The sequence below is a fragment of the Paraburkholderia sp. MM5496-R1 genome, assembly GCF_050436205.1.
GTDB lineage: Bacteria > Pseudomonadota > Gammaproteobacteria > Burkholderiales > Burkholderiaceae > Paraburkholderia > Paraburkholderia tuberum.
On the sequence record NZ_JBNDLT010000003.1, the window covers coordinates 1140305 to 1197482 of the forward strand.

At 65.2% G+C, this 57178-nt stretch carries 48 protein-coding genes and 8 pseudogenes (2 of these 56 cut by a window edge); 34 read left to right on the plus strand and 22 right to left on the minus strand.

The features are described from left to right. Positions 1-731: the 3' portion of an SDR family NAD(P)-dependent oxidoreductase gene (locus OKW38_RS31590; RefSeq protein ID WP_429364805.1), read on the plus strand. 13 nt of this gene lie to the left of the window's left edge; the window shows 731 of its 744 coding nt (coding positions 14-744); its start codon lies beyond the left edge, outside the window; its stop codon occupies positions 729-731. Positions 732-759: 28 nt separating this feature from the next. Here the strand turns inward: OKW38_RS31590 and OKW38_RS31595 are convergent. Next, positions 760-1089: pseudogene (locus OKW38_RS31595) on the minus strand (response regulator transcription factor); the annotation flags it as partial. Here OKW38_RS31595 and OKW38_RS31600 point away from each other — a divergent pair. Beyond that, positions 1081-1209, plus strand: a pseudogene (locus tag OKW38_RS31600) (4-hydroxyphenylacetate 3-monooxygenase reductase subunit); the annotation flags it as partial. The pseudogenes OKW38_RS31595 and OKW38_RS31600 sit on opposite strands and share 9 nt — an antisense overlap. 119 nt (positions 1210-1328) lie before the next feature. Here the strand turns inward: OKW38_RS31600 and OKW38_RS31605 are convergent. The 6 genes and pseudogenes from OKW38_RS31605 to OKW38_RS31630 all read right to left on the minus strand — a co-directional run bounded on the left by OKW38_RS31605 (position 1329) and on the right by OKW38_RS31630 (position 6967). After that, positions 1329-2975, minus strand: a complete 1647-nt coding sequence (locus OKW38_RS31605) for an NRAMP family divalent metal transporter (RefSeq protein WP_018424052.1) — start codon at positions 2973-2975, stop codon at positions 1329-1331. A 46-nt stretch (positions 2976-3021) separates the two neighbouring features. Continuing rightward, the gene (locus tag OKW38_RS31610) at positions 3022-3156 is read right to left on the minus strand and encodes a hypothetical protein (RefSeq protein WP_018424053.1); all 135 of its coding nucleotides are present in this window, start codon (positions 3154-3156) and stop codon (positions 3022-3024) included. 734 nt (positions 3157-3890) lie between these two features. After that, positions 3891-4271, minus strand: a complete 381-nt coding sequence (locus tag OKW38_RS31615; RefSeq protein ID WP_429333120.1) for a BON domain-containing protein — start codon at positions 4269-4271, stop codon at positions 3891-3893. A gap of 517 nt (positions 4272-4788) precedes the next feature. Beyond that, positions 4789-5001, minus strand: coding sequence for a hypothetical protein (locus OKW38_RS31620; protein ID WP_429333119.1), 213 nt, complete (start codon positions 4999-5001; stop codon positions 4789-4791). Between the two features lie 192 nt (positions 5002-5193). After that, positions 5194-5952: an SDR family oxidoreductase gene (locus tag OKW38_RS31625; protein ID WP_090808185.1), complete on the minus strand. Its 759-nt coding sequence runs from the start codon at positions 5950-5952 to the stop codon at positions 5194-5196. A 53-nt stretch (positions 5953-6005) separates the two neighbouring features. After that, positions 6006-6967 (minus strand): annotated as a pseudogene (locus OKW38_RS31630) (GlxA family transcriptional regulator). A 263-nt stretch (positions 6968-7230) separates the two neighbouring features. Between OKW38_RS31630 and OKW38_RS31635 the strand changes: the two are divergent. From OKW38_RS31635 to OKW38_RS31660, 6 genes and pseudogenes are all read left to right on the plus strand, one after another. Beyond that, positions 7231-7872 carry an HD domain-containing protein gene (locus OKW38_RS31635; protein WP_429364807.1) on the plus strand — a complete coding sequence of 214 codons (642 nt, stop codon included), beginning with the start codon at positions 7231-7233 and terminating at the stop codon, positions 7870-7872. A gap of 67 nt (positions 7873-7939) precedes the next feature. Then, on the plus strand, positions 7940-8224 hold the full coding sequence (locus tag OKW38_RS31640) for a YlcI/YnfO family protein (protein WP_090808191.1): 285 nt from the start codon (positions 7940-7942) through the stop codon (positions 8222-8224). Further along, complete coding sequence (locus tag OKW38_RS31645) at positions 8221-8529, plus strand: type II toxin-antitoxin system RelE/ParE family toxin (protein WP_429364808.1); 309 nt, start codon at positions 8221-8223, stop codon at positions 8527-8529. The genes OKW38_RS31640 and OKW38_RS31645 overlap by 4 nt, the downstream gene beginning before the upstream one ends. A 21-nt stretch (positions 8530-8550) precedes the next feature. Continuing rightward, positions 8551-8787 (plus strand): annotated as a pseudogene (locus OKW38_RS31650) (LysR family transcriptional regulator); the annotation flags it as partial. Further along, positions 8780-9238 (plus strand): annotated as a pseudogene (locus OKW38_RS31655) (hydroxymethylglutaryl-CoA lyase); the annotation flags it as partial. The pseudogenes OKW38_RS31650 and OKW38_RS31655, both read left to right, overlap by 8 nt. Continuing rightward, a pseudogene (locus tag OKW38_RS31660) lies at positions 9232-9387 on the plus strand (MFS transporter); the annotation flags it as partial. The pseudogenes OKW38_RS31655 and OKW38_RS31660, both read left to right, overlap by 7 nt. A 393-nt stretch (positions 9388-9780) precedes the next feature. On the opposite strand, the gene OKW38_RS31665 reads toward OKW38_RS31660, so the two are convergent. Further along, on the minus strand, positions 9781-10518 hold the full coding sequence (locus OKW38_RS31665) for a GntR family transcriptional regulator (RefSeq protein ID WP_429364810.1): 738 nt from the start codon (positions 10516-10518) through the stop codon (positions 9781-9783). A 170-nt stretch (positions 10519-10688) separates the two neighbouring features. On the opposite strand from OKW38_RS31665, the gene OKW38_RS31670 reads away from it, so the two are divergent. From OKW38_RS31670 to OKW38_RS31685, 4 genes are all read left to right on the plus strand, one after another. Then, complete coding sequence (locus tag OKW38_RS31670) at positions 10689-11909, plus strand: pyridoxal-phosphate-dependent aminotransferase family protein (RefSeq protein WP_429364811.1); 1221 nt, start codon at positions 10689-10691, stop codon at positions 11907-11909. 154 nt (positions 11910-12063) lie between these two features. Continuing rightward, complete coding sequence (locus OKW38_RS31675; RefSeq protein ID WP_429364812.1) at positions 12064-13350, plus strand: MFS transporter; 1287 nt, start codon at positions 12064-12066, stop codon at positions 13348-13350. A gap of 3 nt (positions 13351-13353) precedes the next feature. Continuing rightward, positions 13354-14103, plus strand: a complete 750-nt coding sequence (locus tag OKW38_RS31680) for a 2-keto-4-pentenoate hydratase (protein WP_429333115.1) — start codon at positions 13354-13356, stop codon at positions 14101-14103. Positions 14104-14150: 47 nt separating this feature from the next. Beyond that, positions 14151-17183, plus strand: a complete 3033-nt coding sequence (locus tag OKW38_RS31685; protein ID WP_429364814.1) for an FAD-binding and (Fe-S)-binding domain-containing protein — start codon at positions 14151-14153, stop codon at positions 17181-17183. Positions 17184-17221: 38 nt separating this feature from the next. Here OKW38_RS31685 and OKW38_RS31690 read toward each other — a convergent pair whose 3' ends face one another. Then, on the minus strand, positions 17222-18097 hold the full coding sequence (locus OKW38_RS31690; RefSeq protein WP_090808206.1) for a helix-turn-helix domain-containing protein: 876 nt from the start codon (positions 18095-18097) through the stop codon (positions 17222-17224). 235 nt (positions 18098-18332) lie between these two features. Here OKW38_RS31690 and OKW38_RS31695 point away from each other — a divergent pair, with 235 nt between their 5' ends. From OKW38_RS31695 to OKW38_RS31705, 3 genes are all read left to right on the plus strand, one after another. Then, on the plus strand, positions 18333-19235 hold the full coding sequence (locus OKW38_RS31695; RefSeq protein WP_090808208.1) for a DMT family transporter: 903 nt from the start codon (positions 18333-18335) through the stop codon (positions 19233-19235). Between the two features lie 262 nt (positions 19236-19497). After that, positions 19498-21681, plus strand: a complete 2184-nt coding sequence (locus OKW38_RS31700) for a hypothetical protein (protein ID WP_429364816.1) — start codon at positions 19498-19500, stop codon at positions 21679-21681. 94 nt (positions 21682-21775) lie between these two features. Then, complete coding sequence (locus tag OKW38_RS31705) at positions 21776-22033, plus strand: hypothetical protein (RefSeq protein ID WP_018424067.1); 258 nt, start codon at positions 21776-21778, stop codon at positions 22031-22033. 96 nt (positions 22034-22129) lie between these two features. Here OKW38_RS31705 and OKW38_RS31710 read toward each other — a convergent pair whose 3' ends face one another. The 4 genes from OKW38_RS31710 to OKW38_RS31725 form a co-directional block, all read right to left on the minus strand. Continuing rightward, positions 22130-23860 (minus strand): FAD-dependent oxidoreductase, encoded by a 1731-nt coding sequence (locus tag OKW38_RS31710; RefSeq protein ID WP_429364818.1) that lies wholly within the window; start codon positions 23858-23860, stop codon positions 22130-22132. Between the two features lie 118 nt (positions 23861-23978). Then, positions 23979-24971 carry a DedA family protein/thiosulfate sulfurtransferase GlpE gene (locus OKW38_RS31715; protein ID WP_090808214.1) on the minus strand — a complete coding sequence of 331 codons (993 nt, stop codon included), beginning with the start codon at positions 24969-24971 and terminating at the stop codon, positions 23979-23981. A 407-nt stretch (positions 24972-25378) separates the two neighbouring features. Beyond that, a complete protein-coding gene (locus OKW38_RS31720) occupies positions 25379-25630 on the minus strand; it encodes a hypothetical protein (protein WP_008921056.1) in 252 nt (83 codons plus the stop codon). A 456-nt stretch (positions 25631-26086) separates the two neighbouring features. Then, on the minus strand, positions 26087-27487 hold the full coding sequence (locus OKW38_RS31725) for a GntP family permease (RefSeq protein WP_090810341.1): 1401 nt from the start codon (positions 27485-27487) through the stop codon (positions 26087-26089). Between the two features lie 327 nt (positions 27488-27814). Here OKW38_RS31725 and OKW38_RS31730 point away from each other — a divergent pair, with 327 nt between their 5' ends. Together OKW38_RS31730 and OKW38_RS31735 are read left to right on the plus strand one after the other, a co-directional pair. Continuing rightward, positions 27815-29281, plus strand: a complete 1467-nt coding sequence (locus OKW38_RS31730) for a sigma-54 interaction domain-containing protein (RefSeq protein ID WP_429364820.1) — start codon at positions 27815-27817, stop codon at positions 29279-29281. A gap of 99 nt (positions 29282-29380) precedes the next feature. Continuing rightward, positions 29381-29644 (plus strand): hypothetical protein, encoded by a 264-nt coding sequence (locus tag OKW38_RS31735; protein ID WP_429333109.1) that lies wholly within the window; start codon positions 29381-29383, stop codon positions 29642-29644. A gap of 257 nt (positions 29645-29901) precedes the next feature. On the opposite strand, the gene OKW38_RS31740 is transcribed toward OKW38_RS31735, so the two are convergent. Further along, on the minus strand, positions 29902-30132 hold the full coding sequence (locus OKW38_RS31740) for a hypothetical protein (protein WP_429333108.1): 231 nt from the start codon (positions 30130-30132) through the stop codon (positions 29902-29904). A 51-nt stretch (positions 30133-30183) separates the two neighbouring features. On the opposite strand from OKW38_RS31740, the gene OKW38_RS31745 reads away from it, so the two are divergent. The 5 genes from OKW38_RS31745 to OKW38_RS31765 all read left to right on the plus strand — a co-directional run bounded on the left by OKW38_RS31745 (position 30184) and on the right by OKW38_RS31765 (position 37136). Then, positions 30184-30387, plus strand: coding sequence for a hypothetical protein (locus tag OKW38_RS31745; RefSeq protein WP_090808221.1), 204 nt, complete (start codon positions 30184-30186; stop codon positions 30385-30387). Between the two features lie 144 nt (positions 30388-30531). Next, positions 30532-31731, plus strand: a complete 1200-nt coding sequence (locus tag OKW38_RS31750; RefSeq protein ID WP_429364822.1) for a serine hydrolase domain-containing protein — start codon at positions 30532-30534, stop codon at positions 31729-31731. A 125-nt stretch (positions 31732-31856) separates the two neighbouring features. Next, positions 31857-32159, plus strand: a complete 303-nt coding sequence (locus OKW38_RS31755) for an H-NS family nucleoid-associated regulatory protein (protein ID WP_184057608.1) — start codon at positions 31857-31859, stop codon at positions 32157-32159. A gap of 753 nt (positions 32160-32912) precedes the next feature. Then, entirely contained in the window at positions 32913-34514 is a 1602-nt protein-coding gene (locus OKW38_RS31760) for a peptide chain release factor 3 (protein ID WP_090808225.1), read from the plus strand. Between the two features lie 171 nt (positions 34515-34685). Continuing rightward, a complete protein-coding gene (locus tag OKW38_RS31765; protein WP_429364824.1) occupies positions 34686-37136 on the plus strand; it encodes a GNAT family N-acetyltransferase in 2451 nt (816 codons plus the stop codon). A gap of 42 nt (positions 37137-37178) precedes the next feature. Here the strand turns inward: OKW38_RS31765 and OKW38_RS31770 are convergent, their stop codons facing one another. Both OKW38_RS31770 and OKW38_RS31775 read right to left on the minus strand, forming a co-directional pair. Then, entirely contained in the window at positions 37179-37724 is a 546-nt protein-coding gene (locus OKW38_RS31770; protein ID WP_184057604.1) for a hypothetical protein, read from the minus strand. 114 nt (positions 37725-37838) lie between these two features. Further along, entirely contained in the window at positions 37839-38624 is a 786-nt protein-coding gene (locus OKW38_RS31775; protein WP_090808230.1) for an IclR family transcriptional regulator, read from the minus strand. 261 nt (positions 38625-38885) lie between these two features. Here OKW38_RS31775 and OKW38_RS31780 point away from each other — a divergent pair, with 261 nt between their 5' ends. From OKW38_RS31780 to OKW38_RS31795, 4 genes are read left to right on the plus strand one after another with little or no spacing between them, the layout of a single operon-like run. Further along, entirely contained in the window at positions 38886-39926 is a 1041-nt protein-coding gene (locus OKW38_RS31780) for an aldo/keto reductase (RefSeq protein WP_429364826.1), read from the plus strand. Positions 39927-39933: 7 nt separating this feature from the next. Beyond that, positions 39934-40764 carry an amidohydrolase family protein gene (locus OKW38_RS31785; RefSeq protein ID WP_429364828.1) on the plus strand — a complete coding sequence of 277 codons (831 nt, stop codon included), beginning with the start codon at positions 39934-39936 and terminating at the stop codon, positions 40762-40764. Between the two features lie 33 nt (positions 40765-40797). Continuing rightward, positions 40798-41541: an SDR family oxidoreductase gene (locus tag OKW38_RS31790; RefSeq protein ID WP_429364830.1), complete on the plus strand. Its 744-nt coding sequence runs from the start codon at positions 40798-40800 to the stop codon at positions 41539-41541. 52 nt (positions 41542-41593) lie between these two features. Continuing rightward, the gene (locus tag OKW38_RS31795) at positions 41594-42442 is read left to right on the plus strand and encodes an ureidoglycolate lyase (protein WP_429364832.1); all 849 of its coding nucleotides are present in this window, start codon (positions 41594-41596) and stop codon (positions 42440-42442) included. A gap of 86 nt (positions 42443-42528) precedes the next feature. Here OKW38_RS31795 and OKW38_RS31800 read toward each other — a convergent pair whose 3' ends face one another. Next, a complete protein-coding gene (locus OKW38_RS31800; protein ID WP_429364834.1) occupies positions 42529-42963 on the minus strand; it encodes a PaaI family thioesterase in 435 nt (144 codons plus the stop codon). 282 nt (positions 42964-43245) lie between these two features. Here OKW38_RS31800 and OKW38_RS31805 point away from each other — a divergent pair, with 282 nt between their 5' ends. Then, positions 43246-44868, plus strand: a complete 1623-nt coding sequence (locus OKW38_RS31805) for a methyl-accepting chemotaxis protein (protein WP_429364836.1) — start codon at positions 43246-43248, stop codon at positions 44866-44868. Positions 44869-45001: 133 nt separating this feature from the next. On the opposite strand, the gene OKW38_RS31810 is transcribed toward OKW38_RS31805, so the two are convergent. Both OKW38_RS31810 and OKW38_RS31815 read right to left on the minus strand, forming a co-directional pair. After that, on the minus strand, positions 45002-45205 hold the full coding sequence (locus OKW38_RS31810; RefSeq protein ID WP_018424088.1) for a cold-shock protein: 204 nt from the start codon (positions 45203-45205) through the stop codon (positions 45002-45004). Positions 45206-45507: 302 nt separating this feature from the next. Continuing rightward, on the minus strand, positions 45508-46641 hold the full coding sequence (locus tag OKW38_RS31815) for an AGE family epimerase/isomerase (protein ID WP_429364838.1): 1134 nt from the start codon (positions 46639-46641) through the stop codon (positions 45508-45510). Between the two features lie 271 nt (positions 46642-46912). Here OKW38_RS31815 and OKW38_RS31820 point away from each other — a divergent pair. The 6 genes and pseudogenes from OKW38_RS31820 to OKW38_RS31845 all read left to right on the plus strand — a co-directional run. Continuing rightward, positions 46913-47068 (plus strand): annotated as a pseudogene (locus OKW38_RS31820) (MgtC/SapB family protein); the annotation flags it as partial. A 314-nt stretch (positions 47069-47382) separates the two neighbouring features. Further along, positions 47383-48765, plus strand: coding sequence for a hypothetical protein (locus tag OKW38_RS31825; protein ID WP_429364840.1), 1383 nt, complete (start codon positions 47383-47385; stop codon positions 48763-48765). A gap of 163 nt (positions 48766-48928) precedes the next feature. Further along, positions 48929-49087, plus strand: a complete 159-nt coding sequence (locus tag OKW38_RS31830) for a hypothetical protein (protein ID WP_167368734.1) — start codon at positions 48929-48931, stop codon at positions 49085-49087. A 488-nt stretch (positions 49088-49575) separates the two neighbouring features. Continuing rightward, complete coding sequence (locus OKW38_RS31835; protein WP_429364842.1) at positions 49576-49881, plus strand: hypothetical protein; 306 nt, start codon at positions 49576-49578, stop codon at positions 49879-49881. A 128-nt stretch (positions 49882-50009) separates the two neighbouring features. After that, positions 50010-50246, plus strand: a pseudogene (locus OKW38_RS31840) (3-hydroxyacyl-CoA dehydrogenase family protein); the annotation flags it as partial. 110 nt (positions 50247-50356) lie between these two features. Next, positions 50357-50968 (plus strand): flavin reductase family protein, encoded by a 612-nt coding sequence (locus tag OKW38_RS31845; RefSeq protein ID WP_429364844.1) that lies wholly within the window; start codon positions 50357-50359, stop codon positions 50966-50968. A gap of 37 nt (positions 50969-51005) precedes the next feature. Here OKW38_RS31845 and OKW38_RS31850 read toward each other — a convergent pair whose 3' ends face one another. After that, complete coding sequence (locus tag OKW38_RS31850) at positions 51006-52439, minus strand: polyhydroxyalkanoate depolymerase (protein ID WP_429364846.1); 1434 nt, start codon at positions 52437-52439, stop codon at positions 51006-51008. Positions 52440-52666: 227 nt separating this feature from the next. On the opposite strand from OKW38_RS31850, the gene OKW38_RS31855 reads away from it, so the two are divergent. Further along, positions 52667-53320: a glutathione S-transferase family protein gene (locus OKW38_RS31855; protein WP_090810346.1), complete on the plus strand. Its 654-nt coding sequence runs from the start codon at positions 52667-52669 to the stop codon at positions 53318-53320. Between the two features lie 44 nt (positions 53321-53364). Here the strand turns inward: OKW38_RS31855 and OKW38_RS31860 are convergent, their stop codons facing one another. Together OKW38_RS31860 and OKW38_RS31865 are read right to left on the minus strand one after the other, a co-directional pair. Further along, complete coding sequence (locus OKW38_RS31860) at positions 53365-55338, minus strand: methyl-accepting chemotaxis protein (protein ID WP_429364848.1); 1974 nt, start codon at positions 55336-55338, stop codon at positions 53365-53367. A 191-nt stretch (positions 55339-55529) separates the two neighbouring features. Beyond that, a protein-coding gene (locus tag OKW38_RS31865) for a heavy metal translocating P-type ATPase (protein WP_429364850.1) crosses the window boundary here: on the minus strand, positions 55530-57178 show its 3' portion. 988 nt of this gene lie beyond the right edge of the window; only the last 1649 of its 2637 coding nucleotides appear in the window; its start codon lies off the right edge, out of view; its stop codon occupies positions 55530-55532.

A 57178-nucleotide genomic window follows, 5' to 3' on the forward strand; every position in this document is an offset into this window, starting at 1 on the left:
TCGCGCTCGTGACGGGCGCCGCGCGCGGACTTGGCGCCGTTGTCGCGCGTCGTTTTCACGAAGCAGGCTACAGGGTCGCGCTGGCCGATATCGAGATCGAACCCGCGCAAGCGCTCGCGCATGACCTGAGCAGCGACGGCTCGAGCGCCTGCGCAATCCGGCTCGACGTCACGCGCAAGGCGGACTTCGAAGCGGCGCGCGACGCGTTGCTCGAACGTTGGGGCGGCGTGGACGCGCTCGTCAACAATGCGGGCGCCTCGAAGGTCGTGCCCGTGATGGACATTACCGCCGAGCAGTTCGATCAGGTGATCAACGTGAATCTGCGCAGCGTGCTGTTCGGCTGCCAGGTATTCGGGCAGTACTTCGCGCAGCGCGGCGTGGGCCGCATCGTCAATATCGCGTCGCTGGCGGGGCAGAACGGCGGCTCGGCAACGGGCGCGCACTATGCGGCCGCGAAGGGCGGCGTACTGACGCTGACCAAGGTCTTCGCGCGCGATCTCGCCGCGCGCGGTGTGACAGTCAACGCGATCTCGCCGGGGCCGCTCGATTTGCCGATCGTTCACGAGAGCGTGGCGGCGGACAAGCTGGCAAAAGTGATCGAAGCGATACCGGTCGGCAAGCTCGGGGCCGCGTCGTATGTTGCCGATGTCGCGATGATGCTCGCTTCCGGTGACGCTTATTTCGCCAATGGCGCGTGCTGGGACGTCAATGGAGGCCTGTACATGCGCTGATGCGTCTGGAAGGGCCGAGGCGGCCGGGTCATTCCGGCCGCTCGTCCGGCGGGCTCCATACTTCGGGCACGCCGCGCACGAGGGTCGGAATCGACGAAGCGCCGAGCTTTTCCTTGATGCTCGCGCGATGCACGTCCACGGTTTTCACACTGATCGACAGATCCGCCGCGATGACCTTGCTCGGCTTCCCCTCGATCAAACCGTGCAGCACGTCCTTCTCGCACGACGTGAGCGAGTTGATCCGCTCACGCAGTTCGAGTTGGCGCATGTGTTTCGCGTGACGCTGGGACGCGAGTTTCATTGCGCGTTGAATGCGCTCGAGCATCTGCTGCGAGTTGTACGGCTTCTCGACGAAGTCGGCTCGCACTCGGTCATGTTCGTGGAGACCACGCAGATTCGCGTGCGCGCCGACGGCGACAGCCTGATTTACTTCGACCGGAATTTTCACCGGGTGCCGCGCGCGTGGAAGGGGCAATGAGTCATTTGAAGCGCTGCCGGCCAGATCGGGCTCCGGCAGCGCTTACGTTGTCGCTCCGGACGTGGCTCCCGTAAAACCTCACCATTGTCCGGACCTCCTGGAACTCCTCACCATTCGCACTACTTCAGCAACGCCATCTGCACGACCTTGACGATCACGAGCGCGATCGCGAGCAGCAGATAGCCGCGCAGCACGCCCATCCATACGCGTTTGGCGAGCGTCAGACGCGGCGGCGGCAGTTCGTCGAGCGGCGGCATGCGCCACGTGTTGCGCGCGTCCTTCGCATAGACCGGAGCCGGCTCGGCCGCGGACTCGCCGCGCAGCTTGCGCATCCCGAAGCTCGCCACATACCCGACGACCGCGAGCAACGTGCCGCCCGCCAGGACTTCGATGATCGTTTCCGCCGCGATGTCCGGATAGATCACCGACGCGGTCAGGATGATCGACAGCATCACGAGCACCCAGATCACCGCGCCGGTAAACAGATTGAGCTTCTTCGAATTGGCCCACGGACCGAGCACCGCGCGATCGTTGCATAGCAGCAGCAGGAACACGGTCGCGCTCGGCAGCAGTACGCCGGCAAGCGTCTGCACCGCTTCGGTCAACAGACCGAGCGGGCTGCCTGGAATCAGCACCAATGCCGCGGCGGCCGCGACGATCGCGAAGTACACGACGTAGAAGCCCTTCGCATCCGACACGCTACGGTGCAGCGAATGGCGGATCTTGAACACGTCGCCGATCGCATAGGCGGTCGATAGCGACACAGCCGCCGCGCCGATCACGCAAGCGTCGAACAGCGCGATCGCGAACAGCACGGCCGAGGTACGTCCCGCGTATCTCTCGAGACCGGCGATCACACCGCCCGCGTCCGTGAAGTTGCCGAACCCGGGCCGTCCGTCGAACAGCGCCGCGCTGAACGAGATCATCGCGACCGCGCCGATCAGTACGAACACGATGCCGATCCACAGGTCGGCTTTTTCGTAGTTCATGAAGCGCGGCGTGATGCGCTTGTCGACCACATAGCTCTGCTGGAAGAACAACTGCCACGGAGCAACCGTCGTGCCGACGATGCCGATTACGAGCAGCATCACGTCGGACAGCTTCGAGTGCGCGGGCCAGTTCGGAATGAAGAAGTCGCGCGCGATCTGGCCGACCGGCGGGTGAATCGACACGAGCACCGGCACGAGCAGCAGGCTCAACACGCACAGCGCGACCGCGAAACGCTCGAAGCGGCGGAAGTCGCCGGTGCTGACGGCGGCCATCGTCAGCGCCGCGGCGATACACACGCCCGCGATCTTCGAGACGCCGAAGAAGTCGAGCACGAACGTGATGCCGATGAATTCCGTCACGATGGTTAGCGCGTTCAGCAGGAACAGATCGACGACGCTGAACGCGCCCCAGAACTTGCCGAAGCGCTCGAAAATAAGCCGCGCGTGGCCCACGCCCGTGACCGCACCGAGCCGCAACACCATCTCCTGATTGACGAACAGCACCGGCACCAGCAACAGCATGGTCCACAGCAACGTAGTGCCGTAGTTCTGGCCGGCCTGCGTGTAGATGCCGAATGCGCCCGCGTCGTTGTCGCCGACCATCACGATCAGACCGGGGCCGAGGATCGCGAGCAGCGTGCGCAGGCGCGCCCACCAGCTCGTGCGTGGCGCGATGTCATGGTGAGCGATCGTGCCGAGCGCGCCCTTGATATCGCCGACGTGTGCCGAATCGAGCACGGCGCTGCGCGCGGAGGAAATGTTCGTCGGAGTAGACATGTCGTTCTCTCCTGGTTGTATTTGTCGAAGGTCGGATCGCGAAACGCTATGCCACGCGCGACATCACGCGACGGCAGAAGGCGATGAACGGATGCGGTGCGTGCAGCACGAGCATGCCGTCGTAATGGGCGCGCGATTCCTGCACACGCGGGAACTGCGAAAGAAGGAGGCCGAATTGCATGAGGGATCTCCGGGCGCCGGTTTCGACGCGCTGGTGGAAAGCCAGCAGACACGGAGGCCGCGTATGTCCGGGCGCGGCGGTGGAGGTCTACTCGCTTTCCTCAGTTGATAGAACGGGGAAGCGGCATAAGGGATAACTGTCACTGTCGGGCATGGCGGCTCCTTGTCGGTGTGTAGCGGGGACTGCGTTCGAGCGTCTGAAGCGTTCGCTACGCACGCTCGCTACACACGTTCGCTACGCACGTGTTTATCCACGCGTTCGGCGCGCATTGCGTTGAACTGTTTGCGTTGACTGACAACGCGCGCGCAAACGCGACCGCAAGCGCAAGGCTCGCGATGCGACGCCGTATCGGCGCGGGAACGCGCGTGAACGCGGCGTTCCTGTCATGCGGATACGACGTTACTTTAGGTGCACGGGAAGAAACTGCGGCGCGCACCGTCTGCCAACTGGCAAGACGGCGGCTGATGAAGAGAGCGCGGACGTCCTGCCGGTCAGGCAGCGAATCTGTTCGAAAGTCGGCTACTGCAGGTGTCCAAGGCACGAGCCCCATCGGTGATGATTTTTGAATTCTAGGGTTCGCCTTCCGCCGAGGTCAACCTGTTTCTTAAGCAGAGCAAAAAAAATGTGCGGCGCGCGACGGTGGGCACTTTGAATGACATGCGGGTCGAGGCCGATATAGGGGGGAGGTCGAACAGGCGGCACCGATCCGTCCGGCCGATGCCACCACGCCGTGCTCACTGATTGGCGCGCCGTCGCTCGGTCAGCCGGTTATGCACGCTTCTGACGCCGCGAACCGATCGCGCGGCGTTGCCGGCTCGCGCGATTTGCGATTGCCGCGGCACGGTGCCGGTCAGCGTAACGATGCCGTGACGCGCTTCGACACGGATGTTCGCCGAATTGAGGTTCGTGGTGCGCGTGAAAGCGCGGCGGACGTCGCGGACGATTGCGCTGTCGGACCGGTTGTTGTTCCGGTTCGAAGCCGCTGGGACCGACTGGCTTTGCATCGACGCATCGTTCGGCATCTCGCGCGTCTGTGCGTTTGCACAGGTCGCGCAAGTCGCGATGGCCACCGCGAACAGTGCACCGAGGATTCTGCTCGCGCCGTTTGTTTTCATTCTTCCTCCTTTGCCGGTTTGTCAGGAACTGCCGTTCGAGCCGCGTGCTGCCAGCGGGGAAGAGGCGGCGCAACGCACTACCGCCTCGCGACGAGTCATCGACCGTCGGCCCCGATTATATTCTGCGGCGCACGCGCCGATACTGATAGGTGAGAAGATTCGGGAGCCGCCGAGGTGAGAATATGCGCACCTGTACGCGCACTTCAAAATTGAAGGTGAGGGAATTCGGGAGTCGCCCGGACGGCGCTACAAATTGCGAATGGTTTCCTCTGAAACTCATATCGCATTCCCAACGTTGCTTCCTTCTCGTCAGGTTCGTCGACGCGATGAAGAACGTCGTCGCGGTGCGTGGGGCTGAAGAACGTGCCGATCGAATGAACGTGGCGCGTGCATCGCGTCAAAGGTGAGGACTTTCGGGAGTCGCGCGCGGGCGGTTCTTTTGCAACTAACCGGCCGGGCCGGGAACCGCACAAACCCCGCGGCAAGAGGCTCGCGGGAATGCGCGCATTCATGCCTGTCAGCCATAGGTGAGGATATTCGGGAGCCGTCGATGCTGTATCAGGCGACGGCCCGTCGTGCCGACGTACAAAACGCGCTTCATGCAGTCGCCAATCATGGCATCCGTCGCGGTGACCGTGCGGCGGCTGTGCAACGTAAGTCGTTGAATGTCCAGGCGATCTGCCGCGTGCGCGGCCGGCATCGGCGAAGCGATCCGGCTGCGTTCGATCAAAGGTGAGGGATTTCGGGAGCGGTGTGTGAGCGCCGCAATGCGCTCGCTGAAATGCCTCCTCGAGTCCTCTTTTCACCTCAAAGGTGAGGCTTTTCGGGAGAAACGACGACGGTAGCTGACGCCGATCCGCCACTGCTCCGTGCTTGAGGTGAGGATTTTCGGGAGCGCAAATACCCGGCAGCAATAGCCCGTTCAGGCCGATTTCGCGATCTCGCGAATGTCCGCGACCGGCGTCTGCCCGAACGCATCGCTGAGCGCATAGTCGATCAACTGCGCCGCGCATTGCTCGGGCGTCGACAGTTGGCCGTTGCGCTTCAGCTCGTCGAAGCGCTGGCGCATCGGGAACTGCTCTTCGCCGCTACCGCGAATTTGCGCCTGCATGTCCGTATCGATCACACCCGGCGCGAGGCTGCAGATGCGCAGCGCGCGATTCGCGTCGAGCGCGACGGCGCGCGCGTGATGATCGAGCGCGGCCTTGGTTGCGCAGTAGATGCTCCAGCCCGGATACGCGTTGCGCGCCGCGCCGCTCGAAATGTGCACGATGCGGCGGTCGGTTGCGTCGACGGCCGCGGCGGCGAGCGCGCTCGCGAGCATCAGCGGCGTCGCGACGTTCAGGCTCACCGCGTCCGCGACGCTCGCGGCGTCCTGTCCTTCGATGGGCCCGATCGGCTGCATCATGCCCGCGTTGTTGATCAGCAGCACCGTCTGCGCGCCGCGCACGAAGTTGCTCAGTGCGTCGGTGGCGATCCATTGCGCGACGCGTGCGGGCTCGGCCAGCGGCAGCTCGATCTCTTCGAGCCGCGCGGCAAAGCGCGCCTTCAGCGCGGCATGCCGCGAGCGCGACATACCCAGCACCGTGACGTTGCGCGCGAGCAGTTGTTCGGCGAGCGCCGCGCCCAGGCCGCGCGTATGGCCGGTGACGATCGCGCGAATCGGAGAAGAGGAGGTCATGTCGTTCCTGGTGATCGTTGACGTGCAGAGTCGACGATTTTCTCACGCCGTATTCAGACCGGGCGAAAGCGCTCGCGATACTGCGTCGGCGTCACGCCAAGCCGCTTCGTAAACACGATGCGCATGCGGTCGGCGGTGCCGAAGCCGCAATCGTAGGCGATCGTCTTCAGCGCCGCGGCGCTGCTTTCGAGCAGCTTGCGTGCGGCATCCACGTGCGCGCGTTCGACGAATTCATGCGGCGTCACGCCGGTTTCCTGCACGAACACGCGCGCGAAGTTACTCGCGCTCATGCCCGCGACGTCGGCGAGTTGCTTGACGGTGAAGCTGTCATGGATACGCGCCATCACGTGCGCCTGCACTTTCGCGGCGGGCGAGGTGTCGTCGGCGGGCGCGGTCAGATAGGGGCTGAATTGCGACTGACCGCCTTGCCGCTGCGCGAACACGACGAGCCGCTTGGCGACCGCGAGCGCGCTATGCGCACCGTGATCCTCGGCCACCAGCGCGAGCGACAGATCGATGCCGGCCGTCACGCCCGCAGAGGTGACCAGCGGCCCGTCGCGCAGATAGATGCGATCGAAGTCGACCCGCGCGCGCGGAAACTGCGCGGCGAGTTGCGCGGCGTGCTGCCAGTGCGTCGTCACATGGCGCCCATCGAGCAGGCCCGCGTGACCGAGCGCGAAAGCGCCGGTGCAGATCGAGCCGTAGCGAGCGCAACGGTCGCGACGTTGGCGAGCCAGTCGAGCAGGCGCGCGTCCGGCACTTCGTTGCGCGGTAGCGCGGGGCCGCCGGCGACGAGCGCGAGATCGAACGGTTCGCGCGACTGCTCGAAGGTCGCGTCCGCCACCAGCGTCATTCCGTTCGACGCGCGCAGCGGCGCCGGGTCCGCGGCCAGCAGCTTGACCTCGTAGTGCCGCGTGGGCGCGACGAAGCGGTTCGTTTCGGAGAACACGTCGACGGGACCGGCGACGTCGAGTGCCTGCACTCCTGGGAAGATCGCGATCGCGACGGTGGGCATCGGACGACTTCCTTTGACGGGGAACGTGAAGGGCACGCCGCGGCAGTCAACGCTGTGCGTTTGGCAGTGTTCAACGGCTCGCGGCAATTGTTCGTGGCGCCGCGCTGGCCAATACTGGATCGGTCGGACGCGCGGTCTCACAGGCAGGCGACAGGCATCGACATCACGGCGCGGACCAGCATACCAAAACGCGCTCTGAAGCGGCGGCGCGCGTCCCGTTGATTACTTTCACATTCACGTTCGCATACGAAGGAGTACGCCGCATGACTACGACGATCGCAGGTATCCAGATTCCCGACAGCATGATGGCGCGTGAAGCCACCGAGCTCGTGCGCGACACCGAAACGGAGTTGCTGTATCACCATTCGCGGCGCGTGTTTCTGTTCGGCGCGCTGGCCGGGCAACGCAAGCAGCTGAAGTACGACCCCGAACTGCTGTACATCGGCGCGATGTTTCACGACATGGGTCTCGTCGCGCCATACAGCAGCGAGCAGGAGCGCTTCGAAGTCGACGGCGCGAATGCCGCGCGTGAATTTCTGCGGCGGCATCGGATCGGCGAGGACGACATCGAGCAGGTGTGGACCGCGATCGCGCTGCACACGACACCAGGCATTCCGCAGCATATGAAGCCGGTGATCGCGCTCGTCACTGCGGGTGTCGAAATGGACGTGCTCGGTCTCGCCTACGACGAATTTAGCGAGCAGCGGCGCGAGGAAGTCACGCATGCGCATCCGCGCGGCGCGCACTTCAAGGAAGGTATCATCGATGCGTTCGCGCACGGCACGATCCACAAGCCGCACACGACGTTCGGCAACGTGAAGGCCGACGTGCTCGCGCTGAAAGACCCGCATTATCATCGCGAGAATTTCTGCACGATGATTCTGGGTTCGGCGTGGAAGTCGTGAAGGGCTGCTTGCGGCAGACATGAGGTAGCGCGATAATGCATCGCTAATGCGATGCATGGAGAGAACGATGAAAAGCGCTACTTTCCCGTCGGTTCGGGTCAAGCCCGAGCTGCGGGCCGCGGCCGAGGACGTGCTGCAGGACGGCGAAAGCCTCTCCAGTTTCGTCGAGCAGGCGATCCGCGACAACATCGCGCGGCGCCTGAATGTGCGTGAATTCGTCGTGCGAGGGCTCGAGTCGCGTGCTGAAGCGAAGCAAAGCGGCGACTACGTATCGGCCGACGACGTGCTCGCCGGTCTCGAAACGCGGCTCCGCGAAGCAAAAACGAAGGCCCGCGCGAAGAAGCACCGATGACGTATCAGGTTCGTTTCACACGCGCAGCGGCGGCGGACCTGCAGAGACTGCACGATTTCATCCTCGAGCGGGACGACGGGGATTTCCCGCTCGCCGAACGCGCGTTGCAAGCCATCCGCGATGGTATCGCCACGCTGCGCACATCGCCGTTCACTTGCCGAAAGGTTCAGCGCGATACGCCGTTTTTGCGCGAGCTGCTGATCCCATTCGGTCGCGCGGGCTACGTCGCGCTGTTCGAGATCGACGACAACCAAACCGTGACCGTGTTGGCGGTGCGCCATCAGCTAGAGGATGATTATCACTGACCGAACTTTCGTCGCCGCGCCATGGTCATCAAAAATCTTCTCCGCAAGCTCGACCTCACCACGTTGCAGCTTTTTCTCGCCGTCTTCGAAGAGGGCACGCTCACGCGTGCCGCCGAGCGCGAGGCGATCGCCGTGTCCGCCGCCAGCAAGCGGCTGGTCGAACTCGAACAGGCGGTCGGCGCGTCGCTATTCCAGCGCAACGCGCGCGGCATGACGCTGACGCCGGCCGGAGAAACGCTGTCGCATCACGCGCGCCGACGAACTGAACCTCGTGATGTCCGCGAGTTAGACGCATAACCGCGCGAACATGCGCATGAGCTGCGAGTCGTCGCTCGCGGCGTTCGACGACATCGTGCGTTGCGCGATGGCCGCGGGCGTGCGGCTCAACGCGACCGTGGCTACCGCGTTCGGCTGTCCGTTCGAAGGGCGCATCGACGAAGACCGCGTGATCGGCATCGTCGACGCGTATCGCGAGATGGGCATCGAGGGCATCACCGTCGCCGATATCACCGGTATGGCGAATCCGCGCCAGGTGGCGCGACTTGTCAGGCGCACGCTCGAGCGGCTGCCGGCCGCCGCGCTCACGCTGCACTTTCATAACACGCGCGGCCTCGGTCTCGCCAACGTGCTCGCCGCGTATGAAACCGGCGTGCGCCGTTTCGACGCGGCGCTCGGCGGGCTTGGCGGCTGCCCGTTCGCGCCGGGATCGTGAGCCCGGTGATGGTCGGACGTGTGAAGGATCTGACCGGCAGCACGACGCCGGCGCTGTATGTGATCGGCGCGATGAGCGTGGTGTGCGCGCTGATCGTGCTGTATGGGTTGCCGGAGTCGTTGCGCAGTCGTGAAACGACGCAGTGAAATCGAAGTTGGAGGGCGCGGCCGTTGGCTTGCATCGCGTGAGGTGCCGCGCCGCTGCCCGCTCCCGCATCCGCGCACGATAGGCCTGCCGTATCAAACACTTGGCAGGCCTGTGCGCAGGTTGTCCACAAGCTTGTTCCCAAATTATGTGGACAACTGGACTTCGAGGTCGGCGCGAGTGAAACGGCATCCTTACGAAGCCCACTCGCCAGTATCACGGACTCCGTAGCGACGCTCACTGCCTACGCGTGCACCGCGCGCGGATAGTTCTCACGCTTCAAGCACTTAAGCTCGCTGTGCGAAGGTTGTCCACAGGCTTGCCAACAATTTAGGTGGACAAGTTTTGTTGCCGACGAAGTGGCGAGGAGCGGGATTCGGCATCAGTTGTCCGCATCACGCCTTCAACCCGGAGGCCGAAGCGACCACCTCCTCCTGCACCTGCACCTGCACCTGCAAAACCGCATCCCGCTTATCGAGCAGATGCTGCCGCAAAATCGCGCTGAGCTTCTTGCCGTCGCGAGCCTCGAGCGCCTTCAGCATTTCATCGTGATCGTGAATCGCGCGGTCCCACTTCGGCGTCTGATAGTTCGAGCGAAAGCGCAGCGCCTGCAGCCGCCGGTTGACCGACACATACGTCTGCCGCAGCGCCGAATTTCTCGCCGCTTCGTTGATCTTGTCGTGGATCGCCTGGTTGCGACTGTAGTAGCCCGGCAGATCGTTCTGCGCACGGCACGCCAGCATCGCGTAATGCAGCGCCTTGATCTCTGCGAGTTCGGCCGCGGTGATGCGCTCGGCCGCGAGTTCGCCGGAAAACGCTTCGAGGCCGCTCATTAGCTCGAAGGTCTCACGCACCTCCGCTTCCGACATCTTCGATACCGACGCGCCCCGGTTCGGCGAAATCTCGATCAGACCTTCGGCAGCCAGCACCTTCAGCGCCTCGCGCAGCGGCGTGCGCGAAATGCCGAGCGTTTCGCACAACTCCCGCTCGTTCAGCTTCTTGCCGGGCTCCAGCGCTCCCTCGACGATAAAGCGGCGGATGTGCTCCACCACCGTGTCGTGCAGGCGCTGACGCTCGACCTTCGGCATCAGCGGGGCAGCGGTCAGACCCGCGTCGAAATCCGAATTTTGCATACAAAAATCCTCAGCTTCACATGAACTGGATTTTATCGGAACCATATCAATTAGTTAATCCATGCGCACACGCGGGTAAACACGGGCCTTAAAGGCCAATTTTCGTCTTGGGAGCATCACGGTTCGTCTGATATAGTTTTTTGCATGCAAAATTCAATTGGAGGGGTCCGATGCTGAAGCTAGATTTTCATCCCGCTGGCCGTCATTTCCTGCAGATTCCGGGGCCGAGTCCCGTGCCGGATCGCATCCTTCGAGCGATGAGCTATCCGACCATCGACCATCGCGGACCCGAATTCGGCGAGCTGGGTCTCAAGGTGCTCGACGGCATCAAGAAGATTTTCAAGACGCAGCAGCCGGTCGTCATCTATCCGGCGTCCGGCACGGGCGCATGGGAAGCCGCATTGTCGAATACGCTGAGCCCCGGCGATCACGTGCTGATGTTCGAGACCGGCCACTTCGCGACGTTGTGGAAAAAAATGGCCGAGCAGCTCGGCCTGAAGCCCGAATTCCTGGGGCTGCCAGGCATCGAAGGCTGGCGGCGCGGCGTGCAGCCGCAGATGATCGAAGAGCGTCTGCGCGCGGACACGCAGCATGCGATCAAGGCGGTCTGCGTGGTGCACAACGAAACCTCGACCGGCGTCACGTCCGACATCGCCGCCGTGCGTCGCGCGATCGACGCCGCGAGCCATCCGGCGCTGCTGCTCGTCGATACGATCTCCGGTCTCGCGTGCGCTGATTATCGTCATGACGAATGGGGTGTCGACGTGACCGTGTCGGGCTCGCAAAAGGGCTTGATGCTGCCGCCGGGCATCAGCTTCAATGCGATCTCGCCGAAGGCGATGGCCGCCGGCCAGCACGCGAAGCTGCCGCGCAGCTTCTGGGACTGGACGGAAATCGTCGAGATGAACAAATCCGGCTACTGGCCGTACACGCCGAACACGAACCTGCTGTACGGGCTGCATGAAGCGATCGAAATGATTCTCGGCGAAGGGCTGGACAACGTGTTCGCACGCCACGAGCGGCTTGCCGAAGCGACGCGCCGCGCGGTGCGCGCGTGGGGGCTCGAAATCCAGTGTGCCGATCCCGCCGTCTATAGCCCGGTGCTGACGGGCGTGATGATGCCCGACGGCGTCGATGCCGATGCGGTGCGCAAGCTGATCTACGAACGCTTCGACATGTCGCTTGGTACGGGCCTCGGCAAAATGAAAGGCCGCATGTTCCGCATCGGCCATCTTGGCGATTGCAACGATCTGATGCTGCTCGCGACACTGGCTGGCTGCGAAATGGGTCTGCGGCTTGCTGGCGTGCCGCTCAAGGAAAGCGGCATGCCGGCTGCGATGGAGTGGCTGAGCCAGGCACCGAAGACGTCGGGATTGAAGGCCGCGGCTTGATTGTCGGGCGCAGGGAGCGCTTCCCTCATCGAGCCGCGCGCAGAACGCGGCCAGAACAACATGCAATGCGTCCATAGCGGCTCTCGCGGCCGACGGGCGACGACGCAGCGCGCCACTTCAGGCGCGCCGTCGACACATGCCATGGAGAGAGACGATGAAGCGGTTTCGTTTGACCAGTGCGACCAGTATCGTTCTAGTGATGCTCAGCATCATGTACTTCATCACGTACCTCGATCGCGTAAACGTCAGCACCGCGGCGGCGGGTTTCGGCAAGGAATTCAATCTCACGCATACGGAGGTCGGGCTCGTGTTCTCGGCCTTCGCGTATCCGTATCTGCTGTTTCAGGTGATCGGCGGCTGGGTCAGCGATCGCTTCGGCGCGCGACGCACGCTGCTGTTCTGCGGCGCCATCTGGGGGCTCGCGACGGTGTTCACGGGCTTCGCGGGCGGGCTCGCTTCGTTGCTTGCCGCGCGGCTCGTGCTCGGTTTCGGTGAAGGCGCGACGTTCCCGGCCGCGACGTCGGCGATGTCGCGCTGGGTCGCGAAAGAAAAGCGCGGCTTCGCGCAGGGCATCACGCACGCGGCGTCGCGAGTCGGCAACGCGGTCGCGCCGGCGCTCATCGTGATCGTGATGACCAACTGGGGCTGGCGCGAATCGTTCTTTATCTGCGGCGCGCTGAGTCTGGTGTGGGTGGTCACGTGGGCGCTCACGTTCACCGAGCATCCGAAAGATCATCCGCGCATCACGCTCGAGGAACTCGCGGTGCTGCCCACGCCGAAGCCGAAGGTCTCCGGCCTGCCGTGGGGCAAGCTGTTTCGCCGCATGACGCCGGTCACGATCGTCTACTTCTGCTACGGCTGGACGCTGTGGCTGTTCCTGAGCTGGATTCCGCTGTACTTCCTGCATAACCACCATCTGCAATTGAAGAAGTCGGCGATCTTCGCGTCGGTCGTGTTCTTCGCGGGCGTGATTGGCGACACGCTCGGCGGCATCGTCACCGATGCGATCTTCAAGCGCACCGGCAGCCTCAAACGCGCGCGCAGCTGGATGGTGTCGGTGTGCATGCTGTTCTGCCTGCTGTCGCTGATTCCTCTGATGTTCACGCATGACCTGACGCTGTCGATTGCCTGTCTCGCGTCGGGCTTCTTCTTCGCCGAGATGACGATCGGCCCGATGTGGGCGATCCCGATGGATATCGCGCCGGACTTCTCCGGCACCGCGAGCGGCATGATGAACACCGGCTCGGCGCTCGCCGCGATCATCTCGCCGGTGATGGGCGGCTTTCTGATCGACCGCTTTGGCAACTGGGATCTGCCGTTCGTGGGCAGCATGTTGCTGATGGGCATCGGCGTCGTGCTCGCGTTCCGCATGCAGCCCGAGAGCCGCTTCGAAGTTGGCGCGTCGGAGAAGACGCACGTTTCCACCCGGATGGGCGTGTAAAACATGACTTCATCATTGAGTCAGCTGCTTGCCGATGCGCGTCGCAATCGCACGGTGCTCGATACGTTGCCGCCGGAGCTGCTTCCTTCCGATGCCGACGCGGCCTACGCAATCCAGCATGAAATCTTGAGCGCGTGCGGCGCGCGAATCGGCGGCTGGAAGATCGGCGCGAAATCGGCGAGCGGACCGATTCAAGGCGCGCCATTGCCCGACACCGATCTGCACGCCGACGGCGCGCGTCTGTCGCGCGAAGGCTTCGCGCCGCTCGGGCTCGAACTCGAAGTCGCGTTCCGTTTCGGCCGGCGTTTCGAGCCGTCCACGAAACCGTACCGCGAGGACGAAGTGCTCGCGGGCATCGGCTCGATCGGCGCGACCATCGAGATCGTCGCGAGCCGCTATGCCGCGTGGCCCGCCATCGACAAACTCGCGCAGCTCGCGGACCTGCAAAATCACGGTGCGCTGATCGTCGGTGAATTCACACGGTATCGCGAGGATTTTCCGTTCGTCGCGCCGTCGCTGCGCTTCGCGTTCAACGCAGGCAATGTCGTCGAAACGACGCCCGCGAATCCGGCCGGCGATCCGCGGCGGCTGTTGACGTGGCTCGTCAATCACGCGAGTTCGCGCGGCATTGCGGTGACGCCGGAGATGGTGATCACCGCCGGTTCGTACACCGGCATGTTCTTTCCGCGTGAGGCGGGCGACGTGAGCGGGCATATCGAAGGACTCGCGCCGGTGCATCTGACGCTGTACTAGGTAATTCGAGCTGCGCGGTTCAGGCGCGCTCCTCACGGGCCGACGAAATGACGAATCCCACTGCGGGCTTGCTCGTCAAGCCGATCCATCTGGTCCCCTCCGCCGCGCGCGCAACGAGTCCGCTCGCGCAGCATCTGCGCAAAGCGCTGCGCGGCGACGTGCTGTTCGATCTCGCCAGCCGCGGCCGCTACGCGACCGATGCGTCGATCTATCAGATCACGCCGGTCGGCGTCGTGGTGCCGCGCGATCAGGACGATCTGCGCATCGCGCTCGAGATCGCGCGCAGCGAGAAAGTACCGCTGCTCGCGCGCGGCGCGGGCACGAGCCAGTGTGGGCAGACGGTCGGCGAAGCGCTGGTGGTCGATACGAGCAAGTGGCTCAACAACATCGTCGCGTTCGATGCCGACGCGCGCACCGTGACGGTCGAGCCCGGCGTCGTGCTCGATCATCTGAACGCGTGGCTGAAGCCGCATGGACTGTGGTTCCCGGTCGATGTATCGACGGCTGCCCAGTGCACGATCGGCGGCATGGCCGGCAACAACTCGTGCGGCTCGCGCTCGATCGAGTACGGCAACATGGTGCACAACGTCGAGGCGATCGACGCGATTCTCGCCGACGGCAGCGAAGCGCGCTTCGCGTCGCTGCGCGAGCCGCCGCAAGGTGAGCGCTTGCAGCAGATCGTCGCGGGCGTCACGCGGATCGCGCAGCGCGAGCGTGACGAAATCATTGCGCGCGTGCCGAAGGTGCTGCGCCGCGTCGCGGGCTACAACATCGATCTGTTCGATTGCCAGAATCCGCGCGCGTATACCGATGACGGCAGCGCGAACCTCGCGCATCTGCTGGTCGGCTCGGAAGGCACGCTCGCATTCAGCCGGCAGATCACGTTGAAGCTCGCGCCGCTGCCCGCGCACAAGGCGCTTGGCGTGGTCAACTTTCCTACCTTCCGGCAGTCGATGGCGCTCACGCAGCACATCGTCAAGCTGAAGCCGGTCGCTGTCGAACTCGTCGATCGCACGATGATCGATCTGGCGTTGAGCAATCCCGCGTTTCGTCCGGTGATCGGGAAGGCGCTGGTCGGCGAGCCGCAGGCGATTCTGCTCGTCGAATTCGCGGGCGAGGATCGCGACGCGCAGCTCGCGTCGCTGAAGCAGCTCACGGAGTTGATGGGCGAGTTGGGCCTGCCCGATGCGGTCGTCGAGATGCCGGACGCAAATGCGCAAAAAGCGCTGTGGGAAGTGCGCAAGGCTGGTCTCAACATCATGATGAGCATGAAGGGTGACGGCAAGCCGGTGTCTTTCATCGAAGATTGCGCGGTGCCGCTCGAACATCTGGCCGACTACACGAGCCGGCTGACCGACGTGTTTCATCGCCACGGCACCGAAGGCACGTGGTACGCGCATGCGAGCGTCGGTACGCTGCACGTGCGGCCGATTCTCGACATGCGCCGCGACGGCGCGACGAAAATGCGCGCGATCGCCGAGGAAGCGGCCGCGCTCGTGCGTGAGTACAAGGGCGCGTATTCCGGCGAGCATGGCGACGGACTATGCCGTGGCGAATGGGTCGCGTGGCAATACGGGCCGCGGCTCAACCAGGCGTTCAGCGAGATCAAGGCGTTGTTCGATCCGGACAACCGCTTCAATCCCGACAAGATCGTGCGTCCGCCGAAGATGGACGACGCGCGCAATTTCCGCTTTGCGCCGGGCTATCGCGAACAGCGCATCGAAACGGCGCTCGACTGGTCGACGTGGAACGTGAAGCGCGACCCGCTGACGGGAGAAGAAAGCGCGCCCGGCAGCGGCGACGATCTGAGCGGCGGCCTCGCGAAAGCGGTCGAGATGTGCAACAACAACGGCCACTGTCGCAAGTTCGACGCGGGCACGATGTGCCCGAGCTATCGCGTGACGAAGGACGAGCAACATTTGACGCGCGGGCGGGCCAACACGTTGCGGCTCGCGATTTCGGGGCAGCTCGGCGAAAGCGGGCTCGCGAGCGATGACGTGAAGGAAACCCTCGACCTGTGCGTATCGTGCAAGGGCTGCAAGCGCGATTGCCCGACCGGCGTCGATATGGCGAAGTTCAAGATCGAGGCGCGGGCGGCGCGTGTCAAGACGCATGGGGTGCGGCTGCGCGACAGGCTCGTCGCGTTCATGCCGCGCTATGCGGGCGCGGCGAGCCGCATGCCGAGGCTGCTGGCGCTCGCGGACAACGTGCCGGTGCTGTCGACGTGGTTCAAGCGCTCGGTCGGCTTCGCGACCGAGCGGAGTTTGCCGCGGTTCAAGAAGGCGTTTCTGGCCGATGCGGTGTCCGCGAAGCCTGCACGCAACGCTGCGCAGGCGTGCGCGCTGAAAGAAGTCCTGCTGTTCGTCGATACCTTCAACAATCACCTCGAGCCCGACAACGCGCGCGCCGCGCAACAGGTGCTCGAAGCGGCGGGCTACACGGTCCACTTCAATGCACGCCCGGGAGAGCGTCCCGTGTGTTGCGGCCGCACGTTTCTCGCGGCGGGTCTCGTCGACGAAGCGAAAGAGGAAGCGCGGCGCATGCTCGAGCTGTTCAGGCCGTTCGTCGAACGTGGCGTACCGGTGGTGGGATTGGAGCCATCGTGTCTGCTGTCGTTGCGCGATGAATTCCTGCAGTACGGCTTCGGCGAAGAGGCGCAGCGCCTCGCGCAGCACGCGTTTCTATTCGAGGAATTCCTCGTGCGCGAAGAAAAGGCCGGACGATTGCAGCTCGAATTGAAGCCGCTGCCGATGCAGCAGGCACTCGTGCACGGCCACTGCCATCAGAAGGCGTTCGACGCATTCACGCCGGTGCAGACCGTGCTGGAGTGGATTCCCGAATTGAAGGTATCGACGGTCGAATCGTCGTGCTGCGGCATGGCCGGCAGCTTCGGCTATGAAGCGGAGCACTACGCGAGCTCGCAGGCGATGGCCGAGCTGTCGCTGCTACCCGCGGTGCGCAAGCTGGACGCGGCCACGCTGATGGTCGCCGACGGCACTAGCTGCCGGCATCAGATTCACGACGGCGCGGGCGTCGACGCGATCCACGTCGCGCGCGTGCTGGCGATGGCGCTGCGATGACGCGGAGCTAACCGCAAAGCGAAACTCAAACGCGAATCTCAAACACCGATAGCCTGCCGGAACCCACTCGGCGTCACCCCGACAGCCTCGCGAAACCGGTGACTAAAGTGACTCGCGTTTGCATAGCCACACTGCCCGGCGATCTGCGCGAGCGGCAACGTCGTCGTGCGCAGCAGCGTGCGCGCGCGATCGAGCCGCTGCCGCGCGATCCAGGCGGCGGGCGGCAACCCGAACGACTCGCGAAACATCCGCGCAAGATGAAACTCCGACAGCGCCGCGACACCCGACAGCTCCCCAAGCGTCAACGGCTGCGCAAGATGAATGTCGATATAGTCGCGCAGGCGGCGCCGCGTCGCGGCCGACAGCCCGCCTTTCAGCGCCACGTTCGCGCGCCGTACGCCCTGGCCGCGCAATAGCAGGCTCAGCACTTCGTGCGCGGTCTCGTTGGTGCGCAGCAGACCGTCGGGACTTTCCCACTCCTCGTTGACGAGCGACTGACACAGACTCGCAATGCGCGGGTCCTCGAAATAGGTGCGATCGGCGAGCGTCAGTTCGCGCGGTTCGCGGTCGAGCTCCTGCACCGCGCGTCGCGTGAAGTGCTCGGGCAGGAAGTACAGATGCATGAAGTGCATGTGGCCGCGCACCCACCAGCGCGATTCGTGATCGCCGGGCAGTGCGCACAGCCGCGACGGCGCGCCGTAGTGGCCCGGCATTTTCTGGCGCTCGGTGCGATAGCCGCCGTCCAGATAGCACGACAGCGTGTGATGGCCGGGCCGTTCGTAGACGGTCTCGTCCTCCTTCGTGTCGCGAGTCCATAGCGCGATCGCGAGTCCGTCGCCGAGCCACGCGAAGCGGTCCAGATGCGCGTTCGCACTGGCCAGCGTGTGACAGACCGACTGCAGGCCAAAAGGCATGCCGGCGGTGGATATCACGGGGACGGACGGGGTGGGGTTCACGGCGGCGCGCGGAGGTTTTCCGGTGTACGGTGGTGGTTGAGCGGCCAGTATACGGCGCGTCCCGTCAGCCTGCGCATCGGCGCGAAAAAGTGCGCAATTTTGGACAATTGCGGGCGGCGGCGCGGTTCCATAGTCGGGCTTTCTTCCATGCTGCGCGTCATCGCAGTCCGTCATTGCAGTCTGAGGCCCGACCATGAATCTCCTCCTTTATGCCATCACCGTGCTGATCTGGGGCACCACGTGGATCGCAATCAAATGGCAACTCGGCGCGGTGCCGCCACCGGTATCGATTGCGTGGCGTTTCTGGATCGCCGCGCTGCTGATGTTCGCACTGGCGCGCATCATGCGCCGCCCGATCTGGCCGCCGCGCGACGCATGGCGCTACCTCGCCGCGCAGGGTCTCGCGCTGTTCTGCCTGAATTTCCTGTGCTTCTACTACGCCGAACAGCTCGTGCCGAGCGGGCTCGTCGCGGTGGTGTTCTCGACCGCGCCGCTGCTGAACTCGATCAACGGGCGGCTGTTCATGGGCCGGCCTCTGCAGCCGAGCGCGATTGCGGGTGCGTTGCTCGGGCTCGTCGGCATCGTCTGTCTGTTCGTGCAGCAGATGGCCGGGCATCTCGGCGACCACACCGCTTGGCTCGGGCTCGGCGTCGCGTTTCTCGGCACGCTGTGCTTCTCGGCCGGCAACCTGCTGTCGAGCCGCATGCAGTCGATGGGCCTGCATCCGTTCGCGACCAACAGCTGGGCGATGCTGATCGGTGCTGCCGTCCTGACGCTCGGTAGTCTGTTCGCCGGCTATTCGTTCGCGGTGGAACCGTCGGCGCGCTATCTCGGTGCGCTCGCGTATCTCGTGGTGTTCGGCTCGGTGATCGGCTTTACGGCGTACTTGATGCTCGTCGGCCGTATGGGCCCGGAGCGGGCCGCCTATTGCACGGTGCTGTTTCCGATCGTCGCGCTCGCGGCATCGACGCTGTTCGAGGGCTATCGGTGGTCAGCGCTGGCGGTGGTCGGTCTATTGCTCGTGGTGGCCGGCAATCTGGTGGCGTTCGATCTGACGCGGCGGATTTTCGAGCGTCGCCGGGCGGCGCGGACATGATGAGCGTCTCGCTCAAGGTGAGGATTTACAGGAGCAGAAAAAGCAACTGGATCTCTGATCGGTGAGTCTTTACGGGAACCGGTTTTTACCGGTTTCGTGAAGGAAAGATTGTGTCGGAAACATGATTCAATGCAAATCGAATGAATTGGATGAATCGGCATTCAATAATCATTTTTTTATCAATAAATTTACTATTTTTATATGAGAGGATAAAACGCCAAATCTGATGTGCGCGTCTCGCGCCTCGCAAGGACCGACTGCCGTGAAGCCTTTCTCCCGCCTTGGCTTGGCCGTGGTGTTAATCCACAGCCTGATCTCGCCGAATGTTTACGCGCAATCCCAATTGAATTACACGACCTCATGGATCGGTAATAGTTTCGGATTTGGCGACGGCAAATGGATGCAGCAGGATATTCAGGCCATTAGCGTCGGCGCCAATGGCACCGTTTATACGAATGCGCCGTGGGACGAAAGCGGCAGTGAAATCGCCGCCTATCGCGCGGGCGACAAGCTCGCGGTGGCCGGTTCGACGCATGGCTGGGGCGCGGCCGGAGGCGACGCGGTGACGGTGAATCACACGTACCTGTACGCGGCGATGTCGATCGGCAACGAGAACAATGCGCTGGTCGGCGCCGACTATCCGCCGGCCAATCAGACCTGGTACGGCGTCACGCGACGCACGCTTGCGAATCTCGCGACCGGCGCGCCGTTTTCCGGCGGCATCGGCAATAGCGCGAACGCGACGAAGAACAGTTTCGTCGCGGTCGATACGGTGAAGACTGGCACCGACGCGAGCATTCGCGGCCTCGCCGCAACCGACAGCGAGCTCTACGTGGCCGACACGTACGGCAACCGGATCGCGGTGTACGACGCGCAGTCCATGCAGCCGCTGCGTTCGTGGAGCGTCGCGTCGCCGGCCCGCATCGCGATCGACACCGACTCGACGCTGTGGATCATCAGCGGCTTCGGCACAGGCAATCTGAGCATCCTGCACTACCGCGCCGACGGCACCGCGCTCGCCGGTCCATTGACACTGCCCGCCGGCACCGTGCCGAGCGACCTCACAGTGACGCCATCCGGCCAACTGCTGGTCGCCGACAACGGCGTTTCGCAGCAGATCCTCGTGTTCAACAAGGGCGCTGGCGGCCAGATGCAGGCGGGCGCGTCGATCGGCACGCGCAACGGCATTTTCCATCCCGTGCGCGGCGTGCCCGGCGATACGCGTTTCAACGGCATCACCGGCATCGGCGTCGACGCGGCCGGCAATCTGTACGTCGCGCAAAATGGCGAGGGACCGCGCGCGCTCGGCTCGGCATCCGTAGGGCAGGGCGCAGTGCTGGAGAGCTACGTGTACGGCACGCGCGTGCTCAACTGGCGGCTCTACGGTCTGAGCTTCGTCGATAGCGGCGCGTTCGACCCGGCCACGCCCGCTTCCATCTACACGGGCTCGAAGCGCTTCACGCTCGATTACAGGCAGCCGGTCGGCCACGAATGGTCATATGCGGCGTTCACGCTCGATCGCTTCGATTACCCCGACGATCCCGCCTTTCACGAGCCGCGCGGCGTGCGTGGCGAACCGATGGTGCGCAGATTCGATGGCCAGCGCTTTCTCTATACGCTCGATCCGGGCGCGCACTATCTGAACGTCTATCGCTTCGATGCCGCGCATGGCGAGATCGCGATTCCGTCGGGGATGCTCGCGCAGAATCCGCTGCCCGGCGCATGGCCCGCCGCGCAACCGACGTACGGCGAATGGCTGTGGCGCGACAGCAATGGCAATGGCGCCGTCGACGCGAGCGAGATCAGCGGCAATCCGTCGACCGGCAGCACGGTCGGCGACGGCTTCTGGTGGGTCGACGAACCTGGCAACGTGTGGCTTGCCACGCCATTGAGCGGCGTGCGCGAGATGCCGCTGCAAGGTCTCGACTCCGCCGGCAATCCGATCTACACGTACGCGAGTGCGAAGATGTTCGCGATGCCCGCGCCATTCACGCGGCTCGCACGGCTCGTCTACGTCGCAGCGACCGACACGATGTATCTGTCCGGTTTCACGAGTGCGATTCCGTGGGACCCGACGCACTGGAAGGAAGCGGGTCCGGTGCTGGCCCGCTACGACAACTGGAGCAGCGGCAACCCGACGCTGACATACACGGTCTCGCTGCCGTGGAACACGCAAAGCGATCCGCAGACCACCACGGTCGGCGTCGCGGTGGCGGGCAACTATATCTTCGTTGCGGAGCTGTACACCGATCGCATCGACGTCTACGACGCGCGCAACGGCACGGCGGTCGGTTACATGACGCCGGGCGCGAGCGTCGGCGGCACGAGCGGCTGGGTCGACGTGTATCTCGGCATCAGCGCGGTGCAGCGCGATAACGGCGAGTACGTGGTGCTGGTCGAAGACGACGCGCGCGCGAAGCTGCTGATGTATCGCTGGACGCCTTGACGTGGATAGCTGTCGCGCCGAACACGAATAGACGGCGGCGCACGATCGGTATATAACAACTTTACCGATGCACTCAATGGAGCGATGTTCGATCATGACGCAAGACGTTTCTCCCAAGCCGCCCTCCGACGATCGTCCCGAGATCGAGCAGCTCGACGCGGCGCTCAGTCACGTCGATCAACAGGTGTCGTCAGGCGGCATTGCGTCGGGCGCCGCGAAAGGCATTGTGTACAGTCTGATCGAAACGCTCGGCGCGCTGGTCGGCGATCCCGATCTGCCGGAGCACGCGCGTTCGGGTTACGAGGGACTGCTGGAGGCCGCGCGCGAGTTGCGCGCGAAGTTGGACCGCTGAACACGCGGGCCCGCTCCGGCGCAGCCATCGTGCCGTCTGCTATACAAAAGCGCACTGTGTAACTCACCGTGTGCTTTTTTTCATGCTCTCTGAGGCTCACGCCCCGAGCGCCACCTCTTCACCGCTCGTCTGCGCCAGCAACTGGTGAATCTGCGCGACCACGGCCGCGCCTTCGCCGACCGCCGCGGCCACGCGTTTCGTCGACCCGGCACGCGCATCGCCGATCGCATAGACTCCTTCGACCGTGGTCCCGAGATCGCACGCGGTGGCCGAGCCATGCGCGCTGATGCCGGTCAGCACGAAGCCTTTCGCGTCGAGCTGCACGCCGCAGGTGCGCAGCCATTCGGTGTTCGGGTCCGCGCCGGTGAACAGAAACAGATGCCGGGTGTCGAAGTGATCGACGCCGCCGGGCAGCGGCCGCTTCAGCGCGACCGACACGAGCCCGTCCTCATCGCCTTCGAGCCGGCCGACTTCCGAATTCGGATGCACGAACACGTTCGGCAGCGAGCGGATGCGGTCGATCAGATAGCGCGACATGGTCGCCTCGAAACCGCTGCGGCGGATCAGTACGTGAACCTTGGCCGCGTGCGTCGCCAGATAGACGATCGCCTGGCCGGCCGAATTGCCGCCGCCAACCAGCACGACCTCCTGGCGCTTGCACAGCTTCGCCTCGACCGGCGACGCCCAGTAGTAGACGCCGCGTCCGTCGAAGCGCTCGAGCCCGTCGAGCGCCGGGCGCCGGTACACGGCGCCGCTCGCGATCACGATCGCCTGCGCGCTGATGTGGCCGCCGCATTTCAGCTCGAGCCGATACGGCGACTGCCCGCAATGCAGCGCTTTCACGTTGACTGGGATCGCCACGTGCGCGCCGAACTTCTGCGCCTGCACGAACGCGCGGCCGGCGAGCGCCTGGCCCGAGATGCCGGTCGGAAAGCCGAGGTAGTTTTCGATGCGCGAGCTCGCGCCCGCCTGGCCGCCCGGCGCGCGGCTGTCGAGCACGATCACCGAAAGTCCTTCGGAGGCCGCGTACACCGCGGCGGCAAGTCCCGCCGGCCCCGCGCCGACGATCGCGACGTCGTACACGTACGTGTCGTCGAGATCGGGCAGCATACCTAAGCGAGTGGCAAGCTCCGGCATGCTCGGATGACGCAGCACCGAGCCGTCCGGGCAGATCACGAGCGGCAGGTCCTCGCGCTGCGCGGCGAACTGCTCGATCAGACGCAGCGCGTCTTCGTCGCGTTCGTCGATCACGGAATGCGGATGGCCGTTGCGCGACAGGAAGCCTTGCAGCGTCACGAGCCGTGCGTCGCTGCTATTGCCGATCAGGATTGGCCCGCCCGCGCCCTTTTCGATCAGCGACACGCGCCGCAGAATCAGCGCGCGCATGATGCGCTCGCCGAGTTCCGCTTCGGCGACGATCAGCGCGCGCAGGCGCTCGGGCGGAATCAGCAGCGCTTCGACGGGGCCGATCGCGAGGCCGTTCACGAGCGCGGGCTTGCCCGACAGTTGCCCGACCTCGGCCAGAAAATGTCCGGCGCCATGCTCGCCGATCAAGACTTCGCGGCCGATGCCGTCACGCTGATAGACCTTCACGCGTCCTTCGAGCAGCACGAACATGCCGGGCCCGGTGCGCCCGGTCTCGAACAGCAGTTCGCCGGACTTCCAGTGACCGACCTCGCCGAAGCGGCGCAGCCGGTCGATCTCCGCGCAACTGAGCTCCGGAAACATCTGGTGCATACGCGTCGATAGCGACGAAAACGGCGCGTCGGCGACGACCCCCTGCTGTCCTTCCACCTCTTGAATCGAAACGTCCTGAGTCGAAAGCATTGAACCGCTCCTTCGATATTCATTGCACGATTGAACGCGAGGCAACGCGATGCGCGCTCGCACGCCGGGACGAGCCGTGCCGCGCGCGTCAGGCGGACGATGCCGCCGCTGATTACGGCTAAACGGCTTTGGGCGCGATGTCGTCGACCGCGACTTCCGGCGGCGGCATCGCGGGCAGCGAGTCGACCGGCTTGCCCGAATCGCGCCAGGCTTCCATGCCGCCGCGCAGCGGCAGCACGTCGGAGAAGCCGGCTTCGTTGAGCTGCTTGGCCATCCATGCCGCGGAAATCTCGTTCGGGCAGGAGCAGTAGATCACGAGCTTCTGATCGTGCGCGTAGGTGGCGACGATGTCGTCGAGTTGCCGTTCATCGGCGAATTGCGCGCCGGGGATCACGAACGGATCGAGCTTGCGCTTCTCCTCCGAACGGATGTCGAACACGACCGGCGCCCGGTCAGCCGCGAACAGCTTCGCGAGTTCGTCGACCTCGATGCGCGCGGACGCGAGCTTCGCGATCAACTGACGGCGCCGGATCCACCGGTACACCGCATACAGCACCAGCAACGCGACGACGACGAGCGCCGCCGTGCGCCCGAGCCGCCCGGCAATCGCGAACAGCATGTCGATCTGCCGCGCGAACAGCGCGCCGATGATCAGCCCGGTGCCGGACCACAGCGCGGCGCCGACGCCGTCATAGGTGAGGAAGGTGCGGTAGCGCGTGCCCATCGCGCCGGCCATCGGGATCGACACGATCGACAGCCCCGGCACGAACTTCGCGAGCGCGAGCACGCGCACGCCCCAGCGGCCGAAGAAGCGCTCGGTCTTTTTTACGCAGGTGTCACGCGACAGCGACAGCCGGCAGATCGTCTTCAGCGTATTGCCCCCGTAGATGCGGCCCGCGACGTACCACGCGCTGTCCCCGATCAGCGTCGCGAAGATCGACAGCACGAGGACCGGCAGCAGTTGCGTGCCGACCGAGCCGGGGTGCATCGCGGCCATCGCGCCGAACAGCACGAGCGACGGCATGGCCGGCACCGGCAGCCCGAGCGCGGCGGCCAGCACATTGAGGAAGACGAGCGCCGGTCCATATTGCGCGACGAGGTCATGTAGCATCGGTTTAACATCCGCGGCCCTTGCGGGCGCAGCGCGGTAAGGAATGCAAAGGGGAATGCAAAGATTATGGACGTATTTTCGAGACGTGCAACCGGCCCGGAAATTGGCCCGGCTTCTGGCTGCGATCAGATCGCCATATGTGGCCGCATGCCTCGATACACAAGCGTGGCAACCGCTTGTGACAAGTTGCTGAAGGCCGGGTAAGCGCGCTCGACGAGACGCGAAGGCGCTTGCAAAAAACCGTAGGAAAGCGGGGATTGGCGGCGTGAACGGAACAAACGGAAAGCACGGCGACGCGCGCAGGCGCGCCTAATGCGAATAATCCCGCGCTGACGCGTCGAAGCGCGACGCAACCGGCGCGAGAGGCTGCCGAGTCACGCGACGGTCACACCCGCCGCGCGCCTGCTTCACTGACGATGATTGTGCTGCTCGCCCGGCAACTCGGCACCATGCGCGCGGATCGCGGCGATCAGCTCCGCGGGCGTGATTTCGTAGCGCACTTCGCGATGTATGCCCGGCTTGCGCTCATCGACCTCGATCAGCAGGATGCCTTTGCCGTCTTCGGTCGATTCGAGGCGCAGCGAGCGAAGTTCGCGCGCCGTTGCGTCGTCGTATTCGGTGAGCAGGGCCATTGACCCGGAGGACCCGGTGATGCGCATCGAAGTTGTCCTTGTTGCGTTGGTGATGGAACCATTGTACGGGGCGGACGGCGTGCCGTCTGCCGCGTCGTCGTGCCGTGTCGCGTCTGCCTCTGTCTCGCCGGGGTTTTAGTCGAGTGTGACGCTGCCGCTAGCGGATTCGCGGTTGCGGAGCGAGCAACCAGTTTAACGCGACTCCTCGTCGCGACGAATGCATTTTTCATGCCCCACAGTGGCGCGACGTGCGTTCGGATTTTGTCATGCGGGTGACGCGGGGGCGGGCTAGGAAGCGTTCGGCGCGCGCAAAAAATAGCCCGTCCGGACAGGGACGGGCCGTTAAACGCCGTTGTTACTCGGGTCAGCCTGCCCTTGCAACATTGGGCGCTGACGACTCCATCCTCGTGCTTCGTTGGCCGACTGTCGAGGTGGGGGTAATGCGGATCTATCAGATCAAAGTACTGTTTTCCGGTTCGGCGTTCACACGAGGCCGGTCGCGTAATACACCGCGATCACGAAGAACACCGCGAGCGTCTTGATCACGGTGACCGCGAAGATGTCGCGATACGACTGCCGGTGCGTGAGACCCGTCACGGCGAGCAGCGTAATCACCGCGCCGTTGTGCGGTAGCGTATCCATGCCGCCGCTCGCCATCGCGACCACGCGATGCAGTACTTCGAGCGGAATATGCGCGGCTTCCGCACCCTTGACGAACGTATCCGACATCGCGGCGAGCGCAATGCTCATACCGCCCGATGCCGAACCCGTGATGCCCGCCAGCGTGCTGACCGACACCGCGGCGTTGACGAGCGGATTCGGAATGCTTTTCAGCGCGTTGCTGACGACGAGAAAGCCCGGCAGCGCCGCGATCACACCGCCGAAGCCATATTCCGACGCGGTGTTGAGCGACGCCAGCAGCGCGCCCGCCACTGCCGCCTTGGTGCCCACCGCGAAGCGCTGGCTGACGCGACTGAACGCCGTCACGACGACCATCACGATGCCGAGCAGCAGCGCGCCCAGCACGGCCCAAATCCCCACGAGAGCCTTGACGCTCGTTTCGACCGGTGCATGCAGCCCCGGCAGGATGTCCGGGGTGACCGTGAAGGACGGACCGTACCAGGTCGGAATCCAGCGCGTCAGCAGGAAGTTCGAGACGCCGACCACGACGAGCGGCGCGACCGCCAGCAGCGGATGCGGCAACTGCTTCGACTCGACGCGCTCCGGCTCGTTGACGAGGTCGGTGCCGTAACCCTCGCCGGTCGCCATCGCGGCGCGGCGGCGCCATTCCAGATACGACAGACCGACCACGATGATGAACAGCGCGCCGAGCACGCCGAGCGTCGGCGCGGCCCACGAGGTGGTCTTGAAGAACGTCGTCGGGATGATGTTCTGGATCTGCGGCGTGCCGGGCAGCGAGTCCATCGTGAACGAGAACGCGCCGAGCGCGATCGCGCCGGGCATCAGCCGCTTCGGAATGTTGCTCTGGCGATACAGCTCGGCCGCGAACGGATAGACCGCGAACACGACGACGAACAGCGACACGCCGCCGTAGGTGAGCAGCGCGCACACCGCGACGATCACCGCGTTAGCGCGCGAGCGGCCGATATAGCGGATCGCGGCCGCGACGATGGACTCCGAGAAGCCCGACAGCTCGATCACCTTGCCGAATACGGCGCCGAGCAGAAACACCGGGAAGTACAGCTTCACGAAGCCGACCATCTTGTCCATGAAGATGCTCGTGAAGACCGGCGCGACGGCGGCGGGCTCGGTGAGCAGGACGGCGGCGAGCGCCGCGATCGGCGCGAACAGGATCACGCTGTAGCCGCGATACGCAGCGAACATCAGAAACGCCAGCGCGGCGATAACGATGAGAAAGGTCATTGAATCTCCATAGCCCGGTTGTTCTACATGTTTGCCGTCCCGATCGAGCGACGGCGCGGCGCGGTCGGAACGCAGGTTCCATGCCATGGCCGTCGTTTTGCTGCTGGCCCGCCGTGGCGCATGGCGCGGCCGCGCAGCGGCGGGCCGAGGCACCGTGGGCGGATTGTACCCAAGCGTCTCCGAAACGGGACTTCCATCCGGTGAAGAACGCCTGAAACCAGGGTAAGTCATGATGCATAAGGCCTATCGGGTGTCTCAATTTGGAGATAAATTCATCCACCGATTGAGATTGATGCAATCAAAACGATAAGCGGAGACAGCGACAGCATGTTGACCGACTGGACGGGCCTGCCCGCCACCTATGACGACGTGCTTCGTCGGGCGATGGATTCGCTGTTTCGCACGTTCGAAAACTTCAGCGAAGGCACCTTCATCGTCGATGGGCAGGCGCGCGTCGTCTGGATCAACAAGCGGTATGCGGCGCGCTTCGGCTTTGCTGACCCGCAGCAGGCGATCGGCCGGGATTGCGAAGCGGTGATTCCAAACAGTCTGATGCGCGAGGTCGTCAACACCGGCAAGCCGATCCTGCTCGACATCATGGAGACCGATCGCGAGCCGCTCGTCGTCACGCGCCTGCCGCTCAAGGACGATGCCGGCGTGACGATCGGCGCGGTCGGCTTCGCGCTGTTCGACGAGCTGAAAGCGCTGTCGCCCCTCTTTTCGCAGTACTCGCGGTTGCAGCAGGAGCTGATCGCGACGCGTCAGTCGCTCGCGCAGGCGCGCCGCGCGCGCTATACGTTCAGCAGCTTCGTCGGCACGAGCGCGGCGTCGCTCGAAGTGAAGCGCCAGGCGCGGCGCGCGGCGCAACTCGAAGCGCCGGTGCTGCTGCTGGGTGAAACCGGCACCGGCAAGGAGCTGCTCGCGCATGCGATTCACGGCGGCTCGGCGCGCGCGCACAAGCCGCTCGTCGGCGTCAACGTCGCGGCGATTCCCGACACGCTGCTCGAAGTCGAGTTCTTCGGCGCCGCACCCGGCGCGTACACCGGCGCGGATCGCAGGGGCCGGGTCGGCAAGTTCGAGCTCGCCAACGGCGGCACGCTGTTTCTCGACGAGATCGGCGATATGCCGCTGCCGTTGCAGGGCAAGCTGCTGCGCGTGCTGCAGGACAAGGAATTCGAGCCGCTCGGCTCGAATCGGATCGTGCGCGCGGATGTGCGGATCATCGCGGCGACATCGGCCGATTTGCCGGCGCTCGTCGCGGCCGGGCGTTTTCGCTCGGACCTGTTCTACCGGCTCAACGTGCTGACGATCCATGCGCCGGCGCTGCGCGAGCGTCCGTCCGACATCGAGGCGCTTGCCTACGCGATGCTCGAGGAGCTGGCCGCGCAGGCAGGCGGCGGCAGCCACTTCGAATTGCACGACGACGCGTTGCGCCTGCTGTGCGCGTACGACTGGCCCGGCAACGTGCGCGAACTGCGCAACACATTGGAGCGCGCCGTGATGCTGTCCGACAGCGAGCGCATCGATGCGCGTGTGCTCGCGCCGTTCATCGGCTCGGGGCAGGGCGGTGCGGTGGCACCGGCGCGGACCCCGTCTGTCGCGGCCGCCGGCGTGGACGTGGCCGCCACCGCCGAACCCACCTCGTGGAGCGACGCGATGGCCGCGTTCGAAAAGCGCTTTCTCTGCGACGCGTTGCGCGCGAACGGCGGCCGCGTCATTGACACGGCGAAACAGATCGGCATGGGCCGCGCGACGCTGTACAAGAAGATCGCCGCGCACGGCATCGACGTTTGACTCGCCGCGCCCGGCCAGCCGCGCCACGCCAACTGACGCAGCACGAGAGCAGCGTGGCACAATCGAGAGATCGAAAAACAAGACGTGACCGGGGTCTCCATGAAATGCCATTCCTTCTTCGCGCGCCGCTCGCGCGACATACTGGCCGTCGCCGCGATCGTCGCGCTTGGCGGTTGCAGCAGCAGCGCGCCGCTGTTCCTGCCGGACGGCCGTGCGACCACGCTCGTGCAATGCCCGGTCGGTTCCGACTTGTGCTCGCAACAGGCGGCCGCCAGTTGCAATGGCGTGTTCGACGTCGTGCGCCAGTCGAGCGAGGGCGGTACGTTGAGCCTGATCTACGCCTGCCGCGCGACTGCGAAGTAAGCTCCTGACGCCGTGCCGATGCAATGCCGGCGCGCGCGGCTGGCCGATCCGTTGGCGGCCTTCGGTTTTTTTCGCCTGTTCGCAGTTAATCCCTGCCAATTCCCGATACGCTCGCTGACCACGCTCGTGCCATTCCGGTTACCACATGGCCGTCATAAATTCATGCGCCTAATGCGTATCCGATAAGCGGTTTGCATGCGAATTGCATAAGTAGGCCGCATGCGGCATTTTTACAACGTCGAGTCACCGCGCACCGATTATCTCTTTGCGCCCGGACCATGATTTATCTTTACCTTCGGGGCGTCGAACGCAGTCAGTGCGGCAGGCAACGGAACGTGAAATTTGACGGCAGTATTCTTTTTTAAACCGTTAGGATTTAACCCGGCGAGCAGAAATTGCCGGTTTTTCCCGACGCAGAAGAAGTTCAGGAAGGTTTTTCCGCTGCTGGCGGGCATTACTTTGGGCCGCGCGGGCCAACGCGGCTTCATGCTTTCGATTTTTTTGCTTCAACACTAATTCAATAGAATCCGGGGAAAGCAATGAATCATCAGCAACTCGAAAAAGACATCGAGCATCTCGAGCAGATAATTTCCCATATTTCCGCAGAAGACCGTATTCCTTTGTCTTACTGGCGTAACCGCCTTCAGCACGTTTCCGGCGCGGTTCTCGTGCCGGCGCAGGCAACCCGCGTCAAACGCCTCGATGCCGCGCTTTGCGCATTGGAAAAACGGCAGAAAGCCTGAATGTCGTCATTGTGTCCGCCAGTCGGGATCGGCAATTAGGAAAGCCGTCGTGTGCGCTTTCGCCGGACAGGTTCTATCTTTCGGTTTGATCGCCCAAAGCGACCTGGGCGCGCGCACGTTTTCTTTTACCGACACAGGATGTACATGCAGATAGCAGGACTTGCCGCGACCCGGCTCGCTACGCTGACCAACGCGATGCAGGGCTACGTGGAGCGGGGCGAAGTGGCGGGGGTGGTGTCGCTCGTATGGCGGCGCGGCGAAATCGGCTACTTCGAACCGGCAGGCCTACGCGACGAAGCCGCGCAATTGCCGATGGAGCGCGACACGCTGTTTCGCATCGCGTCGATGACGAAGCCGGTGACGAGCGCCGCGATCATGATGCTGATCGAGGAAGACCGCCTCGCGCTCGATGCGCCCATCTCGCGGTGGCTGCCCGAGCTTGCCGCGCCGCGCGTGCTGCGTGACCCGACCGGCCCGCTCGACCAGACCGATCCGGTACGCGCGCCGATTACGGTGCTCGACCTGCTCACGCATCGCGCGGGTTTCGCGTATCACTTCACGGCGACGGGTCCGCTCGCCGAAGCCTACGCAGCCGCGTTCAACGGCTTCGAGGCGAGCGGCGGCAACAGCGCGTGGCTCGCGCGCATCGCCGCGTTGCCGCTGATGTTCCAGCCCGGCTCGCGCTGGCACTACGGCGTGGCGACCGACGTGCTCGGCGTGCTGATAGAACGCGTGAGCGGCATGACTCTTGGGGAGTTTTTCCGCACGCGCATTTTCGCGCCTCTCGGCATGCGCGACACCGCGTTCTGGATGCCCGACGCACAGCTTGCGCGCCTCGCCACCGCGTACAACATCGATCCCGGCACGCGGCGTCGTGTGGTCGAGGATCATGCGGCGGCGAGCCGCTGGGCCAATCCGCAACGCTTTCAGAGCGGCGGCGGCGGGTTGGTCTCGACCGCCGAGGATTATCTGCGATTCGCGCAACTGCTGCTCGGGCGCGGCCGCGTCGGCGGCACGCGGCTGCTGTCGCATCGCTCGGTCGACCTGATGCGCAGCAATTTCCTGAGCCGCGACCAGCGCCGCCTGCCTGCCTTCGGTCACGTGATCTGGGCGGCGCAAGGCTTCGGCCTCGGCCTGTCGATCGTCGATGATCCGGCGCAGCAATTGCCGCTCGGCTACCGCTCGCTCGGCTCGTTCGGTTGGCCCGGCGCGTACGGCACGAGCTGGTTCGCCGATCCGGTCGAGAACATGATCGGCCTGATGCTGATCCAGCGCCGCTCGATCGACCCCTTCCCGATGGCCATCGACTTCGAACGCCGCGTCTACGATGCGATCGACGATTGAGCGGGGCCGTCGCGCATGCGCTCGGCCGCGCGATTCACTATCCTGTGATTTATTCGTCTGATAGTGTCCGCCAACCATTCATCGCGATTCATCGCAGTGCGTCCAACCGAGGGGGGAACACCGGCATGGCCTCTTACAAACAGCTGACTGCGCAACTCGAAAAACTCCACAAGGAAGTCGCAGCCGCGCGCGAAAAAGAAGTCTCGCAAGCTATCGCCGATATCAAGCAGAAGATTGCCGAATACGACCTGACCGCCGAAGAACTCGGCTTGACGAGCGCCTCGCCGAAGCCGCGCCGCAAGTCGTCGACGACGACGTCCGTCGCCAAGTACCGCAATCCGAAGACCGGCGAAACCTGGAGCGGCCGTGGGCGCTCGCCGGCCTGGCTCGTCGGCAAAAATCGCGAGCGGTTTCTGATCGAAGGTTGAGCTTCGTCGTGGGCGCCGATGCGTCCGTGTTCTCTGAAGTGATGCATGGTTTGATCCGTTCCGCACCGTTGCAAAGGTCCCGAAAACGCTCACCTTTGCGTGACGCCTGAACTTACACGGCGATATTTACCGATGCGTTCGAGCCTCGCGGGATGCTTCGGTGAGCCAGGCTTTGTCGCGCGACGCACCTCCGCGGGTGCGAATCGCCATCGTGCCGCACCGCCCCGCGCCGCTCGCCGTAAACCCGCGACAGCCTTTGCTGGCGGGCGTTTCCAGGCGTCGAGCCGGAACCTGTTCATAGCGGTGCGAAGCTTTATCGCCGTTTTCCCGCGCATCGCGTTGGTGGCGCCCGCGACCTGGCAGGTGCGGGCATGCGCTTCGCGATCCTCACCTTTGACCGCAAATCGATATTCGCCGCCGTAAGTCCCGAAAACGCTCACCTTTGCCAGAAGCATGCGCGGCGCGCCGACGCTCGCGCCGTCGCCCCGTCCGGCGCCGGAGCCCTTTCCCCCGGCCGTCGCGCCAGACGTGTATCATTCGCACCTCGCGCCGTTTTTGCGCCAGCGATTCCCGCATTGTCGAACGCTGGGTCGTGACCCGTTCGCCACCCGTTTTCGGACGCGGCGCGAGCGCCGGCCGATCCGGGCCCGCGCCCGATTCTCGCAGCTCGACGCCGCCGCGCCACGCGCGGCATACCGGCCGCCCACGGCCGCCGGGAACCGCCTGAACCCCTTTCCGTGACCGCCAGACCCGATGTCAGTCTCCGAACTCAAACGCCGCCGCACGTTCGCGGTCATTTCCCACCCGGACGCGGGTAAAACCACGCTCACCGAAAAACTGCTGCTGTTCTCGGGCGCGATCCAGATCGCCGGTACCGTGAAGGGCCGCAAGAGCAACCGCTACGCGACGTCCGACTGGATGGAAATCGAAAAGCAACGCGGCATTTCGGTCGCGAGCTCGGTGATGCAGTTCGAGTACGGCGATTGCGTGATCAACCTGCTCGACACGCCGGGCCACGAGGATTTCTCCGAGGACACCTACCGTGTGCTGACCGCGGTCGACGCCGCCGTGATGGTGATCGACGGCGCGAACGGCGTCGAAGCGCAGACGCTGAAGCTGCTGGAAGTCTGCCGCAGCCGCAAGACGCCGATCGTCACGTTCATCAACAAGCTCGACCGCGAAGTGCGCGAGCCGCTCGAACTGCTCGACGAGATCGAGCAGCACCTTGGCGTGGCGGCGGTGCCTTTCACATGGCCGATCGGCATGGGCAAGGATTTCCAGGGCGTCTACGACGTCCAGCGCGATCAGGTGCGGGTGTTCCGCGCCGGTCAGGACACGGCCGGCGGCGCGGTCGAAACGCTGCAGGCACTGAGCAACGAGGAAGGCGAGCGCCGTTTCGGCCACGCGTGGGTGCGTGCGAAGGAAGAAATCGATCTGATCAGCGGCGCGACGCCCGAGTTCGACCGTGAGCAGTTCCTCGCCGGCCAGCAGTCGCCGGTGCTGTTCGGTTCGGCGATCAACAACTTCGGCGTGAAGGAGATTCTCGACGCGCTGGTCGACCTCGCGCCGCCGCCGTCGATGCGCATGACCGTACAGCGTCCGGTGCAGCCGGAAGAGTCGAAGTTCACCGGCGTCGTGTTCAAGGTGCAGGCGAACATGGACCTCGCGCACCGCGACCGCGTCGCGTTCATCCGCGTGTGCTCGGGACGTTTCGAGCGCGGCATGGCGGTGAAGGTCACGCGCTCGAACAAGACGTTCCGCGCAAACAACGTGGTTACGTTCCTGTCGCAGCGTCGCGAGACGGTGAGCGAGGCGTATCCGGGCGACATCATCGGTATTCCGAACCATGGCACGCTGAGTCTCGGCGATACGCTGACCGAAGGCGAGCAGCTGCAGTTCGTCGGCCTGCCGTTCTTCGCGCCGGAAATTTTCCAGACCGTCGAAGTGGTCGATCCGATGCGCGCGAAGCAGCTCGGCGAAGCGCTGAAGCAGCTCGGCGAGGAAGGCGCGATCCAGGTGTTCCGTCCCGAAGCCGGCGGTCTGATGATTCTCGGCGCGGTCGGGCAGCTGCAGTTCGAAGTGGTGTCGCACCGTCTGTCGACGGAATACAAGGTCGTCGTGCGCATGGCGCCGGCGCGTTACCGGCTGTCGCGCTGGGTGACCTGCGACGATGCGGCCGAACTGCGCCGCTTCACCGACTCGTACTCGGCGCGAATCGCGCTCGATGCGTCCGATGCGCCGACCTATCTGGCCTCGCACGTATCGGAGATCGAAGTCGCGCAGAAGGCGTGGCCGAAGATCGTGTTCAACGAGTTGCGCGAGCACTCGGGGGCGCCGTTCAGAAAGGCGATGTAAAACCGCGAGTCCGCTGGTTTCGAAGCAAAAAAGCCGCGTCGTTCGACGCGGCTTTTTACTTTTCCGCCGCAACAACGTCCCGCGCCAGCGCGCGACTTCGCCTATGCTGACGGAACCACCCGCCTCGCCGCGAAGCCGGCTCCAATTCCTGTCCAACCGCATGGAGCGCCCGTGACCGTTCGCAACCTCGACGCCTTGTTTCGCCCGAAATCCGTCGCCGTGATCGGCGCGTCCGAGCGGCCGGGCAGCACCGGCGCGATGGTCTGGGCGCGTGTGCTGGAAGGCGGCTTCGACGGCCCGCTGTGGCCGGTCAATCCGAAGCACGCGACGCTCGGCGTCCACCCGGTGATTCCCGACGTCGGCGATCTGCCGCAGGCGCCCACCGTCGCGGTGATCTGCACGCCACCCGCGACGTGGCCCTCGCTGATCCATAAGCTCGGTGGCATGGGCACGCGCGCCGTAATCATCGTCGGCGAGGTGCGCAGCGATGAAGACCGGCTCGAACTGCGGCACGCGCTGTCGGCGGCGCGGCCGCATCTGTTGCGCATCGTCGGACCCGGCAGTCTCGGCGTGGTGTCGCCGGCGCTCGGCGCGCATCTGGGCGCGCCGTCATGCACGGTCAAGGCGGGCGGCGTCGCGTGGGTGTCGCAGTCGAATGCGCTGACCAACGCAGTGCTCGGCTGGGCACGAGCGCGCGGGCTCGGTTTTTCGCACGCGGTGGCGCTCGGAGCGGAGGCCGACGTCGATGCCGGCGACGTGCTCGATTACCTCGCGAGCGACCCCGGCACCCGCGCGATCCTGCTCGAACTCGACAGCGTGCGGGCGGCGCGCAAGTTCATGTCGGCCGCGCGCGCGGCGGCGCGCAACAAGCCGGTGCTCGCGCTGCGCTCCGGCCGCGACGATCCCGCCGACGGGCTCTACACAGCGGCGTTCCGGCGCGCGGGCCTCGTGCGCGTCGACGCGCTCGACGATCTGCTCGACGAAATCGAAACGCTCGGCGTCGGCCGCGTGGCGGCGGGCGCCACCGCCACGCTGATCACCAGCGACCGCGGTCTCGCGACGCTCGCGCGCGACGCGTTCACCGCCGCCGGCGGCCTGCTCGCGCCGTGGCCGGCCGCGGCGTCGGACGCGCTGCGCGAGGCGCTGCCGCTCGCGGTCGGCGGCAATCCGCTGCTGCTCGGCGACGGCGCGCGTCCTGAGCACTTCGGCACCGCGCTGAAGCTGCTCGGCGAGTATCGCGAGACCGGCACCGCCGTCGTGGTGCACGCATCGACGCATGGCGCGCCCGTCGACGACGTCGCGCAGGCGCTGATCGAGCATCAGCGCTTTGCGTATCGCGGGCTGCTCGCGTGCTTTTTCGGCGGTGTCGATGCGACGAGGCGCGACGCGCTGCATGCGCAGGGCATCCCGGTGCACACGACGCCGCAGCGGCTCGCGCGCGCCTTCGCCCGTCTGGTCGATTACCGGCTGGGCCGCGAACTGCTGATGCAAACGCCGGAAGGCCTGCCTGCGCAGATTCCCGAGTCGATCGACGCCGCTCTGGCGCAGGCTCGCGAAGCGTTGGCGGCGGGCGCGAGCGAGCTGGCCGGGGCGGCGGCGGCGCGGTTTCTGTCGCGGTTCGGGTTGCGGGTGGAGGGTGCGCAAGGAGGGGGCGCCCACGCGTCGGGCTCCGATGCGCCGGGCGCCGATGCCGACGGCGCCGCAAAACCCATCGTCGACGTCGCCGTCGAACTGCACGACGACGACAACTTCGGCCCCGTGTTCCGCTTCGCCGCACCGCCGATCGACGGCGTTTCCAGCGGGTTGCACGTGTACGGCCTGCCGCCGCTCAATCCGATGCTCGCGCGCGACATCGTCACGCGTTCGCACTACGCGAGGCTGGTCGCGCCGGAGCCGACGCTCGCGGCGTTGACGGCGGTGTCGCAAGCGGTTTGCGACGTGCGCGAGATCGTCGGCCTGTCGTTGAAGCTCAGGGTCTACCGGGACCGCGTGACGGTGGTCGATCCCGTGTTGCGGCTCGGCGCGCAGCGCAGCCGTCTCGCGATCGTGCCGTATCCGCGCCGCTTCGAGGAAACGATCGACTGGCAGGGGATGCGTGTAACGGTGCGGCCGATTCGCCCCGAAGACGAAAACGCGCATCGCGAGTTCGTGCAGGCGATGACGCCGGAAGATTTGCGGCTGCGTTTTTTCGCTTCAGTCGGCGCGTTCGACCACTCGCAACTCGCGCGCATGACGCAGATCGACTACGACCGGGAAATGGCGCTGATCGCGACGGTCGACAACGAAGACGGCGTCGCGCAGACGCTCGGCGTGGTGCGTGCGGTGGCCGATCCCGACAACGAGACGGCCGAATTCGCGGTGACCGTGCGCTCGGATCAGAAAGGGCGGCGCCTCGGCCAGTTGCTGATGCAGCGGATCATCGCGTACGCGCGGGCGCGCGACACGCACTGGCTGATCGGTGAAGCGTTGCGCGAGAACACCGCGATGATCGCGCTCGCGAAGGCCAGCGGCTTCACGATCACGCGGACCGATGACCCCGGTGTGGTCGGCTTGCGGATGGCGCTCGACGAAACGGCGGGGGCGGACCCGAAGTCCGCCGCGCAGAACCAGCCGGCGCGTTGAGCGGCTGACGTCGCGAGCCGCTCAACGCATGGCTTCACCGCCTCACGCCGCCAGCTTCTGTGCCGCCTCATCGACCTGCGCGCGCGTGACCGACAGCTCGTCGAGCCATGCCTGCGCATACACGGCGCCGGTTTCGCGTTCGAGCCGCGCGATCGTCGCGGCGCAGCGGTTCGCGTCCTTCAGCGTCGAAATGAACGCTTTCACCGACTCACCGCCCGTGAACGCGTCGAACAGCGGCACGCGAATTTCGTCGGGCAGCGCACGGGTGGTCCATTGGTACGGCTTGCCGTTGAACGTCAGCGACGGCGGCAGCACGCGCTCCTTGCGCACGGCCGGAATCAGGCCGTAGGTGCGCGCCGCTTCGCCGATCTGCTCGGGCGAAAACAGCTCGTCGGGCGTGATGTGGAACTGCTGGATGAAGGTCTCGATGCTTTGCATCGCGGCGGCGCGGTCGTCGCGGCGCTTCTGCGCGTGGGCGACGATGTCGCGCAGTTCGTCGGCTTCTTCGGCGGTGATCGTGAAGCTCGACTGCTTCTGCTGGAGTTCGGAAAAACGCTGGAATTCGGAATCGGTCAGAAGTTTGGCCATTGCTCAATCGATGCGCGCGCATGAGCCCGTCATGCGGCGTTATTTTGGAAGGGCCGCCATTCTAAACCATGTGCGCGTGCACGCCGCCGCGCAACTTACCGCGCAACTTACCTGTCACGCGGCCTGCTCGCGGAACATCGACAGCGCCTGCACCGTGTCGCGCAGCAGCGTGGTGGCCGCTTCGAGCGTCGGCGCGACGTATTCGTCGATCCGCCGCAGATACGGGCAGGTCAGCACCGCGCTCGCCTGTCCCGACGGCGCGAGTATCGGGAACGTCACGTCGGTGACGCCGAAGGTCTGCTGGCTGTCCTTCTGCCAGAAGCCCGCCGCGCGGATGCGCTCGCAGGCCTCCTCCAGCGCGTCGAGATCGAGCGTCACTTCGCCCTTCACCTTCGTGTGCTCCGCCAGCATCTGCTGGCGCTGCTCGACGCTCTGGAACGCGAGCATCACGCGCCCCGAACCGGTGTCGATCAGGCCGACCCGCGAACCGAGCCGCACTGACATGCCCCATGTGCCCGGTCCGTCGACTTGCGCAATCACCAGCAGGTTGCCGCGGTCGTAGACGACGAGGTGGCAAGACTGCTCGGCCGCGTCGGCGAAACGCTGCATCAGCGGCAGCGCTTCTGCGATCAGCCGGTTCATTGGCGGATGACGGTGCGCGAGCGCGAACAGCTTCAGGCTCAGCGAGTAGCGGTCGCCAGCCGCCGAACGCACCACGTATTGGCGCGCGACGAGGCGTTCGAGCATCCGGTACATCTCGCTCGCGTTGCGGCCCAACTGCCGCGTGATTTCGGCGCGCGTGAGTCCTTCCTTCTGCTCGGACAGTAGCTCGAGAATGTCGAGGCCTTTATCCAGCGCGGGGGCGCGATAGCGGTCGTCGTCCTTGTCTTCGGCGTCCATCGTGAGGGTCCGGGAATTCCGTGTGGAGTTCTGATTATCTGGTGTGCGCGGGCGAGTGCGTAGCACTTCGCGAACTGGATGGCCTATGTCCAGGGAAAACCCAGGCATCCGCGCCGCGTAGTTTTCTTGACTTGGAAAAATTCGAATATGAATAATACGTTTATTGGTGAATGAATGCACATCCCAAGCGGTGCGCGGAGTGTGACCGCCGCGCCCTCGCCGCCGCATGGTAAAAAGACCACAAAATCTGGAGACACGCTCATGTCGGCATCGATCGTATCGAAAATCGGGCAGCGGCGCCGTATCGGCCGCGGCTCGTTGCAGGTGAGCGGACTGGGGCTCGGCACGGCGCCGCTCGGCGGCCTGTACCGCGACCTGTCCGACGAGGAGGCCCAAGCGACGATCGCCGCCGCCTGGGACGCCGGTGTGCGCTACTTCGACACCGCGCCGCACTACGGCAACACCAAGGCCGAGCATCGGCTCGGCGCCGCGCTGCGCCACTATCCGCGCGGCGAGTATGTGCTGTCGACCAAGGTCGGCCGCCGCTTCGTGCCGCGCACGTCGCCATTCGACGACCGCGAAGGCTGGCAGAATCCGCTGCCGTTCGAAGCGATCTACGACTACACGCACGACGGCATTCTGCGTTCGTTCGAGGACAGCCAGCAGCGCCTCGGCATCATCGATATCGACGTCCTGCTCGTGCATGACATCGGTCGCGTCACGCACGGCGACCAGCATCCGCACTACTGGCGGCAACTGACCGAAGGGGGCGGCTTCCGTGCGCTCGAGCGCCTGCGCTCGACGGGCGCAATCAAGGCGCTCGGCCTCGGCGTCAACGAGGGCGCGGTGATCCTCGACGCGATGGCCGAGTGCGAGATCGATTGCGCGTTGCTCGCGGGCCGTTATACGCTGCTCGAGCAGACTACCCTCGACGACCTGCTGCCCGCCTGCGAGGCGCGCAGCGTCAGCATCCTGCTCGGCGGCGCGTTCAATTCGGGCATTCTGGCGCGGGGCGTCGAAGGCGATCTGAAGTTCAATTACGGCGCCGCGCCGCCCGAGGTGATCGAGCGCGTCGCGCGTCTGGAGGCGGTATGTCGCGCGCATGACGTGCCGCTCGCCGCCGCCGCGTTGCAGTTTCCGTATGGACACCCGGCGGTCGCCACCGTGCTGACCGGCGCGCGTAGCGCCGACGAATTGCGCGAGAACGTCGCGTCGTTCGAACTGCCGATCCCCGCGGCCTTGTGGTCCGCATTGCGCGACGCGGGCCTGCTCGACCCCCGTGCGCCCGCGCCCGAGGACTGATCCGACCATGCCGATCGACGCTCACCAGCACTACTGGGACCCCGCGCGGGGAGACTACGAGTGGCTGACGCCGGAGCTGAAAATCCTCTACCGGCCGTTCGGGCCTGATGATCTGAAGCCGTTGCGCGAACAGGCCGGCATCGAGCGGACCGTGGTCGTGCAGGCCGCGCCGACACTCGACGAAACCCGCTACCTGCTCGACATCGCGCGGCACGAGCCGTCGATCGCGGGCGTGGTCGGCTGGGTGCCGCTGTTGTTGCCGAACGCGCCCGATCTGATCGAGGTGCTCGCGCGCGAGCCGAAGTTCAAGGGCGTGCGGCCGATGCTTCAGGATCTGCCCGACGACGGCTGGATCGCCAACCCCGATCTCGCGCCGGCGATCGAGGCGCTGATCGCGCACGATCTCGCGTTCGATGCGCTGATCTACGCCCGTCACGTGCAATACGTCGAGATCTTCGCGCAGCGTTTTCCGGCGCTGCGCATGGTGGTCGATCATGGCGCGAAGCCGCCGATCCGCTACGGCCAGGCGGGCTACCCGGTATGGCGCGACGCGATCACGCGGCTCGCCGCGCTGCCGCAGGTGCACTGCAAGCTGTCGGGTCTCGCGACCGAGGCCTCGCCCGGCTGGAGCGAGGACACGCTGCGGCCCTACGTCGAGCATCTGCTGAACACGTTCGGTCCCGCGCGGCTGATGTGGGGCAGCGACTGGCCGGTGCTCGAACTGAACGGCGACTATTTGCTCTGGCATTCGGTGGCGACCACGCTCGTCGCGTCGTTGAGCGACGCCGAGCGCGACGCCGTGTTCGGCGAGAACGCCGCCGCGTTTTATCGGCTTTGATTTCGTTAGCAGCCCATTCAACTGGAGTCGTAGATGACACAAAGACTGGCCGGCAAAACGGCCCTGATCACCGCGGCGGGACAAGGTATCGGTCTCGCCACCGCCGAACTGTTCGCGCGCGAAGGCGCGCGCGTGATCGCCACCGATATCCGCATCGACGGACTCGCCGGCAAGCCGCTCGAGGCGCGCAAGCTCGACGTGCTCGATGGCGCGGCGATCAAGGCGCTCGCCGCGGAAGTCGGCACGATCGACGTGCTGTTCAACTGCGCGGGCTTCGTACACTCGGGCAATATCCTCGAATGCAGCGAGGAGGACTGGGATTTCGCCTTCGACCTCAACGCGAAGGCCATGTACCGTATGATTCGCGCGTTCTTGCCGGCCATGCTGGAGAAGGGCGGCGGCTCGATCATCAACATGTCGTCGGCGGCGTCGAGCGTGAAGGGCGTGCCGAATCGCTTCGCGTACGGCGCGTCGAAGGCCGCGGTGGTCGGGCTGACGAAGTCCGTCGCTGCGGATTTCGTCACGCGTGGTGTACGCTGTAACGCGATTTGCCCGGGCACGGTGTCCTCGCCATCGCTCGAACAGCGAATCGCCGCGCAGGCTCAGGCGCAGGGCGCGTCGCTCGATGCGGTGCAGGCCGCCTTCGTCGCGCGTCAGCCGATGGGCCGCATCGGCAAGCCGGAGGAGATCGCCGCGCTCGCGCTATATCTCGCGTCCGACGAGTCGTCGTTCACGACGGGCCAACTCCATGTAATCGACGGCGGATGGTCGAACTGATTCTGATTGACTGACGAACCGGACACTACTGAACGTAAAGGGAAGTGCAACGATGAAACTGCTTCGTTATGGGCCGAAAGGCCAGGAAAAGCCGGGCCTGCTCGACGCGCAAGGCAAGATTCGCGATTTGTCGAAGGTGGTGGGCGATATCGACGGCGCTGGGCTCGGCGATGAAAGTCTCGCGAAACTGCGCGCGCTCGATCCGGGAACGCTCCCGGTCGTCGAAGGTAATCCGCGCGTTGGACCGTGCGTCGGCAAGATCGGCAAGTTCATCTGCATCGGCCTGAACTATGCGGATCACGCGGCGGAATCGAATCTGCCGGTACCGGCGGAACCGGTCATTTTCAACAAGTGGACGAGCGCGATCAGCGGCCCGAACGACGACATCGAGATCCCGCGCGGTTCGAAGAAGACCGACTGGGAAGTGGAACTCGGCGTCGTGATCGGCAAGGCGGCGAAGTATGTCGACGAAGCAAACGCGCTCGAGCATGTGGCCGGCTACTGCGTCATCAACGACGTGTCGGAGCGCGAATGGCAGATCGAGCGCGGCGGCACGTGGGACAAGGGCAAGGGCTTCGACACGTTCGGCCCGATCGGCCCGTGGGTCGTCACGCGCGACGAAGTCGCCGATCCACAGAACCTGAGCCTGTGGCTCGAAGTGGACGGCCATCGCTACCAGAACGGCAGCACGAAGACGATGATCTTCAGTGTCGCGAAGCTGGTGTCGTATGTGTCGCAGTGCATGAGCCTGCAGCCGGGCGACGTTATCTCGACCGGCACGCCGCCGGGCGTCGGCATGGGTGTGAAGCCGAACCCGGTGTTTCTGAAGGCGGGGCAGACGGTGCGTCTGGGTATCGAAGGGCTGGGCGAGCAGACGCAGAAGACTTACGCGGCGGAGTAACGCGCTTTGTCTTTCCGTCATATCGCCGTGAATGAAAGGCCGTTCCTGTTTCGCGCAGGAGCGGCTTTTTTCATGGCGTCCCGGCTTTAACTCCCCGCCTCCTGCTCCCCGTCCTCTCCAATCCGATTCACAGTGCCCTGCGCAACCGCCACCAGCTTCTCGCGATTCCCCTCCATCACGAACACGCTGCACTGGCAGGTCGCCTGATGCCTGCCCGCATAGACCACGCTGGCGCGCGCGATCAGCGTGCCCTTCACTGCCGGGCGCAGATAATTGATCTTGTACTCACCGGTCACGACTCTCGGACCCAGCGACAGCGCGCCCGCGAAAGTCAGCGCGTTGTCGGCGAGATAGCTGATGACGCCGCCATGCACGAAGCCATGCTGCTGCCGCAGTTCATCCCGAATCGGCAGACATAGGGTGAGCTCGTCGCTGCCGGCGTGCATCAGCTCCGCGCCTAGCAGCATGCTGAACGGCTGGGCGTGCAGTGCGCCGCGCGCCCGGTCGAGTAGGTCGGTCATCGTGGTTCCTTCGTGCAGGGTCCGGTTAGTGCATCGGTGCAACAAAACATCCGCGCGGCGCGTGCCATGCGGTCCCTACCCACTCTAGGAAGTGCCGCTGCGCTGCGCAAGGTGATTCGTCGCGACCAGCGGCGCATTGTTGCGCAAAACAACCGCAATCGCGACGATCGACGATGAAACCTGCACGTAGAGCGCTTTTTGCGGGAATTGGCCTCAAGCCGCCCATCGGCCTGCCGTTAACCCTGGTGTACCTCCGTTATCCATTGTTCCCAGGTGTCCACGATGTTCAGCAAGATCAAGGTCGCATCCGGCCTGCTATGTGTTCTGGCCGCGTTCTGCGTCTTCCAGCTCGTCACGGTAGGGTTGGGCTTCTGGTCACTGACGCGCACGCACGACGACGTCGGCGATCTGTCGAACATCGCGCTGAAGCAGGTCGACGCGGTCAACCAGACGACGCAGCGCCTGATGGACGCGCGCATCAACCTGTCGCGTGCCGGCACGCGCATGGTGCGCGGGGGCACCGAGCCCACGGACATCGTGCAGCACGCTCGCGAACAGCTCGCCGCCGCCGATCAGTCTTTCGCGGCCTTCATGAGCGCGCAGAAGACCAGCGACGAAAACAGCGCGCGCGCCGCCGCGCTCGCCGAACGCTACAAGACGCTGCATGGCGCGCTCGCGGAGCTCGCGCAGTATCTCGACTCGAACAACATCCAGGCCTTCCTCGATCAGCCGACGCAGTCGTTTCAGGACGCCTATCTGGCGGAAGTGCACAACTTTGGGCAATTCGGCGACGCCGCGAGCCGCGCGTCGCTCGATTCGATCGATGCGCGCGTGGCGGCGTTTCGCATCGTCAGCGTGGTGATTTTGCTCGTGCTCGTCGCCGGCACGCTCGCCGTCTATACGGCGCTGCGCCGCGGCGTCGTGGCACCGCTCGAGGAAGCGGGCCGCCACTTCGAGCGCATCGCCCAAGGCCGTCTCGATCAACCGATCGCCGCACGCGGCAGCAACGAGATCGGCCGTCTGTTCTCGGGCCTCGCGACGATGCAGGCAAGCGTCGCACGCACCGTCAAGAGCGTGCGCGAATCGGCCGACTCGATCCATCTTGGCGCCAACGAGATCGCGACCGGCAACGCCGATCTGTCGGCGCGCACCGAAAACCAGGCGGCATCGCTCGAGGAAACGGCATCGAGCATGGAGGAACTCACAGCGACCGTGCGCCAGAACGCCGATCATGCGCGCGAAGCCAATGCGCTCGCCGAGACCGCGCTTGACGCGACGTCGCGCGGCAGCGAAGTCGTCAATCAGGTGGTCGACAAGATGCGCGGCATCGCGCAGAGCTCCGACAAGATCGCCGAGATCATCTCTGTGATCGACGGCATCGCGTTCCAAACCAACATCCTCGCGCTGAATGCCGCCGTCGAGGCGGCGCGCGCGGGCGAGCAGGGCCGCGGCTTCGCGGTCGTGGCCGGCGAAGTGCGCGGCCTCGCGCAACGCAGCGCGCAGTCGGCGAAGGAAATCAAGACGCTGATCAGCGAATCGGTCGCGGAGATACAGGGCGGCTCGACGCTCGTCGAGCGCGCCGGCGAAGCGATGAGTCATGTGTCGGCGTCGATCTCGCGCGTCACGCAGATGATGGCCGAAATCAGCGCGTCGTCGCTCGAGCAGAGCACCGGCATCGAGCAGGTGAATCAGGCGGTCGTGCAGATGGACGAGATGACGCAGCAGAACGCGACGCTCGTCGAGCAGGCCGCGGCGGCGGCGGCTTCACTACATCAGCAAACCGAGCAATTGAAACAGGCCGTTTCCGTGTTCGAAATTTCTGAAAGTGTGTTGCGTACGCAACAGCGCGGAGCACTGTCCGTCGCAAACGCAGAATTCGCATTAACCGGAATGCATGCGCTTTAAAGCGGCGACGCTTGAAAACGGACGCAGAAATAGAAAATGGCCCGCGTAAAGCGAGCCATTTTGCATTAGACGCAAGCGCCTGTAGAGGCGCCTATCGTGACGTCCAAGTCTGTCTCAAAGTACCCGAAGGAACTTAGACCGGCTGGATGTTTGCAGCCTGCTTGCCCTTCGGGCCTTGCTTGACTTCGAACGACACTTTCTGGTTTTCCTGCAAGGACTTGAAGCCCGAAGACTGGATTTCCGAGAAGTGTGCAAACAGGTCTTCGCCGCCGTCGTCCGGGGTGATGAAGCCAAAGCCCTTTGCATCGTTAAACCACTTAACAGTACCTGTTGCCATTTTTGATCCAAATAAATGTTGTGTATTGCATCGCGACCGCGATCGCACCAATGCGAGAGCGAGCGCGAGGGGAGAGTTGTATCACGTCTTTATGACAGACGCCAATCAACCTGCGTCCGGGTATTCCCCGGTTTTGATGTTTTTTCGCGCTTTGAGAACGTCTGACGAGAACTTTTTTGCGCCAGGGTTTACCAGCAACATCAAATTTCTCTCGCGACCCGGCGGCGGACATTCGTCCGTGCGTGCCGCACTTTGTTGAGGCGATCAAGCGTGGAACTTCATCTATCACTGGCCAAATTCGGCTAAGTTCCCGCTCGAAATCCGGCGTCCACAGGCAGCGCCGCGTAGGCGGTGGCCAGATGATAAGGCGTCGTTGACGGCATGTCCGTACGTGCAATTTCGCCGCTCGATGTCTTGCATTCGAACCAGCCGTGTTCATGCAAAAAGCATCGCTGAAAACGTGCGATCTGTTGCGGCAGCGCCGCGCGCACAACCGGATCGTCGTGACTGGCGAGCGCGCGCAGATATTCCGTCTGCGCCCAGATCCGCTGGGTCGCGTCGCTGACCTTGCCAGCCTCGTCGAGCGATGCGCACACGCCGCCGTTGTCCGGGTCCACACCATGCTGCTGCGCGAAGGTGAAGGCGCGCGCCAGCGCGTCGGTTAGCCCCGTGCCGTCGAGCAGCGCGCCCGCCTGCCTGACCAACCAGTACCACTCGAACTGATGTCCCGGCTCCAGGCGGTTGCCGCTCGCGCCGATCGGCAATTCGGCGATACAGCCGCTCGGCGCATGCACGAAGTGTCGCGCGACCGCGCCAGCGAGGCGGCGCAACGCGGCGCCGAAGACGTTGTCGCGCGTCGCCTCGCAGGCGGCGAGCCACGCTTCGGTCAGGTGCATCAGCGGATTCTGCAACGGCGTGGCGGTGACCTTCGAAAAGTCGAGGTTGAGCGCGGCGTTGAACAGATCGCCGTCGGCCGCGAAGTTCGACTGGATCAGCGCGGTCGTGCTGTGCACGAGCTTCAGCGCGTCGAGGTCGTCGGAGCGCCGCGCGTATTCCGCGCACGCGAACACGACGAACGCGTGCGTGTAGAGGTCCTTGGTCGTGTCGAGCGGCAGGCCGAGCGCGTCGACGCTGTAGAACCATCCGCCGTGATCGGCGTCCCGAAAGGTGCGGGTCAGCGAATCGAACAGCACGCGCGCGTGTTCCATGTCGCCCGCTTGTGCAAACGTGAACAGCTGCCGCGCGCATGCCATCGCCCGATAGCGTTGCGCGGGTAGCGGCTCGCCTCCGGTGGCGTCGAGCGCTTCGTAGGGCAGCTGCAACGCGTGATTGAAGCCGGGTCCGCGCCACATCGGCAGCACCACGTTCGCGAAGTGCTCGCGCAGCGCGGTCGCGGCGGTGGTCGTCGAAGCAGGGGGAGGGGGCGTGCTTGGCATCGTCGGTTGGTTCGGGCGCGCAACGCGCGCAGTGTGTCGAGGCAGCGTTCAGGGCGGCGTTTCAGGATTTCGCTCGCCGAGACTGCTGCGGTGTACCTAGCATAAAGCAAACGCCTCGCGCTGACAGCGTGGGTCAAGCATCCGAAATGCTCGACGCCGACGCGGGGCGACAGACGCATCAGGCGCGACAGATGCACGAGCCGTATGGAATGCGCAACGCGAGGCGCCCTGAGCTGCTGCTGCCGCTCATTTCGGATAAGGAGGAACAACGATGTCCGGTAATCTCGAACTCATTTCCCGTCTCGTGCTGGCCGCGATGCTCGGCAGGGTGGTCGGCTACGAACGGGAGCGGTTGTCGTGGGCGGCGGGCTTGCGCACGCACATGTTGGTCTGCGTGGGCTCGGCGCTCATCATGATCGTGTCCGCGTAATTCGTGATGCAGCAAAGCGACGATGTGAACGAGTGCGACGAAGTGATCATCACGCTGCATCGCGTGTCGAATGCGGAATGCGGAATGCGAGTCGATCTGCGCTCGCCTTCGGCAATGAGAGGGCGTGCGGGAATTCCAGGGCGACGACGCGAGGTCGTGAAAGGCGCGAGGCGCGCGAAAGGGCGCAAATCGACGGGGAATGGCTTCGGCACGGGCGGAGCGCCATGCGACAATGCTGGCTCTAAATATTCCAATGGCAATGACAAGCGGCATCCGGCGCCCCGTTCCTGGCGACGACCGCTTTTTCCTCTATGGCAGATTCCGTAGCATCCCCGCAGTCCATGCCCCCGCGCGTCGCTTCGAAGAAGCAGCGCCAGGGCGCCGTCTCCACCGAAACCGAAAACAAGCTGGCGCGCGCGGCGCGCTCGGCGCAACGCCTCGCGCAACTGAGCGGCGTCGCGCGCGACGACAGCACGCTCGATCTGTTCCCCGACGATCCGACCCGCGCGACGCTCGAGGCGATGAATATCGACGTCCGCCAAGGCACGCTGCACGGCTTCGAACTGCCGGACGTGGTGCTGCAGGCGGTCGGCGTATTCGATGAACACGGGTTGCTCGACAAAACTGCGCGCCGCGCACCGCGTGCGGCGAAGCTGGATGCGCCGATGCCGGTGAACGGGCAGTTGAGCGGGTTTGACGTCGAGCCGGTGATGGCGGTTGCGGATGCGTCTGCAAACAAGCCCGCAAACGAGCCCGCAAACGAGCCCGCGAACGGCGCCCCCGACGGCTCAGCGCCGAACGCCGCAGCAAACACCGACGACAAGCCCGCGGCAACGTCGCGTGAGTCATCCGCGCCGCTCAGCTCGGCGATGGCCGCCGCGACCGTCGCGCGCAGCGTGACCGCGTTGCGCCAGGCGGCCGAAGCGGAGTTGGCTGCGACGGCGGGCGCGGGCAAGCCACAGCAGCGTTTCGCCGCGACGTTCGCGAAAGCCGCGACGGCATCGCGCGATGCCGCAGCGGCTACCGCCACGGCTTCCCTTGCAACGTCCGCTGCGACCGACGGCAGTAGCATGAGCCAGTCCGCCGACGAGCCCGCGACGCGTACGCAATCCGCCTCGCCAGAGGCCGTGACCACGAAACAGGACGACAAGCTCTCCGCCACCGCGCTGCTGACGACACCCCGGTCCTCGTCCGCAGACAACCACGCCGGATTCGCCACTTCCTCGCGTGACGCGCGCCGCACCGACGCGGCCGCCGCCGCGCTACGCTCGGAGCCGGAACTCGACCGCGCGCGTGCCACCGCGTTCGCCGATACGGTCGATGCGCTCTATGGCGTGATCGCCGATCAACGCCGCGCCGCGACCGATCATTCGCGGCGCGTGAAATGGATGCTGTCGATCGTGGTCGGTGCGCTGCTGGTGACAGTGGCGATCGGCATCGCGCAGACGCTGCTGCTGATGCGCCTCACGCGCGAGACGACGGCCCAGCAACACCGCATCGAACAGATGATGCAGAACCAGCAAGCGGCGATGGTGAGCCTGCTCGACGCGCATGCGGCGACAGCGAACGCCGCATCGGCGGCCGCCGCCACGACCCCCACCGCAGCGCCCCCCGCCGCGCCCCTACAGCCGAGCGCGACGCCGACGCGCGCGAGGCACGCTCGCGCTTCGCACCGGCGGCCGCCGAGTCACTAAACCGGGGACGTTGTCGCGATGCAACGCCTCCCGGCCCAATGACATCGCGGCAACCCGCCGCAGCGAAAATTTGCTGCAGTGCACTAGCTTTTCTCTAGGGAAAACCCCTATAATCGCAACTAAGGGAAAACCCTAGCAACGCAGTCACTAACCGGGAGTCGCCATGAGCTACATCTTTGCACTGTTCCAACAGGTCAGCGACCTCTTTGCGTCGCCCCATCTGCCGCTGGATTCGGACTACTCGTACGCAGCGCGTGCCCGTGAAGCAGAGCGTCTGCGCCGCGCGCAGGCCACGCTGTTCGGCATCAAGCTGACGGACTAAAAACCAGCCGCACCCTCCCGAGCGCGCCACAACGCGCCGGGGCGCGCACCCCGAGTGCGCTTTTCATTGAGCCACTATTCGCGAAACGCGGATCGTGGCTTTTTGTTTTTCGGGGCTCTCTTGTCGCGGTGCACCATTGCGCGACGAGACAGACGTACCACGCCAGGCCTCCAGTGTCTGTCCGACTCCTTGCGAATTATTTCCGGGCCGAAATGAATGTAACCAGCTTTCACGCTGATTCAGCGAGCCGAATGAAAGCATTGCCCGTAAACCTTTGTTGAATGAAGCGCAAAAGCGACACCGCGCTTCCATCAACAGGCCCCATCTATGAAATGCTCGCTTACAAGTGCTAACGTCTTCACGCGATCCGGGCCGCTAAAGTGAGTCTCAAGCGTACGGCGTCTGGTTCGGCTCACAAGCGAAGCGAATCGCACGATCCGAGCAAACACGGACGCTGGCCTGGAATAAAACTTTGACGGGAGGTCATTATGAAAAACTTTGGCAAGGCATCGCGCTCGCTGATCGCAACGCTGCTCGCGGGCGGCGCACTCGTCGCGGCTGGCAGCGCATTCGCGCAAGACCGCGTGATCGTCGAACACGGTCCGGCACCAGTCGTGTACGGCCAACCGCATATGATGCCGGTGGGCGTGTCGATCAACATCGGCTGGCACGGCGATCGTTACTGGGACGGCCACCGCTACTGGGAGCACGACGAGTGGATGCGCCATCATCCGCACGACTACGATCCGCACCACCACGGCGACGATCACCGCACCCCGCCCTCGCGCTACTAAAGCGCGCCTGATGGCGTCGCAACAGGCGGCGTGAGTCCACGAAGCCGGTCTTCCCTCGAGGGGAAGGCCGGCTTCGTCGCATTTGGGCGTGCGAGTCCGACCGTGGTATTGCGCGTGCTGCGCTATGCTTCGGGGCTTTCGGACCATTCGAGGGCGCGGACATGGGCGGACTCGACACGTTCGTCGACATCGCGTCGCATCTGATGCCGAAACTCGCGAAAGACGAGGACGTGATCGATCTGCTGCGCGCGCAGGTCGACGCGGGGCGTGTCGGCGTGCGCAGCGGCGCGGGGTTTCATGACTGGGATGAAGCGCGCATCGCGCGGGTAAAGGAAGGGCGCAAGTGCGTGATCGGGCGCGGCTAGTGCGGTATAAATAGCCGTTCCGTGCCTGGTACTCCGCCGCTTTTCGCGCTAACTGCCACACGCGTCGCAAGCGAACCTAAATCAACTCCAAGCCAGCCCCAAGCCACTTCATGCCTCACTACTTCTACGACCCCGCCGCCGGTCACGGCCTCCCGCACGATCCTTTCAAGGCGATCGTCGCGCCGCGGCTGATCGGCTGGATTTCGTCGCGCGATGCCGAAGGCACGCTCAATCTCGCGCCATACAGCTTTTTCGGCGCGTTCGCGACCTTTCCGCCGATCATCGGTTTTAGCAGCGAGGGCCGCAAGGACAGCCTCGCCAACATCGAGGCGACCGGCGAATTCGTTTGGAATCTCGCCACCCGGCCGCTCGCGGAGCAGATGAACCGCTCGTCGGCGCCGGTCGCGCCGCACGTCGACGAGTTCGCATTGGCCGGGCTCACGCCGGCGCCGGGCCGCAACGTGGCGGTGCCGCACGTGGCCGAATCGCCGGCGGCGCTCGAATGCAAGCTGCTGCAGATCGTGCGTCTGCATGATGTCGACGGCAAGCCGATGGACAACTATCTGTCGCTCGGCCAGGTGGTCGGCGTGCATATCGACGGCGCGTATCTGAAGGACGGCCTGTTCGATACGCACGCCGCGCAGCCGATCATGCGCGCGGGTTATCGCGCCGACTATGCGCAGATCGGCGAGATGTTCCAGATGATCCGGCCAACGGCCTGAACTGGCCCTCAGCGGCTTCCGCTGAGTAGCGGATCGCTCAGGGTGTCACCGGCGGCGGCTTGCGTGGGGACTGCGCGGACGTTATTGCCGCGGAGTCACTGTTGCCGCTCCCGCCCACGGGCGCATCCACTTCAACCTCGACGACCGCAGCCGCGACCGGCGCGGCCGCCGTGACTTCCGCCGCAATCGCCGCGGGCACCGGCTGGATCGGGCGCGCACGCGAGCTGACGAGCACCGCGCGCGGTTCATTGTCGTAAATCACGGCCCGCACGCGCGGATAAATCTCCCGCTCCCAGCGACGTCCGCTGAACACGCCGTAGTGGCCGACGCCCGTTTGCACGTGATGCGTCTTCAGATACGGCCGCAGACGATCGCACATGTCCTGCGCGGCGAGCGTCTGACCGACCGCGCAGATATCGTCCTTTTCACCTTCCACGGTCAGCAATGCGGTGCGGCGAATCTTCGACGGCTCCACCAGACGCCCCTCGACTTCGAGCGCGCGTAACGGCAGCGCATGCTGCTGGAACACGGTGTCGACGGTCTCCAGATAGAAGTCGGCGGTCAGATCCATCGTCGCGAAGTACTCTTCGTAGAACGTGCGAATCGTGTCGGCTTTCTGCGGATCGCCCTTGCCGCGCTCGTAGTACATCGTTTCGAACGAGTCGGCGTGGCGGCTCGGATTCATCGCCATGAACGCGGCCAGCTGCACGAAACCCGGATACACGCGACGCTGCGCGCCGGCAAACCCGAACGGCACCGCGCTGATCAGATTGCGCTCGAACCACTCGATCGGCCGGCTCCTGGCCAGTTCGTTGACGCGCGTTGGATTGATGCGCGTGTCGATCGGGCCGGCCATCAGCGTCATGCTGGCCGGCTGCGCGGGATGGTCGTCGGCGGCCATCAGCGCGACGGCGGCGAGCGCCGCGACGGTCGGTTGACAGACCGCGAGCAGATGCGTGCCGGACCCGATCGCCGCGGTGAAGTCGATCACGTGGCGCACGAATTCGTCGAAGCCGAAGCGGCCTTCGCCGAGCGGCACATCGCGCGGGTTGTGCCAGTCGGTGATATAGACGTCGTGCTCGGTCAGCATCGTGCGCACGGTTGCGCGCAGCAGCGTCGCGAAGTGGCCCGACATTGGCGCGATCATCAGCACGCGCGGCTGCGGCGTTGAAAGCACGGCGTCCTTGCGAAAATGCAGGAGCGAGCAGAACGGCGTGCGCGCGACGACTTCCTCGACCACCGCGACCGGCTCGCCTTCGGTGACGACGCTATCGATGCCGAACGGCGGCCGCTTCGGCGTGAGTCCGCCGAGCATCAGAAGTTCGCACGTCGCGCGCAGCGAGCGTCCGTGCGGCGTAGCGGCGAATGCGGACCACGCATCGAGCGAACGGTTCGCCAGCGCCGCGCCGTGCCGCAACGGTAGCAGCAGGTCGGCGCAGGCCTGATAGGCAGGATAGGCGAACAGATTCATACTTTCACTCGAATGCGCCAGAAAGACAGGAACTCGAATAAAAGCAAGTGGTGCGCCAGGCGCTGGCGCGCGTTGCCCTGTATCGCGTCATATCTGCGTGGGTCGGCATATCACTTGCATGCGTAGGCGAAATGGGCCGGCCTTGCCGCACTTTGGTGCGCGCGCGCACCGCGGCGTGCATGGGTGCAGGCACGCGCGGCGCGATGCCCGATCTGGAGGACACACGTATGGGAAATACTACGCTCACGATCAGCAGCAGGAATTATTCGTCGTGGTCGCTGCGCGGCTGGCTGCTGACGAAGTTCAGCGGCTTGCCGTTCGAAGAAATCGTGGTGCCGATCGACGACCCCGCGACGCGCGCCGAACTACTGCTGCTGTCGCCGTCGATTCTGGTGCCATGCCTCGTGCACGACGGCGTCAAGGTTTGGGACACGCTGTCGATCGCCGAATATCTGCACGAGCTGAAGCCGCAAGCCGCGCTGTTGCCGCACGAGATCCGCGCCCGCGCGCATTGCCGCTCTATCTGCGGCGAGATGCATTCGGGGTTTGCGTCGTTGCGTTCGGCGCTGCCGATGAATCTGAAGGCGCATTTCCCGGGCTTCAAGGTATGGGCGCGCGCGCAATCGGATATCGAGCGGATCGTGACGATCTGGCGTGAATGTCTGAAGGAGTACGGCGGCCCGTTCCTGTTCGGCGAGCGGACCGCCGCGGACGCGATGTACGCACCGGTGGTTACGCGTTTCGTGACCTATGACGTGCAACTCGATCCGGATATGGTCGAATACGGGCAGCGCATCATGGCGCTGCCCGAAATGCGCGAGTGGATCGCGCTCGCGCGTCAGGAGGTCGAGGAGATCGATGAACTGGACGTCGAGTTCTGAGCGCGGCGGCCGCCGTCCGCCGCCGTCCACATTAAGCAGATCCGTCAGCCGCGCTCGCCTTCGAGCTTGAACACGCTGACCAGCTGCGCGAGCCGCGCAGCTTGCTCGCGCAACTCGGCCGCCGCGGCTTGCGCATCGACGACGATCGTCGCATTCTGCTGCGTCGCCTCGCCGATCTGCGTGACCGCCAGGTTGACCTGCTCGATGCCGCCCGACTGCTCGCGCGACGCGACATTGATCTCGCTCATGATCGCGCGGACCTGACCGACCTGAGTGACGATTCCCTGCATCGTCGCGCTCGCTTCTTCGGCAATGCGAAAACCGCTGTCGACGTTCGCGCTCGACGCCGCGATCACCCCCTCGATCTCCTTCACCGCCGCCGCGCTGCGCTGCGCGAGCGCGCGCACTTCCGACGCGACGACCGCGAAGCCCTTGCCGTGCTCGCCCGCGCGCGCCGCTTCGACGGCCGCGTTCAACGCGAGGATGTTGGTCTGGAAGGCGATGCCCTCGATCACCGTCGTGATCTCGGCGATCTTCTGCGATGAGCGGCCGATCTCGCCCATCGTCGACACCACGCGCTCGACCGCGCGGCCGCCTTCGAGCGCGGCGTCGGCGGCGTGGGTGACGAGGGTGTTCGCTTCGGTCGCGTGATCGGCATTCTGCTGCACGGTCGACGTGATCTGCTCCATGCTCGCCGCGGTTTCTTCGAGGCTGCTCGCCTGGGTCGCGATGCGCATCGCGATGTCGCCGCTGCCGGTGGCGATCTTCTCGGTGCCCGCCGACATGTCGGCCGACGCGTTGCGCACCTGCGCGACGATGCGCGCGAGGCCTTCGCCGATGCCGTCGATCGCCAGCATCAGGCGGCCGATCTCGTCGGCGCGCGCGCGGCCGTGCTGCGCGACGCGCACGCTCAGATCGCCCGCGGCGAGACGCTCCGACGCACGCGCGGCTTCGTCGAGCGGACGGCTGACGAGCCGCCGCACCGCGACGAGGAACACGATCGCGAACAGGCCGACCAGCGCGAGGCCGAGCAGCAGGAAGGCGTTGCGGGTGCGCACGACCTCGGCCATCACTTCGTCGCGCGGCGCGACGCCGCCGACGAGCCACTGCCACTCCGGCACCGTGACGAACGACACGAACTTGTCGCGGGCGTCGCTCTCGCCGAGCGTCGAGTCGGCCGAGCGGTAGTCGAGCTCGCCCTGCTTCATGTCGAGCATGCGCTGATACGGCGCGTTGGCGTCGTCGGCTTTCTGGCCCGCGGCGGCCGGATGCACGAGCAGCTTGCCGCGCTCCGCGCCGCTCGACGCGTCGAGCACGAAGTAATAGCCGCCCGCGCCGATCTTCAGCGCGTGAATGCCGTCCTGGACCGACTGGATCTCCTTGTCCACGTCGACGCCGACGAACAGCGCGCCGATCACGCGGCCGCTCGCGTCGGCGATCGGCCGGTACTGCGTGATCATGCGCTTGCCGAACAGCATGGCGAGGCCGGTGTACGAGCGGTTCGCGAGCAGCGGCGCATACGCCGGCCCCTTGCGGTCGAGCAGCGTGCCGACCGCTCGGGTGCCGTCCTGCTTCTTCAGCGAGGTGGTCACGCGCACGAAGTCGTCGCCGCTGCGCGCAAACACGGTCGCGACCGCGCCGCTGCGTTCGAGGAACTGGTCGGGAATCGTGAAGTCGAGATTCAGCACCTTGCCGCCGGCCTTGAAAGTCGGCGTCGCGGTGCTCCCGATGTCGACTTTCTGCGTGTCGTCGAGCGAGAAGTCGGTGGGCAGGAAGCTCGCGAACAGCGCCATCGACCGATCGACTTCGGCCGACAGCGCCTTGTCGAACAGCTCGATCATCGCGGCGATCGAGCGGTCTTTTTCGGCGATGCGGGCGAGCACCTGGTCGCGCACCTGGTCGCCGGCGGCGCGCGCGAGCGCCCACGCGAACGTGCTGAAAATCAACGCGACCAGCACGCACGAGAGCACGGCAAGCCGCGCGCCGACGCTGGCGCGGCGCAAGAAGAGAGAGTTCATGGGCAGGCGCGAAAAGGGGACAGGCGACGCGCGGGGCGGGCATGGCCGCGAACGGCATCGATTTACTGGTTTACGGCTCGGGAGACGGCGGCTTTAGGGCGACTGAAAGCCGCCCGTAATGGGATGAAAGGGGCCACAACGGGCCCCCGAAAGAAGGACGAGGCGGAATGCGGAAGGTGTTGCTGCGTTGCTCAGCGCACCGGATCGACGGTTCGGCCGGGCGCGCTTCGCCACGTCCGCAACAACAACGCATTGGTGACGACGCTGACGCTCGAAAACGCCATCGCCGCGCCCGCGAGCATCGGATTCAGCAAGCCGAACGCGGCCAGCGGAATGCCGATCAGGTTGTAGACGAATGCCCAGAACAGGTTCTGCTGGATCTTGCGCCAGGTTCTGCGCGAGATGTCGATCGCGTCGGCGACGAGCGCCGGGTCGCCGCGCATCAGCGTGATGCCGGCGGCGTGCATGGCGACGTCGGTGCCGCTCGCCATCGCGATGCCGATGTCGGCGGCGGCGAGCGCGGGCGCGTCGTTGATGCCGTCGCCCGCCATCGCGACGATGCCGGCGTGGCGCATCTTCAGGTCGCGGATCACGCGGGCTTTGTCGTCGGGCAGCACCTCGGCGTGGAATTCGTCGATGCCGAGCGCCCGCGCGACGCTCGCCGCACTGCCGCGGTTGTCGCCAGTCACGAGCACGCTGCGGATGCCCATCTGCGCGAGCCGCGCGACGGCCGCGCGCGCGGTCGGCTTCACCGTGTCGCCGAACGCGATCAGCGCGAGCGCTTCGGGGGCGTGAGGCGCGCGCGTCATCAGCCACGACACCGTGTTGCCCGCCGCTTCGAGTTCCTGCGCGCGCGCGGCAAGCGCGCTCGGCAGCGCGATGTCGAGCTCGCGCAGCCAGCGCGTGCTGCCGAGGGCGAGCGTGCGGCCGTCGACGTCGGCTTCGACGCCCCGGCCAGCGACGGCGCGAGCGGCGGTGGCGCTTGGCCCGCCCTCGTGTTCGCCGGCCATTTGCCCGAGCTGAGCCTCGTGCGCGCGCATCACCGCTCGCGCGAGCGGATGATCGCTATGCCGCTGCACCGCCGCCGCGAGCGCGAGCGCTTGGTCGCGGCTCAAGCCGCCGATCGGCTCGAACGCCGTTACCGATGGTTGGCCGAGCGTCAGCGTGCCGGTTTTGTCGAACGCGACAATCGACACGCGATGCGCGATTTCCAGCGCTTCCGCGTCCTTGATCAGCACGCCGTGGCGCGCGGCGACGCCGGTGCCGGCCATGATCGCGGCGGGCGTCGCGAGGCCGAGCGCGCAGGGGCAGGCGATTACCAACACCGCGACCGCGTTCAGGATCGCGGTTTGCGCGCCCGCGGCGGCGAGCAGCCAGCCGATCAGCGTCAGCGCGGCGAGCGCGAGAATCGTCGGCACGAAGACTTCGCTGACGCGGTCGACGAGCCGCTGGATCGGCGCCTTCTCGGCCTGCGCGCTTTCGACGAGCCGGATGATGCGCGCCAGTGTGGTCTCCGCGCCGATCGCGGTGGTCGTCACCACGAGCGCGCCTTCGCCGTTGATCGAGCCGGCCGTAACGGCGTCGCCGGTCTGCTTCGGCACCGGCAGGCTTTCGCCGGTGATCAGCGCTTCGTCGATATGCGTGCGGCCTTCGAGCACCGCGCCGTCGACCGGTACGCGCTCGCCCGGCAGCACGATCACGACGGTGCCGACCCGCACCTGCGCGAGCGGCACCTCGCGTTCGCCGGCGCCGTCGCGGATGCGCGCGCGCTCGGGGCGCAGCGCGTTGAGCGCGCGGATCGCGTCGGTGGTCTGGCGCTTGGCGCGCGCCTCGAGCCACT

Bases quoted from the DNA above. Each gene is read 5' to 3' on its own strand.
- OKW38_RS31605 (WP_018424052.1), bottom strand. From the start codon at position 2,975: ATGTCTACTCCGACGAACATTTCCTCCGCGCGCAGCGCCGTGCTCGAT.
- OKW38_RS31610 (WP_018424053.1), bottom strand. From the start codon at position 3,156: ATGCAATTCGGCCTCCTTCTTTCGCAGTTCCCGCGTGTGCAGGAATCG.
- OKW38_RS31615 (WP_429333120.1), bottom strand. From the start codon at position 4,271: ATGAAAACAAACGGCGCGAGCAGAATCCTCGGTGCACTGTTCGCGGTG.
- OKW38_RS31625 (WP_090808185.1), bottom strand. From the start codon at position 5,952: ATGACCTCCTCTTCTCCGATTCGCGCGATCGTCACCGGCCATACGCGC.
- OKW38_RS31635 (WP_429364807.1), top strand. From the start codon at position 7,231: ATGACTACGACGATCGCAGGTATCCAGATTCCCGACAGCATGATGGCG.
- OKW38_RS31640 (WP_090808191.1), top strand. From the start codon at position 7,940: ATGAAAAGCGCTACTTTCCCGTCGGTTCGGGTCAAGCCCGAGCTGCGG.
- OKW38_RS31645 (WP_429364808.1), top strand. From the start codon at position 8,221: ATGACGTATCAGGTTCGTTTCACACGCGCAGCGGCGGCGGACCTGCAG.
- OKW38_RS31665 (WP_429364810.1), bottom strand. From the start codon at position 10,518: ATGCAAAATTCGGATTTCGACGCGGGTCTGACCGCTGCCCCGCTGATG.
- OKW38_RS31670 (WP_429364811.1), top strand. From the start codon at position 10,689: ATGCTGAAGCTAGATTTTCATCCCGCTGGCCGTCATTTCCTGCAGATT.
- OKW38_RS31675 (WP_429364812.1), top strand. From the start codon at position 12,064: ATGAAGCGGTTTCGTTTGACCAGTGCGACCAGTATCGTTCTAGTGATG.
- OKW38_RS31680 (WP_429333115.1), top strand. From the start codon at position 13,354: ATGACTTCATCATTGAGTCAGCTGCTTGCCGATGCGCGTCGCAATCGC.
- OKW38_RS31685 (WP_429364814.1), top strand. From the start codon at position 14,151: ATGACGAATCCCACTGCGGGCTTGCTCGTCAAGCCGATCCATCTGGTC.
- OKW38_RS31690 (WP_090808206.1), bottom strand. From the start codon at position 18,097: ATGCCTTTTGGCCTGCAGTCGGTCTGTCACACGCTGGCCAGTGCGAAC.
- OKW38_RS31695 (WP_090808208.1), top strand. From the start codon at position 18,333: ATGAATCTCCTCCTTTATGCCATCACCGTGCTGATCTGGGGCACCACG.
- OKW38_RS31705 (WP_018424067.1), top strand. From the start codon at position 21,776: ATGACGCAAGACGTTTCTCCCAAGCCGCCCTCCGACGATCGTCCCGAG.
- OKW38_RS31710 (WP_429364818.1), bottom strand. From the start codon at position 23,860: ATGCTTTCGACTCAGGACGTTTCGATTCAAGAGGTGGAAGGACAGCAG.
- OKW38_RS31715 (WP_090808214.1), bottom strand. From the start codon at position 24,971: ATGCTACATGACCTCGTCGCGCAATATGGACCGGCGCTCGTCTTCCTC.
- OKW38_RS31720 (WP_008921056.1), bottom strand. From the start codon at position 25,630: ATGCGCATCACCGGGTCCTCCGGGTCAATGGCCCTGCTCACCGAATAC.
- OKW38_RS31725 (WP_090810341.1), bottom strand. From the start codon at position 27,487: ATGACCTTTCTCATCGTTATCGCCGCGCTGGCGTTTCTGATGTTCGCT.
- OKW38_RS31730 (WP_429364820.1), top strand. From the start codon at position 27,815: ATGTTGACCGACTGGACGGGCCTGCCCGCCACCTATGACGACGTGCTT.
- OKW38_RS31735 (WP_429333109.1), top strand. From the start codon at position 29,381: ATGAAATGCCATTCCTTCTTCGCGCGCCGCTCGCGCGACATACTGGCC.
- OKW38_RS31740 (WP_429333108.1), bottom strand. From the start codon at position 30,132: ATGAAGCCGCGTTGGCCCGCGCGGCCCAAAGTAATGCCCGCCAGCAGC.
- OKW38_RS31745 (WP_090808221.1), top strand. From the start codon at position 30,184: ATGAATCATCAGCAACTCGAAAAAGACATCGAGCATCTCGAGCAGATA.
- OKW38_RS31750 (WP_429364822.1), top strand. From the start codon at position 30,532: ATGCAGATAGCAGGACTTGCCGCGACCCGGCTCGCTACGCTGACCAAC.
- OKW38_RS31755 (WP_184057608.1), top strand. From the start codon at position 31,857: ATGGCCTCTTACAAACAGCTGACTGCGCAACTCGAAAAACTCCACAAG.
- OKW38_RS31760 (WP_090808225.1), top strand. From the start codon at position 32,913: ATGTCAGTCTCCGAACTCAAACGCCGCCGCACGTTCGCGGTCATTTCC.
- OKW38_RS31770 (WP_184057604.1), bottom strand. From the start codon at position 37,724: ATGGCCAAACTTCTGACCGATTCCGAATTCCAGCGTTTTTCCGAACTC.
- OKW38_RS31775 (WP_090808230.1), bottom strand. From the start codon at position 38,624: ATGGACGCCGAAGACAAGGACGACGACCGCTATCGCGCCCCCGCGCTG.
- OKW38_RS31780 (WP_429364826.1), top strand. From the start codon at position 38,886: ATGTCGGCATCGATCGTATCGAAAATCGGGCAGCGGCGCCGTATCGGC.
- OKW38_RS31785 (WP_429364828.1), top strand. From the start codon at position 39,934: ATGCCGATCGACGCTCACCAGCACTACTGGGACCCCGCGCGGGGAGAC.
- OKW38_RS31790 (WP_429364830.1), top strand. From the start codon at position 40,798: ATGACACAAAGACTGGCCGGCAAAACGGCCCTGATCACCGCGGCGGGA.
- OKW38_RS31795 (WP_429364832.1), top strand. From the start codon at position 41,594: ATGAAACTGCTTCGTTATGGGCCGAAAGGCCAGGAAAAGCCGGGCCTG.
- OKW38_RS31800 (WP_429364834.1), bottom strand. From the start codon at position 42,963: ATGACCGACCTACTCGACCGGGCGCGCGGCGCACTGCACGCCCAGCCG.
- OKW38_RS31805 (WP_429364836.1), top strand. From the start codon at position 43,246: ATGTTCAGCAAGATCAAGGTCGCATCCGGCCTGCTATGTGTTCTGGCC.
- OKW38_RS31810 (WP_018424088.1), bottom strand. From the start codon at position 45,205: ATGGCAACAGGTACTGTTAAGTGGTTTAACGATGCAAAGGGCTTTGGC.
- OKW38_RS31815 (WP_429364838.1), bottom strand. From the start codon at position 46,641: ATGCCAAGCACGCCCCCTCCCCCTGCTTCGACGACCACCGCCGCGACC.
- OKW38_RS31825 (WP_429364840.1), top strand. From the start codon at position 47,383: ATGGCAGATTCCGTAGCATCCCCGCAGTCCATGCCCCCGCGCGTCGCT.
- OKW38_RS31830 (WP_167368734.1), top strand. From the start codon at position 48,929: ATGAGCTACATCTTTGCACTGTTCCAACAGGTCAGCGACCTCTTTGCG.
- OKW38_RS31835 (WP_429364842.1), top strand. From the start codon at position 49,576: ATGAAAAACTTTGGCAAGGCATCGCGCTCGCTGATCGCAACGCTGCTC.
- OKW38_RS31845 (WP_429364844.1), top strand. From the start codon at position 50,357: ATGCCTCACTACTTCTACGACCCCGCCGCCGGTCACGGCCTCCCGCAC.
- OKW38_RS31850 (WP_429364846.1), bottom strand. From the start codon at position 52,439: ATGAATCTGTTCGCCTATCCTGCCTATCAGGCCTGCGCCGACCTGCTG.
- OKW38_RS31855 (WP_090810346.1), top strand. From the start codon at position 52,667: ATGGGAAATACTACGCTCACGATCAGCAGCAGGAATTATTCGTCGTGG.
- OKW38_RS31860 (WP_429364848.1), bottom strand. From the start codon at position 55,338: ATGAACTCTCTCTTCTTGCGCCGCGCCAGCGTCGGCGCGCGGCTTGCC.